Here is a 53,972-nt window from a genome sequence, read left to right on the forward strand (position 1 = left end):
GATGAAGCACCCGTAAATGCTCCCCGGGCAAAGCCCTCCGTGCCTGCCGTCAGCCGTGAGCCCGCGCAGTGACAAGCGGCGTTTTGACGATGCATCCGTCGATTCTGTGGCTGCTCGTTGCTGTCGTACTCGCGGCTGCCGAACTGGCGGTGCCTGGCGTGTTCCTCGTCTTTCTCGGCGTCGCCGCCGCGATTGTTTCTGCCGCTACCTTTGTTCTCCCGGATCTGCCTATTGCGGCCCAGCTTGGCGCCTTCGCCATGTGGAGCGTGGTGGCCGTCTTGATCGGCCGCCGGTGGTACGAGGAGTATCCGGTGGAAACGAGCGATCCGCTCCTCAACGACCGGGCACGTCGCCTAGTCGGGGAGACGGTGACGGTCGCCAATCCGATCGTCGGCGGGCACGGGCGCGTGCGAGTTGGAGATGGCGAATGGCCCGCCACCGGCCCCGATGCTGCGCTCGGCGCGCGCATGCGGATCATCTCGGTCGATAACGGTATTCTGATCGTGGAGCCGGTCTGACCTAGGCCGAGCTTGCGGAACCACTTGGCTCAGCGCTCAGCGCGGCGGGAGCAAGCCGATGCTTCGGCAGAGCCTCCGGCATTTCGTCACGGATAAAGGCGAGCATCGCCTCGCGAATGTCACAGCGCAGGTCGAACGCGGTCGGCGCATCTTTCGCGGTCGCCAGCACGCGGATCTCGATTGCCTCCGGCTTTGTATCCGTCACTTGGAGCACGAAGGCGCGCCCATCCCAGCGCGGATTGGCGCGGATGATCTCCTCGTACTTCGCGCGAAGCCTTGGCACGTCGGTGGCCGGGTCCAGCCAGAAAAAAGCGCTGCCGAGCAACTTGCTGGTGTTGCGGGTCCAGTTCTGGAACGGCATATCGAGGAAGCGCGACACCGGGACCACCAGGCGGCGCTCGTCCCACAAGGCAACGACCACATAGGTCAGCCGGATCTCCTCCACCTTGCCCCATTCGCCATCGATGATCAGCACGTCGTCGATCCGAATGGGCTCGGTAAACGCCAATTGGATGCCGGCGATCAGGTTCTTCAGCGCCGGCTGAGCCGCAGCACCCACGGCAAGACCAGCAATACCGGCAGAGGCCATCAGGGTGATGCCGACACTCCGGATGCTTGGGATGGACAAGAGCATCAGCGCGATCGTAACCATCGACACGCCAATGATCACGATCCGCCCGAGGATTGCCGTGCGCGTGCGACGGCGGCGCGCGCGAAGATTGTCCTCGACCGCAATATCGTACCGTAACTCGATGGCGCGAATGTATACCTGGACCACCGTGACGACGAGCCATCCGATCAGCCCTGGGACGATGAAGCCCGCCGCAACTTTCCAGAGATCGTCGGCCCACTCCGGCAACACCAGGAAGCGACGCGCGATCGCAAGTGCCAGCGCCACGGCGATCCAGCGCAAAGGTCGCGCCGAGAGCGCCACGGCGGCATCATCGACGGAGTCCGGCGTCCGTGCCGCCACGCGTCGGCCGATCGCCATGGCCACGGCATGCAGCACCAGGGCCAGCACGGCCGCGCCGCCCACGATCGCCAGGTTCGCGATCATGCCGGGTACTTCCCAACTGCCCCAATCCACGGTCATGCCGGCGTAATGACGACCAGCAGCGGTAAGTTCCGCCGCGGTGCACCATCCTTCCGCACATGCGCGCTGGCTGATCCACATCGTGATGCCGCCATTGAGCGCGCTGGCCGTTTGCACTAACGCCGCCGGATGACGGCAACGATCGCGCTCGTCGATGACGACCGCAACATCCTCACCTCCGTGTCGATCGCGCTTCAGGCCGAGGGTTTCCTCACGCGCGTGTACCCCGATGGGGAAACAGCGCTGAAAGCCTTGGTGGACAATCCACCCGATCTGGCGATCTTCGATATCAAGATGCCCAAGATGGATGGGTTGGAGCTGCTACGCCGCGTGCGCGAACGCAGCCAGTTGCCGGTCATCTTCCTCACCAGCAAGGACGATGAGCTGGACGAGGCGCTTGGCCTCGCCATGGGCGCGGACGATTACATCGCGAAACCCTTCAGCCAGCGTCTGCTGATCGCGCGAATCCGCGCTATCCTGCGGCGCGCCGAACTCGCGCAGGCGCCCGATGCTGGAGACGCGGACACGGCATCGGTGATCGAGCGCGGGCGCCTCGCCATGGATCCTGCGCGGCACCGGGTGACGTGGAATGGTGAGCCGGTCACCTTGACCGTCACGGAATTCCTGATCGTGGAAACGCTCGCGCAGCGGCCGGGGATCGTGAAAACACGCAATCAGCTGATGGATGCTGCGTATCAGGACGATATCTACGTCGACGATCGCACCATCGATTCTCATATCAAGCGCGTGCGTCGCAAGTTCCGCCAGGTAGATGCCACGTTCGACGCCATCGAGACCCTGTATGGCGCCGGATACCGCTTCTCAGAGGAGTGACGGCAACGACCTCGCATTGCGTTGGTCGGGTCGTGTTTCGCTCACGCGCCGCATTCTGGCGGTCAATATCTTTGCCCTGCTCCTGCTCGCGGGCGGCTTCTTCTATCTAGATAGCTATCGTGCCCGGATCCTCGACAACCGTACGCAGCAGGCGATGCAGGAAGCGCGGCTGATCGCCGAGGCGCTCGGCGTGGTGCCGCAGGATCGGCGAGAAGCGTTGATCCGGCAGTTGGCGCGCGACACCGCAAGCCGCCTGCGGGTATTCTCGCCGGACGGGGCTCTCGCGGCCGACAGCCGATTGCTGGGGGAGCGCAACTTTCTCCTGCGCGATCCTGACAAGGACGGCCCCGGACAGGGGATCGCGCGCTTCCTCGATGCCGTCATTGACACCGTGGTCGGCGCGAAACGCCCACCCTTGTACCGGGAAAAGGCGAGCGGCCTCGCATGGAACGATGTGCGAGCCGCTCAGGCCGGCTATTCCTCTGCCACGGTCTGGCGGGCCCCCGATCGCACTCCGGTTATCACCGCCGCAGCGCGCATTCCGGGCAGCAGCGCGGCGATCATGACAACGGTGAATGCCCGCGACATCACGCAAACCGTCCGCGTCGAGCGCTTTCGGCTCAGCGTGGTGCTGCTGGTGGTCACGCTCGTGTCCGTGTTCCTATCGCTCTTCCTGGCCCGCACGATCGTGCGACCCTTGCGAAGACTGGCGCGAGCGGCAGTCCGTGTGCGTCTTGGCCGGGCGCGCGAGGTTGTCGTACCCCGCCTGCCGGATCGCGGCGACGAGATTGGCATGTTGGCGCGGGCTCTCTCGGACATGAGCTTGGCCTTGCGCGCGCGGATTGACGCGACCGAGGCCTTTGCGGCCGATGTGACGCATGAGCTGAAGAACCCCCTGGCCTCTCTTCGCTCCGCGGTTGATGGGCTGGGCAGCGTTCGCGACCCGGAACTGCAGGAACGCTTGCTCGCCATCGTGCGGGATGACGTTCACCGGCTCGATCGGCTGATCAGCGACATTTCCGACGCCTCACGCCTCGATGCGCAGCTCAGTCGCGCCAAGTTCGAACCGGTGGATGTGGCGGCGATGCTCCGCGCCATGATCGCGCAGCGTCTGGAACGCGGGATCGAGCGCGACGTGAGGTTGCGGTTCGATGAAGAAGGTCCCGAGGCGCTGTTCATCCTGGGCGAAGGTGCGCGGCTCGAACGCGTGTTCGAAAATCTGATCGACAACGCAGTGTCGTTCTCCCCGGATGCCGGGCTGGTCTCGATCTCAGCGCTGGCAGGCACTGACAAGCTCGAGTTACGCTTCGAGGACGAGGGCCCCGGCGTGCCCGAGGAGGCGCGCGATGCCGTGTTCCGCCGTTTCCACTCCGTCCGGCCCAGCAGCGAGGGGTTCGGGCAGCACTCCGGCCTCGGTCTGGCGATTGCAAGGACGATCGTCGAGGCGCATGGAGGCGCGATCCACGTAGAGTCGCGAGAGGATCGCTTGAGCGGCGCTCGCTTCGTGATCCAATTGCCGCTCGCTGTGCAGAGTTGAGATGACGCAGCAGGGAACGATCCATGCCACAACCGTTGCGATTGACGGTCGCGCGGTCATGCTGCTGGGCCCGTCCGGAAGCGGCAAGTCGGATCTGGCGTTGCGGCTGATCGATCGCGGGGCTGCGTTGGTGTCGGATGATTACACGCGTATTGAGCGGTCGGACGATATGTTGATGGCGAGCGCGCCTTCCACCATCGCGGGCAAGATGGAGGTTCGCCGCCTCGGGATTATCCCGATTGATCACGTAAACGACGTGGCCGTCGCACTGGCTGTGCGACTGCAGCATAATGGCGAACGCATGCCTGAGCGGCAAACGGAGCAGTTCCTCGGCGTGCCCATCCGTATCCTTATCCTTGATCCGCGCCCCGCATCCGCCCCGCTCATCGTCGAGCATGCACTGAGGCACGACTTGCCATGAACGCTCCTTCGGAAATCCTGCTGGTCACCGGAATGTCGGGTGCGGGCAAATCAACGGTGTTGAAGACGCTGGAGGATCTTGGTTGGGAGGTGGTGGACAACCTTCCGCTGAGCCTGCTCGACCGGCTGCTTCACACGGATGCCTCTCCCGGTCGCTCCGGCCTGACGCGGCCGCTGGCGATCGGCATCGGTGCGATGACCCGCGATTTCGATGCCGCTGCCATCGCCTCCCAGATCGATCGGCTGCGCGAGGCAGGACGACAGGAGATCGACACCCTGTTCCTGGATTGCGGCAGCGAAGAACTCGCGCGCCGCTATGACGAGACACGCCGGCGTCACCCGCTTGCGCTCGACCGGCCAGCGCGAGAGGGGATCGCGCAGGAACGCGAGCTGCTTGAGCCGCTGAGACGCTGGGCCCCGCACCTCATCGACACCAGCCATTACAGCAGCGCTGAACTCGCGCAGCAGATCCGGCGCACGTTCGCCCAGCCCGGCCTCAGCGAACCTGCGGTCTCCATCATGTCGTTTGGCTTTTCCCGCGGGTTGCCGACGGACGCGGATCTCGTTTTCGACATGCGCTTCCTGCGCAACCCGCACTGGGTGCCCCATCTTCGTCCCGGCACGGGGAAGGACGCGGCGGTCGCCGCCTATATTGCGGACGATCCCGCCTACGAGGCTGCGGTGAGCCGTATCGAGGACCTGCTGATGCTGCTGCTTCCGCGCTACCGCGCCGAAGGAAAATCATATATAACCATCGCCGTCGGCTGTACCGGTGGGAGACACCGTTCAGTCCACGTCGCAGAACGCATTGCAGCACGGTTGCGCAATGCGGCATTTTCGCCCACGGTCACGCATCGTGATCTCGCGGCAGCGCCGCAAGAACGGCTCGAGGGACGGCCTGACGGGCAATGAACGAATTGACGACGCAAATGATCGGGCTGGTGCTCGTGACGCACGGCCGGCTGGCCGATGAGTTCGTAACGGCGATGGAGCACGTGGTGGGCCCGCAGCAGCAGGTCCTGACGGTTGCCATCGGCCCGGACGACGACATGGAGGCGCGCCGCGCCGACATCCGCGCTGCCATCGCAGAGGTGGATAGCGGCCGCGGTGTGATCGTCCTCACCGATCTGTTCGGCGGCACGCCCTCCAACCTCGCCATTTCGCTCATGGAGCGCGGCAGGATCGAAGTGATTGCCGGCATCAACCTGCCGATGCTCATTCGGCTCGAGTCGGCGCGCCGAAAGATGGGCGTTGCCGCTGCCGTGGCTGCGGCGCGTGAGGCGGGACGCAAATACATATCCGTCGCGTCCGAGGTGCTCGGGGTTGGAGAGGCTGCTGCGTGATCGTAACCCGCAATGTTTTGATCACCAATCGTCGCGGCCTTCACGCCCGCGCCAGCGCCAAGTTCGTGACGCTTGCCACCCAGCAGCCGCTCACCGTGCAAGTTGCCAAGGGCGGATCAACCGTCACGGGCACGTCGATCATGGGCCTGATGATGCTTGGCGCGGCCAAGGGCGATACCATCACGATCAGTGCGCAGGGCGATGGTGCGGCGGCGGTGGTGGACGCGATGTGCGAGCTCGTCGAGGGTAAGTTCGGCGAGGACTGAAGGCTGATCGCGCGATGCCACGCATTGTAACTGCTTATTCCAATCCGTTGGTGAAACGTGTCCAGGCGCTGCGCGATAAGCGGCATCGCCGGGAAGAGGGCATGTTCATCGCCGAGGGCCTGCGCATCCTGACGGAGGCACGCGAGACCGGCCGCCTGCCGCAGGTCCTGTTTTATGCCCAGGCCAGCGCCCATCATCCGCTCGTCCTGGCGCTGGTCAGGGATGTCGAGGCGGCCGGCGGCGAAGCGATCGAGACGACGGAGGCGATCCTCGCCAAACTGTCCGGCAAGGATAACCCGCAGTCCGTGGTCGGCGCCTTCGCCACCTTTGACACCGATCTGACGGCGCTGGATCGCAACGCCAGCCCGATCTGGCTGGTCGCTGAGCGACTGCGCGACCCGGGAAACCTCGGCACCATCCTGCGCACCGGTGATGCCGTCGGTGCCGGCGGCTTAATCCTGATCGGCGACTGCGTTGACCCGTTCTCGACGGAGGCGGTTCGGGCAAGCATGGGCGCGCTGTTCACGGTGCCGCTCGTCAGGGCCAGTTGGAGCGCGTTCCTCCCATGGCTTCGCGCCGGCCCCGGCCAGCTCGTCGGCCTCAGCCTGCGGACGCAAAGCCACTATCGCACCGCGTCTTATGCTGCCCCCACCTTTCTCCTCACCGGTAATGAGGCGCAGGGGCTGCCTGCCGAACTGGAGGCGGAATGCGATCTTCTGGTGAAGATGCCGATGCTGGGTAAGGCTGACAGCCTGAACGCCGCCGTCGCAACGGCGGTGATGGCCTATGAAGTCCTGGCGCACCATGCGCCGGCCGGGAGCGAATAAGATGAGCAACGAACCCAATCTCCCGTACCGCCCCTGCGTCGGCGTGATGCTGCTGAACAAGGAGGGTCAGGTGTTCGTCGGCCAGCGGCTCGATACGACGCTGGAGGCCTGGCAGATGCCGCAAGGTGGCATCGACCCCGGTGAAGCGCCTCTGCAAACCGCCATTCGCGAACTGGAAGAGGAAACCGGGATCGTCGCGGACCTGGTTGAGCTGATCGCGGAAGCACCCGGCGAATTCCGCTATGATCTTCCCCCCGAGCTCGTGGGAAAGGTTTGGGGCGGGAAATACCGCGGTCAGCTGCAGCGTTGGTACCTCTTTCGTTTCCTGGGCCAGGACAGCGACGTACGTATAGAGACGGCGCATCCGGAATTCCGCGCCTGGCGCTGGTCGGATCCGCGGGAGCTGACGACGCTCATCGTTCCCTTCAAGCGCGCGCTTTACGAGGAAGTGCTCGACGCCTTCTCGGCTCATCTCGGCTAAGCCACCGTCCATCCGTGGCTCCTTCACGTCGCCCGCGCGGTTGAGTAGCGCTGGCCCGTGATCTTCGCGCTGCTTCTTGCTTCTTCGGCCCTGGTGAACGACGGCGCAACGGGTTCTGCCGATCAGGTCGAGATTCCGCCGCCGATCCGCGCCATGCTGGACGCCGCCATCGCGTCGGACAACGAAGGCGAAGTCGCCACCATCGTCAAATATGCCCGCGCCGCTGATCCCGCGAGTGGGGACGAGGTGCTTCGCATCGCTGACGCATGGCGAGCGGTGCGCGCAAAGGATCGCGAAACGCGCATCGTCCGCGCCGGCTGGAAGGACCTTTGGACCGGGCGCGCTCAGGTCGGCGGCTTCATCACGACCGGGAATTCCAGCACCGCAGGCGTGACCGGCGTTCTCGATCTCACGCGTGAGGGCCTCGAATGGCGGCACAAGCTGCGCGGCCAGGCGGATTATCAGCGCAGCCTGGGGGTCACGACACGCGAGCATTATCTCGCGGCGTACGAGCCGAACTGGAAAATCGACTCGCGACGTTACGTGTACGGCGCGCTGCAATATGAAAGCGACCGCTTCTTCGGCTATTCGGACCGCTACTCGGCGTCAGCGGGCGCCGGATACAGCGCCGTTCAGACACCGGCGGTAACGCTGAACCTGGAGCTGGGGCCAGCGTTCCGACATACGCAGTTCACCGACGAGACGGTTCAGAGCAGCATCGCCGCGCGCGGCAGTGTCGATCTGGGCCTGAAGCTTTCCCCCGGGCTGTCCGTCACCCAGGATGCGTCCGCTTATCTGCAGCGGTACAATTCCACGGTCAGCAGCACGACCGCCCTGGCCGCAAAGCTGATCGGCCCGCTGTCGGCGCAGGTGAGCTACACCGTCCAATATGAAAGTGAACCGCCGCTCGGCCGCGTGTCCACGGACACGACCAGCCGGGCGTCGCTCGTCTACACTTTCTAAATTCAGGCGCGTAGCTCTGGTCGCTCGCGCGAGCACCCCGCGGCTGCGCCCGACTCGTTCAGCGCAGCGCGCCGGCTAGCAGCTTGTGCAGCTTGGAGTGGAGCCCGTCAGTCGCAGCGAGGAATTCGCTGCGCTCGATCGGCCGATCGCCGCCGCGGAAATCCGTCACGAAGCCGCCGGCTTCCTTGACGAGCAATATGCCGGCCGCGGCATCCCAGATGTTGAGCTTCGATTCCCAATAGCCATCGAAACGGCCCGCGGCGACCCACGCGAGGTCCAGTGCTGCCGACCCGAGCCGCCGAATGCCGGCAACCTGCGGCGCGATCGAGCCGAAGATCCGTGTCCATTCGGCAAAATCGCCATGGCCCATGAACGGGATACCCGTAGCGATCACCGCCTCGCTGAGTTCGCGGCGCGACGACACGCGCAGGCGTTGATCCTGCAGCCACGCGCCCCTGCCCTTCTCGGCCCAGAAGCTCTCGTCGGTCAGCGGTTGGTAGATCAACCCGGTCGTGATCTCCCGCTTGCCGTTCGGCATCGGCTCCTCAACCGCGATCGAAATGGCGAAGTGCGGTATCCCGTGGAGGAAGTTGGTCGTGCCATCCAGCGGATCGATGATGAACCGCGGCTTGGATGGATCGCCGGCGATCTCGCCCTGCTCCTCCATCACAAAGCCCCAGTCCGGCCGCGCCTTGGACAATTCCTCGAACAGGGTCTGTTCGGCGCGCTTGTCGGCCATCGACACGAAGTCAGCCGGCCCCTTGCGGCTCACCTGAAGATGCTGGACTTCGTTGAAGTCCCGCCGCAGCCGCGGCGCCGCTTTGCGCGCAGCACGTTCGATGATCGTGAAGAGACCGGAATGGGAAGGCATTTCAACAACTCCCCCCTCCCGGTGGGGAGGGGTTGGGGGTGGTAATCACTATCCGGGCCTTGCTTGGTCAGCGGATAGTCGATGCCATCGGGCATCTCGCTCCGCCGCCTCCCGGTCCTCCCTTGCGGAAGGAAATCGCGTCAGTCGGCGCGACGAACGTAGGTCTGTTCGTACACGTCAACAACGATGCGGGTTCCGCTTGAAATGTGCGGCGGCACCATCACGCGAACGCCATTGTCGAGGATTGCCGGCTTGTAGCTTGAGGAGGCGGTCTGCCCCTTCACCACGGCATCGGCCTCGACGATCGTTGCTTCAATCGTGTCCGGCAACTGAACGCTGATGGCTTCTTCTTCGTGAAGCTCCATCACCACGTCCATGCCGTCCTGCAGGAAGGCCGCTGCATCGCCGAGCAGGTCGCGCGGCAAGGTCACCTGATCATAGGTTTCCTTGTCCATGAACACGAGGGACTCGCCTTCTGCGAACAGGAACTGGAAGTCCTTGGTGTCGAGCCGCACACGCTCCACCGTTTCCGCCGAGCGGAAGCGCACGTTGTTCTTGCGGCCATCGCGCAGGTTCTTCAGCTCCACCTGCATATAAGCGCCGCCCTTGCCGGGCTGGGTATGCTGGATCTTCACGGCACGCCAGATGCCGCCTTCATATTCGATAATGTTACCCGGACGGATATCGACGCCGCTGATCTTCATGACTTTTATGCCCATTCTCCGTTCGGGCTGAGCGTGTCGAATGCCCGCTCTCCTTGTGAAGAGAGTGGCCCTTTGCAAATGTACGAAGCGTACAGGCAGTGCAGGGCAGGCTTCGACCAGCTCAGGGCAAACGGCAGTGTTGAACTGGAAGGGAGCCGCCCTAACGAACCTTGTGCTTTCCGGCAAGCAGTGGGTACGGGTTAACCGGCGTTCCCTGATGCCAGCGATCACTCGGCGCCATCTGGCTCATGCCAAAGTGAAGGTGCGTGTTCCCGGCCCCGGCATTCCCGGTGTCGCCGACATAGCCGAGCAGCGTGCCACGATTGACGGCCATTCCTTCGCGAATGCCCGGCGCGTAACCGGCGAGATGCGCGTAATAATGGCTCCAGCGCCGATCTAACGAGCGCACGTATAAGGTCAGCCCCCCGTCCCGGCTGTTGAACAGCTTCTCCACCCGTCCTGGCCCAGCGGCGACCACCGGCGTGTTGGCCGGCGCGATGATGTCGATCGCCTGGTGGCGCCGCGTGCCCCCGCCGCGCGCCTCTCCCCACGTATTCAGCAGCTTGTCGGCGGCAACCCCGGCGACCGGCACGGTAAGCCCCGCGCTGTTAGTCTCAAACGCCGGCGGTCGTACCGCCTGGCGCTTCTCCAGGACCTTGGGCGTGTCCGACGGGCCGAAGGACAGCATCGAGCCGAGGGCGATCATCCCCAGCACGATGAGCGCCAGGATGAAGGCACCGAGCCTGGTCATCGATTATCCTCGCAGGGGCATCGGCAAGGTCCGCCCAAGATGACCGTGATCAAGCCGCGCGAACGCGATGTCATCGCCGGCCCTCCACAGTGACCAACGCTCTTCCCAAACGGCTTGGCATCATTAGGCACAAGGCGCGGGAGCTGTCAGCGCAGCACCTCTTCAAACGCGCGAATCGCCTGTGCCTCATCGCCGTTCCAAACGGCCGCCGAGGCCGCGATAAAATCCGCACCCGCGGCGATCAGTGGAGCGGCGTTCGCGGGCGTGATGCCGCCGATGGCGACGCTAGGCAGCTCGAAAAGCGTCGACCACCATGAAAGGATGACCGGCTCTGGGTGATGCTTCACCTCCTTGGTGGTCGTCGGATAGAAGCTGCCGAACGCCACATAGTCAGCGCCGGCCTCCCCCGCCTCCATCGCAAGGTGGCGGCTGTCATGGCACGTGACACCGATCTGAACATCGGGGCCGAGCATCGCCCTCGCCTCGCGCGCGTCGCCGTCCTCTTGGCCCAGATGGACGCCGTCTGCCCCTAGTCGCTTCGCCAGCGAGGCACTGTCGTTGACGATGAAGGCGACGTCTCGCGCCGCGCAGATCTGCTGCAATGGCTCAGCAAGGCGCGCCGCCTCATGCTGGTTCACGTTCTTCACTCTGAATTGAAAAGCTGCCACCGGCCCCGCATCCAGCGCCCGCGCCAGCCGGTCAGGGAAGTTGCCACCCACCTCTAAAGGCGAGATCAGGTAAAGCTGGCAGGGCGGGCGTCGGTCGTCGCGACGGAATGCTACCGCGAATTGCGGGTCGAGTGGGCCTAGGGGATCATCGATCATGATCCCTGCCTAGCCGCCACCTGCACCGGACGGAAGCATGAGAAGGCCCTTTCCGGGCAACCAATGCTTCGACGCAAACGTTACCCCGGTGACATGCTGAACCAGGAGTAGGTGGTTCATGACCGTAAAACCAATAATCTTCGCTGTTGCCCTGGGTGCTTTCGCCGCCGCCTGTTCGACGCAGCCGTCGGGCGTGTCACGCAGCGCCCATGCACCCACCCAGCCCGCACACGTTGCAGCCCTTCCGACGCCAGCGCCGGTCGATCGCCTCGCCGCGATGGCTGCCACCGCAATCAATCCACGGCTGGCTGGTGCCGAGATGCTGGGATCGCGCACCATCGCGGGCAATGTCGCTGCTGCGCCCAATCTGCGCACATTGGTGTCCGCCTTGCGGGCAAGTGACGCGGGCCAGTCGCTGAGCGCCGCAGGGCCAGTGACGGTGTTCGCCCCCAGCGACGAGGCGTTCGCGCGGATGTCGCCGGGCGTCGTGAACGAATTGCTTCAGCCCGCGAACCGCGCGACGTTGAACAAGCTGGTGAACTATCATGTCGTGCCCGGCACGATCACGCTTGATCAGCTGCGCAGCCGTATCGATAAAAGCGGCGGCGTGGCCCAGTTGACGACCGTCGATGGCACCTTGCTCCTTGCGAGAAAGGAAGGCGAGGCGGTCGCTTTGACCGACACCCATGGCAACAAGAGCTACGTCGAAACGCCCGATGTGCAGCAGGCCGACGGCGTCTTCCACGTCATCAATGGCGTGATGGTACCGCGGCTTGCATGAGATCGTGGCAGAAGACCACGCACTAAGGCGCTAGTTCAGCGCCATTTCTCCGCTGAGACATCATCGCTGGCGCGTGGTTCGACCCAGCGATGATGGTCGCCTACCCGCTCGCGTTTCCAAAAGGGCGCATCGGTCTTCAGCCGATCGATCAGGAAGGCGCAAGCGTCCAGCGCTTCGGCGCGATGCGCGCCGCTGGCCGCGACGAACACGATCCGGTCGCCAAGCCGCATCGGGCCGACCCGGTGGACGATCGTCACGCCGGACAATGACCACCGAAGCACTGCCTCCTCGGCAAGCACGGTCAGCGCGCGCTCGGTCGCACCGGGATAATGCTCCAGCATCAGTTCGGTAACGCCGTCATCGGCGCGGACCATGCCGGTGAACGTGGCAAGTGCGCCGTCCTGCCCGGCAAGCGCCATCTCGTCAGCCAAATCGATCGGCGCGGGACTGACGAGAACCCGGATCATCCGCCGGTAACCGGTGGAAAAATCGCGATCTCGCGTGCTCCTGCGATGGGCGTGTGGAGAGGCACGAAGTCCTTGTCGCGAGCGGCGCGCAAGCGCTCAGGCTCACTCAGCGCCGCGGCATGCCGGTCCGACCGTGCCGCCAGCCAGCCGATCAAGGCCGCGACGGTATCGACCTCCGCTGGCGGCTCAACCTCTTCCTCGGCCGCACCGATACGCTCGCGCACCCACGCGAAATACAAAATCCGCATCGCCATCAATCCATGTGCTTCAGGCCGACGCGCAGATAATCCCAGCCCGTCACGATCGTCAGCACCGCCGCGCCCCACAATGAGGCAAGCCCCACGAGCTTTATCCAGCCAAACTCCGGCAGCGCGCCAGCGAGGATGAGCGCTCCCAGTGACACGAGTTGAAGCGTCGTCTTCCACTTCGCCAGGCGTGACACCGGCAGCGATACCTGTAGGCCCGCCAGAAACTCTCGCAGGCCGGACACCGCAATCTCGCGCAGCAGGATCACCAGCGCCGCGATGATATGAACGCCCGTGATCACGGCGGTATCGTTATGCCGTGTGCCCACGAGCATCAGGATAACGGCTGCCACCATGATCTTGTCAGCGATCGGATCAAGAAACACGCCCAGCCGCGATACCGCGCCCTGTGCGCGCGCGAGATAGCCGTCGAAATAATCGGTGATGCCCATCAGGCAGTACAGCCCGAACGCAATACCGAACCCTGCCTGCCAGGTAGGCCACCACAAAAAGGCGACAAGCGCAGGCACCGCGACGATTCGCGACAGGCTCAGCAGGTTGGGCAAGGTAAGCACGGTTATTGACTTAGCTTAGCAGACCCGTGACGCAACCCTGACGGGGTTGGCAGCGCCGGTGACCAGCGTCTATGCCCAGCCCTCATTCTGCCACAGCCGGGCGACCTCCTGTCATGATCAATGCCCTCGGGCTTCTCAAACGTCGGCGCTTCTTGCCGCTGTTCGTCACTCAGTTCCTGGGTGCCTTCAACGACAATCTGTTCAAGACCTCGATGGTTCTGTTCGCGACCTATGAGATTTTTGCCAACGAAAAGCAGGAAAGCTTTTTCAACGCCCTGGCCGCGGCCCTCTTCATCTTGCCGTTCTTTCTCCTGTCGGCGCTGTCGGGGCAGCTGGCCGACACGATGGACAAGGCGCGCATCATTCGCGTGGTCAAGATCGTCGAGTTCGGGATCATGGCGCTGGGGTGCGGCGGCTTGCTGCTGGCGCGCACCGGGCAAGTGACGCTGCCCGTGGTCATGATGCTCGGCGCAGTCGTGGGTCTTGGCATCCACTCCACGTTCTTCAGCCCGATCAAATACGCCATCCTGCCGCAGCATCTGGAGGATGAGGACGTGCTTGGCGGCACGGGGTTGGTGGAGGCAGGAACCTATCTGTCGATCCTGCTTGGCACCATCCTGGCGGGCTTCATCTATCGGTCGATCCCCTTGATTGCGGGAACGACCTTCCTTGTCGCGCTTCTGGGTTACATCAGTGCGCGCATGGTTCCGCCGGCGCCGCGGCTGGGTCCAGCGCTCACGCTTGATTACAATCCGCTCAGGGCCTCGTGGCGGCTGGTGGCGGGCACCATGCACATCCCGCGCTTGTTTCTGGCGATCTGCGCGATCAGCTTCTTCTGGACCATCGGCTCGGTCCTGGTGGTGATCTTCCCGCCGCTGGTGAAGAATGTCCTCACGTCCGACGCCAGCGTCGCCAGCCTGGTGCTGGCAATCTTTTCGATCGGCGTCGCGATCGGATCGGTCGTCATCAATCTGATGCTGCGCGGCCATATCTCGGCGCGCTATTCGCCGGTGTCGGTGATCGCGATGGGCGGCGCCGTTCTGGCCTTCTGGTTCGTCGCCAACAGGTGGGAAGCGGCGCCGGCCGGCACGCTTTATGACATCGCCGGCTTTGTCAGCCATCCCGGCGCGGCGGCGGTTCTGCTCACGCTCATGTTCGTCGCCATCTTCGGCGGCATGTTCGTCGTCCCGCTCTATGCGTTCCTGACCACGACGGTGCCGAAGGATCAGACGGCGCGGACGGTTGCCGCCAACAATGTCGTGAATGCCGGCGCCATGACGATCGGGTCGGCTACCGTTGCGGCGATTACGGCACTGGGCGCCACGGCAAGTCAGCTGTTGCTGCTGGTCGCAGGCATGTGCCTCGTGTCCGCCTGGATCGCCCAGCGGCTGCACCGGGCCTGCGACTGACTGACAGTTACATGATCCTGACCGCTACATGATCATCGTGTAGAAGCAGACGAAGAAGGCGGTGAAACTCAGGACGAAGAGCTTCAGATCCTGGTCGTCGCTCCGGTTCGGCTTGGCGCTGGTTTGCACGATCATCCGCCGGATCGGATGGCGAGCAGGTTCGTCGGTGATCAGGCGTCTGTCCATCATACGATGGTTAACGTCCCGTTTACCTTTGGGAACCGCTTGAACGAAGCAGCCGGGCGAGTGTCCGATGTTGGTACAGGAGGAAGAGATGCCGCTTTACGAATTTCGGGGGCACCGCCCGACGTGTCATGACACCGCCTGGGTCGCGCCAAGCGCCGACATCGTCGGGGATGTTCGGCTCGCCGAGGACACCAGCGTCTGGTTCGGTGCGGTGATCCGCGGCGACAACACGCCCATTCCGATCGGCGCGCGCAGCAACATCCAGGAGGGCGCGATGCTCCATTCCGATCCGGGCTCGCCGCTCAGCGTCGGCGAGGATTGCACCATCGGTCACCACGCCATTCTGCACGGCTGCACGATTGGCAATCGCGTCCTCATCGGCATGGGCGCCACCATTTTGAACCGCGCGGTGATCCCGGATGATTGCATCGTGGGGGCGAACGCGCTGGTCACGGAGGGCAAGACCTTCCCCCCGCGCAGCTTGATCGTCGGCAGCCCCGCCAAGGCGGTCAGGACCCTGGACGACCAGGCCGTCGCCGGGCTCAAGATTTCCGCCGCGCATTATGTCGAGAACAGCAGGGAGGCTGCGGCCGGGCTGAAGCGGATCGACTGATCGGTCGGCCAGGCCCGGTGCGGGCGGCGGCATCGGCGGGCACGCTGGACAGGTGGTTACTCACCCGACATAACCCCACTTATGTCAGTTCCAGCGATCCTCTCCCGCTTGCGCCTGCCGGTCATCGGCTCGCCGCTGTTCATCATCTCCGGTCCCGATCTCGTCATCGCGCAATGCAAGGCCGGCGTCGTCGGCTCCTTTCCTGCGCTGAACGCCCGACCGCAGGGGCTGCTCGACGAGTGGCTGCACCGGATCACCGAGGAACTGGCGGCGCACAATCGCGACAATCCCGATCGTCCGGCTGCGCCTTTCGCGGTGAATCAGATCGTTCACAAATCGAACGATCGGCTGGAGGCGGATCTCGCCACGTGCGAAAAATGGCAGGTGCCGATCACGATCACGTCGCTCGGCGCGCGCGAGGAGCTGAACCAGGCCGTGCACAATTGGGGCGGCATCACCTTCCATGACGTCATCGATGATCGTTTCGCGCGCAAGGCGATCGAAAAGGGTGCCGATGGCCTGATTCCGGTGGCGGCAGGCGCTGGCGGACATGCCGGACGGCTTTCTCCCTTCGCCCTCGTCAGCGAGATCCGTCAGTGGTTCGATGGTCCGGTGGCACTCTCAGGCTCGATCGCGACGGGTGATGCGGTGCTCGCCGCGCAGGCGATGGGCGCAGACTTCGCCTATATCGGGTCGCCCTTCATCGCGACCGAAGAGGCGAATGCCGACGAAGGCTACAAGAACGGCATCGTCGAGGGCCGCGCCTCCGACATCGTGTATTCGAATCTCTTCACCGGCGTTCACGGCAATTACCTGCGCGGCTCGATCGTCGCTGCCGGGCTGGACCCCGACAATCTGCCCGAAGGCGACTACAAGACGATGAACTTCGGCCAGAATTCCAACGGCGAGCCGGCCAAGGCGAAAGCCTGGCGCGACATCTGGGGCTCGGGCCAGGGCATCGGCGCGGTGCAGAAGGTGGAGTCCGTCGCCGACCGGATCGACCGCATGGAGCGCGAATATAACGCGGCAAGGGCGAGGATCGGCCTCGCCGCCTGACCGGTCGTCGCGGGTGAAACCGCGACGCCGATGGGCAATTTTCAACCGTTGCGTATCGCTGCGGCACCAGTCCGTGTGCCGGCGTGCCCGCAACGGTTACGGTTGGAACGGCTGCGAGCGATCAGCCGGCCGCGGGATCACCATTAGGGCAACCCCGCCGCGGATACCTCAGGCCTCCTCGCCCTCGGCAGAGTCACTCTCCGCCGCGCGCTGGAAATACGCTTCCACCGGTCCGTTCAGCTTGATCGTCAGTGGCCGGCCGTGACGGTCCATTTTCTTGCCCAGCGCCACGCGGATCCACCCTTCGGAGATGCAATATTCCTCCACGTCATTCCGCTCGACACCCTTGAACCGGATGCCGATGCCGCGCTCCAGGGTCGGCTGGTCGAAGTGGGGGCTCGAAGGATCGATCGAGAGATGGTCTGGCGGTGTGTCGGTCATGGCAAGCGCGCCTAAACGATCACTGCGCGCCGCCCAATAGAAAAACGGCGCGGGAGAGCATGTCTCCCGCGCCGGCCCCTGCGTGCTCGGTTGATAGCTTATCGGCAGACGCGGACAGGCACCTGCTCGCCGTAATACGGGTCCCACCGCCACTGCTGAAAACAACGGGGACCGCGCCACGCGCGGCGGTAGGGATTGTAGTAGTTGCGCGGGTAGTAGCCGTCATATCCCCGGTAACCGCCCCGGTAGCCATAATAAGGGCCACGATTGTTGGAGGCGATGGCGGCGCCAAGGCCAAGGCCGATCACGCCGCCGATCAGCGCGCCTGCCGCAACGTCTCCGCCGCGATCGTAGCCGCGGTGGTGCCAACGTTGCGCAGTGGCCGGTGTGGCGGCGGCAAGCGCCGAGGCGGCCAGTGCCGTCCCCAATCCCGCCTTCATCAAAAATCCGTTCATGTCGAACCTCCTCATACAAAACGCTCGGTCCGCTCTGAGGGTATAAATGCACGATGCCGTGAGCGTGTCCGATGATATGGGAAATCCGGGCTTAACCGACGCGGAATAGCGCGTTCATGAAGGATTTAGGGAAATCGCATGCGCTTTTGGTTGTTGCGGTCGGAACCGGATGTCTACGGCTGGGATCACCTGATCCGGGATCAGGAAACCGAATGGGACGGCGTCCGCAACTACACAGCGCGTAATTTCCTGAAGGAGATGGCGCCCGGCGATCGCGCGATCTTCTATCACTCGAACAAGGAAAAGGCTGCCGTGGGCACGATGGAAATCGTCCGCGCCTGGCGCCCGGATGGTGAAAAGGGGATCTGGGCGTCGGTCGCGGTGCGCCCGCTGGAAAAACTGCCGAACCCGGTCCCGCTTGCCACAATGAAGGCCGAGCCGCGCCTGGCGACGCTGGAAGTGCTCCGGCAAAGCCGCCTGTCCGTTACGCCGGTCAGGGACGAAGAATGGGCAGTGCTGATGGAACTGGGCGGCCTTTGAGGGGCCGGTGACGATGGAGATCGCACAACTGGCCGCCGGGGTGCCGAAAAAGGCCAAAACAAGCCGGAGAGCGGCCGAGAGGCGGCTGGTCTGACGCCCGTTCAGGCCGCAAGTGAAGCCCGAAAGGCGCTGCGTTCGGCCTCGGTCAACGCCAGCGGCACCGCCCGCCGCTCGGCCGACGATCGCAGCCCAGCCTCGATCACCGCCATGGTTGCAAGCGTCTGTGCCGCCGGTACCGGGTTCACCCCCTCGCCCCGAATCGCTGCAACCACCTCACGGTAGAACCGCCGCTGGTCGCCAGAAACGACGGGGAGCTCCCGAGTGGTCTCCCCGTCATGCAGCACCAGCGGATCGTTATCGCTGCCCCAGCCGGGCGCACCGGGCACCATCCCGCCAAGCAACTGCGCTTCCTGCTGGTCGCCCCGCTGCTTCACCAGGCTACCCGCCGTGCCATGCACCGTAAAACGCGCGCTGCCCCCAGCGGCCAGCATGCTTGCGTGAAGCACGATCCGCTTGTCGGCATAGTGCAGCACGGCATGCGCCCAATCGTCGGCCGAAGCGCCGGGCCGTAGAGCCGCCAGATCGGCCTGGACGAACTCGGGCAGCCCGAAAAGCAGCAGCGCCTGGTCGATCAGATGCGGCCCGAGATCGTACCAGAGCCCCCCGCCGTCCCCTGCCCGCTCTCGCCAGCGATCCCGAACCGCAGGGCGAAACCGGTCGAAATGGCTCTCGAATTGCACCACGTCGCCGATCGCGCCAGCATCGATGGCGGCACGCACGGAGAGGAAATCGCTGTCCCAGCGGCGGTTGTGAAAGACCGCCAACAGCCGTCCCGCTCGCCCCGCGGCCAGCGTCGCCTGACGGGCCTCGTCGAGAGACAGAGCGAACGGCTTCTCCACGACGACATGCTTGCCCGCAGCAAGCGCAGCCAAGGCCAAGGGCGCATGGCTGTCGTTCGGGCTCGCCACCACAACCAAGTCGATGTCGCTGCGCTCAAGCAATGCTGCCGGGGTGGCGACGACAATCACATCGCCGAGCGACTCTGCAAGATCGCCAGCAACCTGTGACGACGCCACTGCCGTGATCGCCAGCCCGTCTGTCGCCGCGATCAGCGGGGCGTGAAAGGTACGCCCCGCATAACCAAAGCCGATCAGGCCGGCCCGAATGGGTGCGGCGCTGATCGGGGACAAGATCAGGCCGCCTCGGCCGACCGCTTGTTGCGCTTGCGCTCGTTCGAATCGAGGAAGCGCTTGCGCAGTCGGATGGTCTTTGGCGTCACCTCGACCATCTCGTCATCGTCGATATAGGCAATGGCCTGTTCCAGCGTCATCTTCTTCGGCGGGGTCAGACGGATCGCGTCGTCCTTGCCGCCCGACGCGCGGAAGTTCGTCAGCTGCTTTGCCTTCATCGGGTTGACCTCAAGGTCTTCCGTCTTGGCGTTCTCGCCGATGATCATGCCTTCATAGAGCGCTTCGCCGTGACCGACGAACAGGATGCCGCGCGCCTCGAGCGGGCCGAGGGCATAGCCCTGTGCCTCGCCAGCGCCGTTGGAGATCAGCACGCCGTTCTTGCGGCCCTCGATCGGGCCCTTGTGCGGGCCGTACTTCTCGAACAGCCGGTTCATGATGCCCGTGCCGCGCGTGTCCGACAGGAACTCGCCGTGGTAGCCAATCATGCCGCGCGACGGCGCGGAGAAGGTGATGCGCGTCTTGCCGCCACCCGACGGCCGCATATCGGTCATCTCGGCCTTGCGCAGGTTCATCTTCTCTACAACCGTGCCCGAATACTCCTCGTCCACGTCGATGATGACGGTTTCGTACGGCTCGGTGCGCTTGCCGTTCTCGTCCTCGCGGAACAGCACGCGCGGGCGGCTGATGCCGAGCTCGAAACCTTCGCGGCGCATCGTCTCGATCAGCACGCCCAACTGAAGTTCGCCGCGGCCGGCAACTTCATAGCTGTCCCGATCGCTCGATTCGGTCACCTTGATCGCGACGTTCGATTCGGCTTCGCGGAACAGGCGGTCGCGGATCATGCGGCTCGTCACCTTGCTGCCCTCACGACCAGCCATTGGCGAATCGTTCACGGCAAAGCGCATCGACAGCGTCGGCGGATCAATCGGCTGCGCTTGGATCGCCTCGGTCACACTGATGTCGGCGATCGTGTTCGACACGGTTGCGACGGCCAGGCCTGCAAGGCTGATGATATCGCCGGCACGCGCCTCGTCGGTCGGTACGCGCTCCAGGCCCTGGAACGTCATGATCTTGGAGGCGCGACCCGTCTCCACGACCTTGCCGTCCATGTCGAGCGCGTGGATCGGCTGGTTGACCTTCACCGTGCCCGAGTTGACGCGGCCGGTCAGCACGCGGCCGAGGAAGTTGTCACGGTCGAGCAGCGTCACCAGGAAGGTGAACGGCGCATCGACGTCGAGCGCCGGCGGCGGCACGTGATCGACGATCTTCTGGAACATCGGCGTCAGCGTGCCCTCGCGGCGATCGGGGTCCTCGCTGGCATAGCCGTTGCGACCCGACGCGTAGAGCACCGGGAAGTCGAGCTGCTCGTCGGTCGCGTCCAGGCTGACGAACAGGTCGAACACCTCGTCCAGCACTTCCTGGATGCGCTGGTCCGGGCGGTCGACCTTGTTGACCACCACGATCGGACGCAGGCCCAGCGCCAGTGCCTTGCCGGTCACGAACTTGGTCTGTGGCATGGCACCTTCGGACGAATCGACCAGCAGGATCACGCCGTCTACCATCGAGAGGATGCGCTCCACCTCGCCGCCGAAATCGGCGTGGCCCGGCGTGTCGACGATGTTGATGCGCGTGCCTTCCCACTCAATCGACGTCGGCTTCGCCAGGATGGTGATCCCGCGCTCCTTCTCGAGGTCGTTCGAGTCCATCGCGCGCTCTTCGACGCGCTGATTGTCTCGAAATGTCCCCGACTGGCGGAAAAGCTGATCGACGAGAGTGGTTTTGCCATGATCGACGTGCGCGATGATGGCGATGTTGCGCAGATTCATACGATTTCCTGGATGGCCGCCACGGCGTGGCAGCGTTCCGGGCGCGCATAGCCGAAACAACCCGCGAGCGCCACCCTCCGCGGCCGCAGCGTCACCAGCCCGCTAGAACTATCTTCCCGCATGCCGTACCACTCTCGATCGCGGCATGCGCCCGCCTCAAGTTCTCGGCACTTATACTACCCATCATCTCCGTCATGGTGGAACGAACCACACCCGCATCCACCAGCCTGGCGACTTCCGTCAGGAGCTTTCCTTGCTCCGCCATGTCCGGAGTCTTGAACAGCGGGCGAGTGAACATTAACTCCCAATGCACCGAAATGGCCTTCCCTTTCAGTGGCATGATATCCAATGTCTTGGGATCATCGATCAGGCAAAGCTTCCCTTGTGGTGCTATCAGGCGGTTGATGTCGGGCAGGTGATCATCGGTGTGGGTCGTAGAGAAGACATGGCCGGGCTTGCCGATCCCCAGCGCCTCAATCTGCGGCGCCATTGGCTCACGGTGGTTCACCACATGGTGTGCGCCGAGCTGCTCCACCCACGCCTTTGTCTCAGGTCGCGAAGCGGAGGCGACGACGGTCAGGTCGGTTAATGCGCGGAGCAGTTGAATAGCGATCGAGCCCACACCGCCGGCGCCGTTCAGGACGAATACCGCCCGTGCAGCTCCGGGGACTGGCCGCCGCAAATCAAGCTTGTCGAACAGCGCCTCCCACGCGGTGATCGCCGTCAGCGGCAGCGCTGCGGCGGCCGCCCAGTCGAGCGACGCCGGCTTCGCGCCAACGATGCGCTCGTCAACCAGCTGCAGTTCGGCATTGCTACCAGGACGATCGATCTGACCAGCATACATGACGTGGTCGCCCACCTTGAAACCGGTCACCTCCGGCCCGGTTGCCTCGACCACCCCTGCCGCGTCGAAGCCGAGCACGCGCCAGTCCTCGCCGCCGCCGCGCATGCCTGCGCGCACCTTTGCGTCGACCGGATTGACTGACACCGCATGCACCCTGACCAGCAGATCTCGCCCAGTCGCGACCGGGTCGGGCAACTCGACGTCCACCAGCGAATCCTGACGACCCACAGGTCCGGGGTGTTTGAAAGCCACAGCGCGCATGGTGCTCTCCTCTCTGGTGGAATGGTGCCTGGAACGCGGGTGGAGCGTTCCTGGGTCCGAGCCGCGCTTTGCGCAACCCACTCATGCGTATTATACTGCTAACACACTTGAACGAACACTCGTCTGCCGCCATCCTGACGGCAACGCTGGAGGAACCACATGGCGAGCAACCCCGACACGATCACCGCGACCGAGCCGGCGCTGAAGCTCACGCCGCCCGATCCGGTCCCAACCGTTACCGCTGAAAAGGCAGTAGGACTGGTGCCTGTGGATGAGGGCACCAAATCGAAGCTTGAGGAACGTGCCGATTACGCGGTGCAGCAACTGCTCGAGCGGGACGCGAACAGCCCCGAGTTTGGCAAGGTGGTCGATGCGATCACCAACATGGGCGCAAAGGAAATTCGTGACGCCGCCGGGCAGTCAAACCGCTTCCTCGACCGTCCCGTGCGCGCGATGGACCAGGAAACCGGCGTCGGGAACGATCTGGCGCAATTGCGACGCGTGGTCGAGGATCTGGATCCTGGTAAGAAGGGCAATCTCACCGCACCGCAGAAGCTGTTTGGCATCATCCCGTTCGGCAGCAAGATGCGGAATTACTTCGACAGCTACAAGTCAAGCCAGACGCATATTGCCTCGATCCTGAAGAGCCTGGCGTCGGGCAAGGACGAGCTGTTGATGGATAACGCGTCGATCGACACCGAGCGGGCCAATCTGTGGAGCGCTATGGGCAAGTTGGAACAGATGATCCAGCTATCGAAGATGCTCGATCGAAAGCTTGAGGACAAGGCAAACGAGCTCGACGCCACTGATCCTGCCAAAGCAAAGGCGATCCGGGAAAGTGCGTTGTTCTACGCCCGGCAGCGTACTCAGGACTTACTCACTCAGATGGCCGTGACGGTGCAAGGCTATCTGGCGCTTGATCTGGTCAAGAAGAACAATGTCGAGTTGATCAAGGGCGTGGACCGTGCATCGACGACGACTGTGGCGGCGCTACGCACGGCCGTGACGGTGGCACAGGCCATGACCAACCAGAAGTTGGTGCTGGAACAGATCACGCAGTTGAACACCACAACGGCGAGCATCATCGATTCGACTGGAAAGCTGCTTCGTTCGAACACCGCTCGCATACACGAACAGGCGGCCAGCTCGGCGATCCCGTTAGAAACATTGCAGCGCGCGTTCCAGAACATCTACGAAACCATGGATGCCATTGACACCTTCAAGCTGAAGGCGCTGGACTCAATGAAGACCACGGTGAATACACTTTCCACCGAGGTTGAGAAGTCGCGCGGCTACATCGCGCGCGCAGAAGGCGCCGCACAGAACCGCGTCGGATCGTCGCCCGAAACGTTCAAGCTGGAGGCGCTGTGACCTCTTACGACACCAACGAAGCTCTGGCGCGTGCCCGCGGTACGCTCGACAGGGTGAGGCTCCAATCCTTCGAGGGCCTGCCCTCCGCCGGTCGGCCGCGCCAAGGCCGCAGCCTGGCAAAACGGCTCGCGGCAATTGGTGGAGCGAACGTCGCGATACTTCTGGCGGCTGCGATCACTGGGATCGCTGTGATGCCACTTGGCATCTTCGGTGCGCTTGCCGTGATGATGGTCATGGTGGCGGTGACGCTTGCGATCGCCTTTGCCCCCGGCCAGCGGCCAGTTACCCGTGAGAAACTGGCCAAAAGTGAGCTGAAGGCGCTGCCGATGCAGACGACGCGATGGCTGGATGCGCAGCGCCCTGCTCTGCCAGCTCCTGCGGTTCAGGTGACGGACCGCATCGGTCTGCGCCTGGATACACTCGGCAAACAGCTGGCGTCTGTGGGTGACGAAACCTCGGCCGCAGCCGATATCCGGCGTCTGGTGGGTGAGCAACTGCCAGAGTTCATTCGCGATTATCAGCGTGTGCCAGCGGAACTACGCGGAGCCGAACGGAACGGAAAGACGCCCGATCGCCAACTGGTCGAAGGGCTCGAGTTGATCGAGCGTGAGATAGGCCAGCTCAGCGAGGAGCTTGCCCGGGGCGATCTCGACTCATTGGAAACTCGTGGTCGCTTCCTCGAAATGAAGTACAAGGATGGCGATCCGGCCTGACGGCCTTCGCTCAGGGTCGGGCGCACCGGCGCGATGCCGTTAAGCCAATATGCTTAATCGACGCGACATTGTCATACCAATCAGGTAGCGTTGCCGCATGAACGATCGTGTCCTCGTCTTCGAAGGTATCCACAACTTCCGCGACTATGGCGGTTATGCCGCGGCAGATGGGCGGCTTCGGCATGGCTTGCTCTGGCGCTCGGGCCAACATTGCGACGCCACCCCTGATGACCTTGCCGGGGTGGCCGATCTCGGCATCTCCACCGTGATCGATCTGCGCGGTGACAGTGAACGTCAGCTGATGCCGTGTCTTCGCCATGAGAGCTTCGACGGACTCGTCCTTTTCGCGCCCGGTGAGACCGCCGGCTCGGAGCTGGCTCCCCATGAGGAGGCTGGACGCGGCATCACCACTGCCGATGAAGCACGGGCGGCAATGACTCGGCTCTACGAGAACATGCCGTTCCGCATGGTCCTTGTGCGGTCGCTCACCCTCTACTTCGAGGCGCTCGCAACCCGCGAAGGGGCAAGCCTATTGCACTGCTTGGCGGGGAAGGATCGGACAGGTCTTGCAGCCGCGCTGCTCCACCGATTGCTTGGCGTGCATGAAGATGATGTGATGGCGGATTATCTCCTCACCAACGTCGCGGGCAACCAGAAGCGCCGCATTGCAGCAGCCGGGGCCTCCATTCGCCAGCGCTACGGATCGCAGATCACCGATGAAGCGATAGAGACCCTGATGGGCGTTGATGCGATGTATCTGGATGCCGCCACCCGTTCGATTCATGAGCGGTACGGTTCGACAGAGCGCTATGCCGAAGAGGTGCTTGGCGTGGACGCAACCCGGCGCCAGGCGCTGCGGCAGAAGCTCGTCAACTGATTGCCGGTGAAGCTGGCGCCCACGTCAGCCGACCGTCAAGCTCCACATCATCCAGCCATTAAGCGCAACGATCACAGCTGCGATGCCCCAGGCAAGCGTCACCAGCCAAATGGGTGCGGCAAGCGGCCCCATCAGCCGGCGGCTTCCCGTGAAGGCCACAAGGGGGAGCACGGCAAAGGGCAGCTGCAGGCTGAGCACCACCTGACTAAGCACCAGCAACTGAGTCGCCCCACTATCGCCAGCCAGCATGACCCCGATCACGGCAGGAATAATCGCAAGCCCACGGGTGATCAGTCGCCGCAGCCACATCGGGAGGCGCAGATGCAGAAAGCCTTCCATCACGATCTGCCCGGCGAGTGTTCCCGTCACCGTTGAATTCTGACCGCTGGCAAGCAACGCAATGGCGAATACCACGCTGGCTCCCCCTACCCCTAGCATCGGCGCAAGCAGGCGGTGCGCTTCTTCGATTTCAGCCACTTCCGTCTGCCCGGCAACGTGGAAGGTGGCGGCTGCCAGTATCAGGATCGCCGCATTGATGAAGAAGGCCAAGCCAAGACTCACGGTGGAGTCGATCGTCGCCATCTTCAACGCGTCGCGCTTTTCTGCGATCTCCTTACCTACTGCCCGCGTCTGCACGATGGCTGAGTGAAGGTAGAGGTTGTGCGGCATCACCGTCGCGCCGAGAATGCCGATCGCGATGTAGAGCATCGCCGGATTACTGACGATCTCCGTTGAAGGAATCAGACCGGCCGCAGCTGCGCTCCAATCTGGTCCCGCCCACGCCAGTTCGAAAGCAAAGCAACTTGCGATGATGATCAGCAGCGACGCCACAAAGGCCTCCAGCCGCCGAAAACCGTAGCGTTGCAGCGCCAGGATTAGGAAAACATCTAGCGCGGTGACGCACACCCCTAAGACGAGCGGCATCCCGAAGAGGAGCTTCAGGGCGATCGCCGTGCCGAGCACCTCCGCGAGATCGCATGCGATGATCGCGATCTCGCACAGCACCCACAGGACCAGAGCAACAGGGCGCGAGTATTGTTGACGACAGGCTTGTGCCAGATCCAGCCCAGCGCCAATCCCGAGCCGGGCAGACAGCGCCTGCAGAATGATCGCCATCAGGTTCGACAGCAGGATTACGCTCAGGAGCGTGTAGCCAAAGGCTGACCCACCCGCGATATCCGTGGCCCAATTCCCAGGATCCATGTAGCCGACGGCCACCAGCCATCCCGGCCCAACAAAGGCGAATAGCCTCCGCCAAAAGCCCGCACCCTCAGGTACCCGGATCGAGGCGTGAACCTCGGGTAGCGATCGCATCAGCTCTGCCGCGGGAGGAGTCATCCTTGCCGCCATGCGGAACTCGTGGCCGTCTTTCAACCACGCAAACGCTTGTGAGCGGCCGCGTTGCGGCTCTGCCGGAGCGGAATCGCTCCGAGAAGAAGCCTTACGATGTTTCGTCCGGCGCCATGGCGGAGGCCGGAGAGCGTTAACGACCAGGATCTGCCCTGCGGATGTCCGCTCGGTGGATCAAGATCAACATCGGACCTGCCCGCATCTCAGCCGGCCGCTGCGGAGCACCGCCGCGACACTAAGTCAGTTCCCATCTTCGATCGCGTGAAACAAGATCTCGTCGAATGGTTCGCTTGGACGGCTTGGCGTCGATCGTTAATCTCCAATGCAGTCATTCGACTTTCCCAGCCCGCCCCGCAAAGTTGCCAATCGTCTATTGCGTGTTAATCGCGTTCCATCGATAACGTCGCCATGAGAATTATTCCCGCTGCCACAGCTGTTCTCGCGCTTTCCCTGGCCGGGACCGCGCATGCCGCACAACCGATCGCCGGTCGTTGGCTGACGGAAGATGGCTCCGCCATCATTCAGGTCGGCCCTTGCGGCGCGAACACGTGCGGAAGGATCGCCTCTGTCGTGAAGTCGCGGCCGGGTGCACCGGTGACCGACGTGAACAACCCTGACGCAAAGTTGCGCAGCCGGCCCATGGTTGGCCTCCCGATCCTCTCAGGTTTCAGCGAATCCGGTGATGAGTGGCGCGGCCGCATCTACGATCCGCGCAATGGCAAAAGCTACAAGTCGATCGTCACACGTGGCGAGAACGACACGCTTCGGGTGAAGGGCTGCATATCGTTTATTTGCCAGACGCAGATCTGGAAAGCCGCCCGCTAACCCAACCGCGCGTGTCAGAGTCGGCACCGTTTACAAGCACGGCGCAGGCGCTCGTCAAGCCGCTCTGGCAGCAACTCCCCTCCACGCTGCCCCGCTCGGCGCCCTGTCGAGCGGCTGCATCGCCCACAGGTCTGGCCCGGCGCCACCCATGCTGCCCCGTGTTATCAAGCGCTACTCGACCGTGACGGACTTCGCGAGATTGCGTGGCTGATCCACGTCGGTGCCTTTTGCCACCGCAACGTGATACGCCAGCAACTGGACTGGCACCGCGTAGACCAGCGGCGCGATCAGCGAGTGCACCGTAGGCATCTCGATTGTGGCGATCGCGTTCTCGCCCGCTTGCGCGATCCCCTCGGCGTCGGAAATCAGCACCACCTGAGCGCCACGGGCCTGTGCCTCCTGCATGTTGCTGACTGTCTTGTCGAATAGCGGGCCCGAGGGCGCAATCACGATCAGCGGCACCTGATCATCGATCAGCGCAATCGGACCGTGCTTCATCTCACCTGAAGCGTAACCTTCCGCATGGATGTAACTGATTTCCTTCAATTTCAGCGCACCTTCCAGGGCCAGAGGATACTCCGGCCCGCGCCCGAGATACAGTACGTCGCGCGCAACAGCGATCTTCGGGGCCATGGCCTCGATCTCGGCATCATGGCTCAGCGCTTGGCTCATCGCCTCGGGCACCTGTTGCAGCTGCCGCACCACGTCAGCCTCACCCTCGAGACGCCCCTTGGCGCGCGCCAGATTGGTCGCAAGCGCCGCCATAACGGCGAGTTGGCAAGTGAACGCCTTCGTCGACGCGACGCCGATCTCCGGCCCCGCGTGCGTTGGCAATAGGAGGTCTACTTCCCGGGCCATCGAACTGGTCGGCACGTTGATGATGCCAGCTGTCACCACGCCGGCGGAGCGCATGTGGCGGAGCGCCGCGAGCGTATCCGCCGTCTCGCCAGACTGTGAAATCACGATACCCAGCGTATTAGGTAGAAGCACCGGGTCCCGATAACGGAACTCGCTCGCCACATCGACCTCGACAGGAACACGCGCTAGCTGCTCAACCCAATATTTGCCGATCATCCCGACGTAGCTCGCCGTGCCACAGGCGACGATCACCACCCGCTCTACGCTGGAAAGATCGAAATCCATATCCGGCAGCGCGACGCGTGACTCCAGCGGTCGCAGATAGGAGCGCAATGTTTGCGCCACCACTACCGGCTGCTCATAAATCTCTTTCTGCATGAAGTGCCGGTGATTGCCCTTGTCGATCAACTGCCCTGAGGCGCCAGAGTTGACGATCGGTCGCTCGACCAGATTATTCTCCCGGTCATAAACTTCAACGCTCTCGCGCGTGATCGCGACCCAGTCACCTTCTTCGAGATACGCTATCCGCTGCGTAAGAGGAGCAAGGGCCAGCGCATCCGATCCGAGGTAATTCTCTCCCTCGCCATAGCCGACGGTAAGCGGCGCCCCGAGACGCGCGCCGAGCAGCAGGTCTGGGTGTGTGCGAACCATGACCCCCAACGCAAAAGCCCCGTGCAACTTCGGCAACACCGCCGCGAGCGCCGCGCGCGGCTCCGCGCCGCTCTCGATCTCACGCGCAATCAGATGGGCAACGACTTCGGTGTCAGTTTGGCTGTAGAATTCGCGTCCTTCAGCGATAAGGGCATCGCGCAATGGCTTGAAGTTCTCGATGATACCATTGTGGACGATCACCACCTCTCCAACGATGTGGGGATGAGCATTGTCCTCAGTTGGCGCGCCATGTGTTGCCCAGCGAGTATGCGCGATCCCCGCCAAACCAGGCAGCGGGTTTTCGGAGAGCCGCTGCGCCAGGTTTTTCAGCTTTCCCGGCGCGCGTCGGCGATCAAACTGATCGTCATGGATCGTGCAGATACCAGCTGAATCATAACCGCGGTACTCGAGCCGCTTCAGGCCATCAAGCAACCGTTCCGCCACTGGCTCGCTGCCGAGAATGCCAACAATACCACACATTTACTTTGCTTCCTTACGAGCGCGCATCAGGCCTCGAAATCTGTTTGCCCAGCCGACTTTGCTTGTCTGAAGAGGCCGGACGAGGGCAAGCGCATCGGCCGGGACATCAGCGGTGATGGTCGAGCCAGCGCCCACAATGGCGCCATCCCCTATCGAAACAGGCGCGACCAATGCCGAATTTGAGCCGACGAATGCGCCAGCGCCGATCACGGTCTTGTATTTGAAGAAGCCGTCATAATTGCACGTGATCGTCCCAGCGCCGATATTGGCGCCAGCACCGATCTCTGCGTCGCCGAGATAGCTCAGGTGATTGGCTTTGGCACCCGGCCCCAGCACCGCCTTTTTCATCTCGACGAAATTGCCCACGCGGGAACCACGCTCCATCACTGCGCCGGGTCGCAGCCGCGCGTAAGGTCCAACGGACGCTCCCTCTTCAACACGGGCGCCCTCAAGATGACTGAACGCATGGATCGTCACGCCGTCGGCAATGGAGACGTCCGGACCAAATATGACGTTGGGCTCGATCACCACGTCCCGGCCAATCACGGTATCATGACTGAACCAGACGGTCTCGGGAGCAACAAGGCTTACACCATCCGCCATGGCTTGCCGCCGGCGCGTGTGCTGCCACCCGCTTTCCAGCGCAGCCAGCTCCTCGCGGCTGTTGACGCCCGCGACCTCCTCCGCCGCCGTCTCAATCACGGCGGAGTGATGCCCATCTGCAGCTGCCAGCATCACGATGTCGGGCAAGTAATACTCACCGGCAGCATTGTCGTTGCCTACGCGACGAAGCAGGGTGAAGAGATCGTTGGTGGTAATGGCCGTTAAGCCAGAATTACAGAGACTTACCGACCGCTCTTCAGCGGAGGCATCCTTGAACTCCACCATTTTTTTGATGCGGCCGCGAGAATCCGCCATAACTCGCCCATACGCGCCTGCATCGTCGGGTCTGAAGCCGAGCACGACAGCAGCCGGCGCATCGCTCTCGTGCAATCGCGCCACCATCCGCTGCATCGTTTCCGCAGAAACCAGCGGAACGTCACCGTAGAGGATAAGAACGTCACCGGCAAAATCGTCCAGAGCCCCCGCCGCCTGCAGCACAGCGTGGCCGGTACCAAGTTGCTCTGCCTGATGGACGACGATTACGCCAAGAGGCTGCACGGCCGCTTCCACCTGTTCGCGGCCGGCGCCGACGACCACTATCGTACGGACAGGTCGAAGAGCCGCTGCTCTGTCGAGAAGATGCAGCAGCATCGGCTTGCCAGCGATCGGGTGGAGAACCTTGTGGGTGGCGGACTTCATGCGTGTGCCCTTGCCGGCGGCAAGCACGATCACGGCGAGAGGGCGGCTGGTCATGGCATGCCTCTGCCATCGCATGCTTGCCATTTCCATAGCGCCGGGCCACCCCGCTTGGATAATGCAGCCATTTCCTTTCGACATCGTCGGCTTTGACCTGGACGGAACCCTTCTCGACACCAGCGGTGACCTCGCCGCCGCCGTGAACCATGCGCTCGCGCAAGCGGATCGCCCGCCGCTCGCTGTTTCTGCGATAAAGCCTATGATCGGCGGCGGCGCACGACACATGCTCGCGCAAGGGTTGGCGGCGACCGGTGGATCGGACGAAGAATTGCTTGAACGGCTTCATCGCGTCCTTCTCGATCATTATGCGCGCAACCTGTCCGTGCACACCGCGCCTTATCCTGGCGCGGTCGCTGCCTTGAACGCGTTGGAAGCTCACGGCGTGAAAGTCGCAGTCGTGACGAACAAGCTGGAGGGGTTCGCGCGCGAGGTGTTGCGGGATGTGGGCCTGCTCGATCGGTTATCTTGCATGATCGGCGGCGACACGTTGGGGCCGGGCAACAGCAAGCCGTCGCCCGCACCGATACATGCTATGATCCAGCGATCAGGGGGCGGGCGCGCTGTTTTCGTTGGCGACTCCATTTATGACGTGGCCGCGGCCCACGCTGCCGGCGTGCCGGCGATCGCCTGCCGTTTCGGTTTCCTGATGCAGCCGGTGGAGGAACTGGGGGCAGAGGCGATCATCGATCACTTCGACGACTTGCTTCCAGCGCTGGAGCGCCTTGGATGATGCCGGCGCCTTTCTTTTGGCGGGCGCTGCTCGCCGGCGTGCTCCTGTTCGTCGTGACCATGGCGCTGCTCCCCCATCCGCCGAAGGTGCCGATCGAGGGCGACAAATACCAACATATGCTGGCTTTTGGCACCCTCACCATCCTGTCGATAGCCGCGTTCCCCGCAACGCCGCTTCTTCGGATCGGCGAACGGCTCTCGTTTCTTGGCGCGATGATCGAGGTGGTTCAGTCCATTCCCGCGCTGAACCGGTCCTGCGATATCATGGATTGGGTGGCTGATACGGCGGTGGTCATTGCCCTTCTTGCTGTGGTGGCGGTCTACCGTCGCGGTTCATCCGCCACTTGATCCACAGGTGACGGGCCAACATAGCCGGCGGCATCCGTAACCAGTGCGAGCGGACATAGAAGGCAAGCCGGGTGGCAGGTCGCGTCTCGCGTCCCCAGCCATCGCGTGCCAGCAACCGCTGCAGATACCATGCGTCCGCCGCGCCCGCCCGCGTCCACATCTCAGGGACTGGCGTGGCGAACAGCACATGCGCGAGCCGTAGCGCGCGCGCGACTACACGCTGAGCTTCGTGGTCCGCGGCGAATGCCCAGAGCGTCGGCCAGAAGGCCTCGTCGCCTTCAGCGAACTCGCGCAACAAGCGATCAATATCCCAGAGGTTACGCAGACCGCCGCTGAGATCGCCATCGCCGAAGAGGTGGATTGCGGCGTGCACCACCATATCCGCCGGGCTCAGGACAGCTAAGCCGCCGCCGAGCGGCACTGCGCGCGCGATCAGTCGCGCTGCATCTGGCTTCATACGGGCGGTCAGCGGCAAGATCGTGTGATGAACGTCAATCATCCGGTCCCGCTCCGGATGGATCAGCGGCGGCAGCTCGTGCATCCATTTCCGATAATAAGCGTCATCGTAAGGGTCTGGTTTGACCCACATCCATCCTGCGTCGATGAGCGCGGCTTCCGCCTGCGAGAGCCGCTGGCGTGGGACAAGAATATCAAGATCACCGATCGAGCGCCCCTGCCCTGCGTCGAGGCCGGCGGCGGCAAAGGCCGTTCCTTTCAAAAGGATCACCGGCTCCACAACCCCGGCCAGCGCGCGCCGCGCCATTTCCGCTTCCCACAGCGCTTGTCGGCGTCCCTCCAGTGCTGTCGCTCTTGCATCCCCGAGCACCGCCGCCACGCGCTGAGGCAGAGCAAGCCCGTCGAGCCGCATGGCCAACGTGCCAATCAACTGCTCCGCCCTCGCCGCCGCAAGCACGCCTGTCCAAGCGTTGCGGTTAAGCAGCAAGGCGGCGCCAGGGTCGGCGAGAAGCGTCGCCAGCGTACGCGCTGGCATCACCAGAGCTTCTCGATCATCGCCGCCGCGGCGTCCGCATCCGGATAGTCAATCGCGACGCGGGTTACGTCACCGACAAAGCGCGTCAGTGCAGTGAAACCCCGCTCGCCCAAGACCACATAGTTGGTCGAGGCTTGCGTTAGCCTAACAAAGGCTTCCCCCGCGCCCACGCCCCTTTGATCAGCCGGGAGGCCGAAGCGTGGGAACAGGAGCAAAACAGGCCTGGCGGGTCGCTCAGCGGCGGCCAGTGCATCGGCTGCGGGCACCAGGTGGCGGATCGCGCCCTTTGGTGTGTCACGCATCAGCGGTCCCCAATGCGCGCCCGTCAGTTCCTCGGCGACAACATCGATGGCGCTGTTCTTCAGGCTGACCGGTCTCGGGAACGGGTGCACTAGACCAGAAGCGGGGTCCAGCAGGACGAACTCGTCCGCCATCAGCCGCCATCCGCGTGTCTGAAGCAGCGCGGCCAGCGTCGACTTCCCGGCGCCCGACTCACCAGTCAGCACAATCGCGCGACCGTTGCGCTCGACGGCCGCGGCATGAAGAAGCAGGAACCGGCGCTGACCAAGGGCCATTTGTAAATTCATGCCCATCTCTGCCGCCAGCACTCCCTGGTCGAGCGGCAGTGGCGCAGCGTCGGGTATAACGAAGTCGCCCTCGATCATCACAGCCGGTCGTATCCAGCGCCGCCACGGCCTACGCGGTGTCAGGCGAACGCTAAAATCCGGAACGCCATCATCCCGCGGGTAATCACGATAAAGCGTCCGCAACTGTGCGATAGGGCCTTGCCAATCAGAGCCGATCCGGAATGTCACCGGACCGATGCGAACGCCCAAGACGTACCTCATGCGCGCTCGATCAGTCCCGCGACGCCCAGCCCGTCCATGATCGAAACGAGACTGGCGCGGTCGCCATCGATCAGTTCAAACTCCTGCTCGATGTCATCGAGCGTCATCCACCGCCCTGCCAGGGCTGTCAGCAACTCAGGGACCGGCGACGCGACCAGGTGAGTAATACCAGAGGCGCGGTGAAAGATCGCGACCAGTTCGTCGAGAAGCACCATCGACAGGTCGGAAGCAGGCGGCGCGCGGTAGCGCGTCGCGTTCATCGCTCAGCGCCGCGGCATCTGCAGCGACGCGAAGCAGGTAAAGCCGGTCGTCCCGCTGCGCAGGTTCTGCACGTATTTCAAATACGCGCGGCTCCGCTCGTAATCGACGCCGGGGAGATTCCCTCCTGTCGCAAGCGCGCGCCTGACGTCTTCGCCCTTCAGTGGACGACCTGGGGGCGCGTAGGCGCCCTGCGTGCCCGCCGGCACGACCTTCCCGGTTGCATCGATATAGCTACCCGTCCTTCCTGGATCCGGCACCGGGATCTCGCACGTCAACACGGAGCCATAGGCCTGCGCCATGGCAGGGCGGATCGAAACCACTGCTACTGCGCCAGCAGCGCCGATGCGCAGCGCACGGCGACGCTGCGGCTGGGCTGGCTGATCATGATCTCCGGGATCGCTCATGTGGCCTCTTTCTCCCACATGCCCTTCCATAATCCTAACGAGTGCACAAGGACCGCAACACAGGCGTGTCGCGATGGGACGCTCGGCTATTCTTAGGTGATGCCTCGCTTGGGATGGACAATCAGCACGAAGCCGCCCTACCCACCCGGTTCATAAGAAACGGCGCCGTGGCAAGCATATGAGCGAGATCATCTCTCCGCGCGGCTGGACCGCTTTTGGTATCGTCGCGGTCACAGCTGTGATTCTGAGCTTCATCGGGGCTTGCTCAGAAACAATCGTCGTGAGCGCAGCCGGCGGCGTGGCCGCGGTTCTCGCTTCTGCCGCGGGCCGCTCGCGCGACGATGAACGGCTTACACCCTCAGCCCCCCCCGTGGCCACGTCACCGCTAGAGCCGGTATTGGACGCCTTCGGAGAGCCCGTGCTCATCCTGTCGGGCCCACGCATCGAGATGGCAAATGGGGCCGCGCGCACGTTGCTGGGGGCTTACATTGTGGGGGAAGACGCGCGCATTGCGATCCGACATCCCGCAGCGTCCGGTCTTCTGGCAGACCAGGAAAGCGGCGGACCCGTAGCGCTCACTGGCCTTGGTTCGCCAGCGCAACGATGGGAAATTCAGATCGCGCCGATCGGTGACGGTCGCCGGCTCGTCCACCTCACTGATCGAAGCGGAAGCCACGCGGCAGAGCGTATGCGAGTGGATTTCGTAGCAAACGCCAGTCATGAGCTTCGCACGCCGCTCGCATCGATCCTGGGTTATGTGGAAACGCTCTCTGACGCTGCCGGCGAGGATCCCGTCGTCCGCGCGCGCTTCCTCAAGATCGTCTTCGACGAAGCACGCCGGATGCAGCGGCTCGTTGATGATCTGATGAGCCTGTCCCGGATCGAGGCGGAGAAATTCCGGGCCCCGTCCGATACGGTCGATCTCGGCGCGCTGGTGGATGAAACACATGCCGAGCTGGCCGAGGCGCACGATGGCCGCGGCCGTGATATCATCCTGGAGCATGATCCCGGCGCTATTCCCGTGCTCGGTGATCGCACGCAACTGTCGCAGTTGCTACACAATCTCATCGGCAACGCGATGAAATACGGACAGCCAGGAACGCCGGTGCGCGTCGCGATCACGCGGGAAAATGACGCTGTTCGCTTGGTCGTCGCCGATCAGGGGGAGGGTATCCCGCCGGAACACCTGCCCCGCTTGACCGAGCGATTCTACCGAGTCGATCCGGGTCGCAGCCGCTCCGTCGGTGGCACGGGTCTCGGGCTCGCGATTGTGAAGCACATCGTCGAGCGCCATCGCGGCCGGCTTGAGATCACCAGTCGGGTTGGAGAAGGCACCCGCGTGACCGTTGTTCTGCGCCCCCCGCCAGCCGCGGTAGCGGAACCGCTGTCATGAAGCAGTAACGCAGGCGTCACACAGGCAGCGCGTCGGGGGCAACACCTTTCGGAATCCCAATGATTCGCGCCGCTTTGCCAATTGCGCTGCTCGCGCTCTGCTCGGCCTGCCACGACCAGGCGAGCGGCGGGGCAGGTGCGCGAGCGCAGATCAAAGCCGTTGGCTCCTCCACCGTTTACCCCTTCACCACCATCGTGGCCGAACAATATCTCGCCAACAGTCCGGGTGCCCGGCCCCCGGTGATCGAGTCCACGGGCACTGGCGCCGGAATGCGGCTGTTCTGCGCCGGCATCGGCGCCGCGCATCCCGACATTGTGAACGCCTCTCGCCGGATGAAGCGCAGCGAGTTCGAGGCCTGTGTGCGCAACGGCGCTCAGGACATCTTGGAGATACAGGTGGGCATAGACGGCGTCGCGTTCGCCGAGGCGAAGAACGGGCCCAAGATGGCGCTTACGCCTGCCGATATATATCTTGCGCTTGCGGCCGCTCCTAGCGGCCGGCCCAATCGGGCGCGCACTTGGCGCGACGTGAATCCCTCCCTCCCCGCGGTTCCGATTCAGGTTTATGGGCCGCCGTCCACCAGTGGCACACGAGATGCCTTGGCCGAGCTGATCCTCGCACGGGGGTGCATCGACAGCGATCCCAGAGCCAAGCAGCTTGAGGCGGACGATGCCGACGCTTTCAAGGCGCGGTGTCAGCGCGTTCGTGAGGACGGCATCTATGTGGATGCTGGCGAGAACGACAATCTTATCGTCCAGAAGCTGACAGCCAACCCCAATGCGATTGGCGTGTTCGGCTATTCCTATCTGGAGGAAAATACTGGTTCGGTGAACGCCGTTCCCATTGGCGGTGTGGAACCGAGCGGCGCCAGCATCGCGGATGCCAGGTATCCAGGCGCGCGCCCGCTCTATATCTACGTAAAAAAAGCGCACCTTAAGGCTGTACCGGGCCTCACCCAATTCGTTCGCCAATATACAAAGCTTTGGGTCGAAGGCGGTCCGCTGGCACGCCGCGGGCTCATTCCTGCACCAGCAGCCGTCCAGGCCAAGGCAGCCGATGTGGTGCGCACCGAAAAGTCACTGGTCGGGGCTGAGCTTGAATGAGCATTGGCGGGCTGTTCTTCCTTGTCATTGTTCTCGGTCTCATCGGCTGGTTCGTGGCCCGCGCCCGCGCGCTGGCTCTGCGCGGCGACGGCACGGGCCGCTTCAGTGCGCTGCCCGGTCATCACGGCTGGTTCGTGGCCCTGTGGACCACCATCCCGCCTCTTGTTTTCCTCAGTGTCTGGTTCTTCACCTCACCGGCACTGGTGACCAACGCCGTGATCGCCACACCCATGGCGGCGGCGCTCCCCCCGATCGGTTTCGAGCGATCGGCCATTCTCTCCGAAGCGCGTAATCTCGCTCGCGGGGAAGCCTTCGGCGCTTTTCACGAGCTGTCGGAGGCGCTGGCGCCTGCCTATGCCGCCGCGCAGCGTCGCTACGATTGGATGGCGACCGGCCTCGCGGCAATTCTGGCTTTTGCTGGTTTTGCCTTCTCGTACGTCCGCGTACGCCCGCAGTTTGCCGCGCGCACCCAGGTGGAACGGATCGTCATGGGTCTGTTGCTCGGGGCTTCGCTGATTGCGATCCTCACGACGTTCGGCATCGTTGCCAGCCTCTTGTTCGAGAGCGCCAGGTTCTTCTCGATCGTGCCGATCACCGATTTCCTGTTCGGTACGCACTGGTCGCCTCAGGTGATCGATCCGCGCGATCCCGGGGCGAACCTTGGGGCCGTGCCGCTATTCTGGGGCACATTCTTTATCGGCGCCGTGATCGCCATGCTGGTGGCGATCCCCTTCGGCCTCATGAGCGCCATTTACCTCACGCAATATGCCCGGCCGTCCACCCGGCGCTGGATCAAGCCCTTGCTGGAGGTGCTCGCCGGCGTCCCGACGGTTGTGTACGGCTATTTCGCCGCCCTGACAGTGGCGCCCGCAATTCGCGATTTTGCCGTTTTCATCGGTATTCGCTGGGCGAGTAGCGAAAGCGCCCTTGCCGCTGGCCTAGTGATGGGCGTGATGATCATCCCGTTCGTGTCCTCGATGGCGGACGACTCACTGGCTGCGGTGCCCAGTTCGATGCGCGATGGCAGTCTGGCGATGGGCGCTACGCCGTCGGAGACGATCCGCAAGGTGCTGGTGCCCGCCGCGCTGCCCGGCATCGTGGGCGGTGTGCTGCTCGCCGTCAGCCGCGCGATTGGTGAGACGATGATCGTTGTGATGGCCGCTTCAGGTGTCGCAACGCTGACGCTCAATCCCTTCGCCAGCACCACCACCGTGACGAAGCAGATCGTTGATCTCCTGACCGGAGAGGCGGAGTTCGACAGTGCCAAGACGCTGGCGGCCTTCGCCCTCGGCCTGACCTTGTTCGTCGTCACCTTGCTCCTCAACATCGTCGCGCTGGTCGTCGTGAAAAGGTACCGCGAGGCTTATGACTGATCGCGCGCCCACCGATTGGCGCACCCAGGCGATGCGCCGCCGCATCGCGCGCCGCTATGCCGCCGAACGCCGTTTCCGCTGGCTCGGCCTCGGCGCCATCGTGCTGTCAGCAGCCTTTCTGGCTTTCCTCATCATCACCATGGTGCTGCAAGGTGCTGGGGGCTTCAGCGAGACCCGCCTTGCTCTGCCGATCGATTTCCGCGCGGCGGAGTTGAACGTCACGCCGGAGCAATTACGTGACGATCGCGCCGATCTAGCACTCGCCGGGGCCGGGCTGGAGAATGTCGTAGAGGGTGCGGCCGCCAGTGCGTTTCCAACCTTAGGTGGTGCCGGGCTTTTATCCGACGGCGCGTGGCTTCGCGTCCGTGAGGCGGTGAAAGCAGATCCCTCGCTTCTCCGCCGTCAGGCGGTAATCGCCGTTCCGGTAGCGAGCGATGTTGACATGGCCTTCAAAGGTAAGGGGACGCCCGAGAGCGAAGCGGTCGTCACTGCGCTGGGGAACAAGCTTTCGCGCGGGTTGAACCGTGATTTCTTCGGCGGCGCGGACTCGTCCGACCCGACGCGCGTCGGCGTCTGGGGAGCGCTGAAGGGCTCGCTGCTGACGATGCTCGTCACGCTCCTGATCGCCTTCCCTGTTGGCGTCCTATCGGCGCTCTACCTAGAGGAATATGCGCCGCGGAATCGCTGGACCGACCTGATTGAGGTGTCGATTAACAATTTGGCGGCGGTACCCTCCATCATCTTCGGGCTGCTTGGCCTGGCCGTGTTCCTGAACACGCTGGGCCTGCCCCGTTCAGCGCCAATTGTGGGTGGCCTGACACTTGCCTTGATGACCATGCCAGTCATCGTCATTGCCGGGCGGAATGCGATCAAGGCCGTTCCGCCCTCGATCCGGGACGCCGCGCTCGGCATCGGCGCCAGCCCGGTTCAGGTGGTGTTTCATCACGTCCTGCCGCTGGCGCTCCCGGGCATCTTGACCGGAACGATCATCGGCATGGCACGGGCGCTGGGTGAAACGGCACCGCTACTGATGATCGGCATGCGCGCCTTTATCGCCGCCCCGCCCGACGGCCTGACGGATCCTGCTACCGTGCTTCCGGTCCAGATTTTTCTTTGGTCGGATGAGGTCGCCCGCGGTTTCGTGGAGAAAACATCCGCCGCGATCATCGTGCTGCTCGTTTTTCTGCTCGCGATGAACGGCCTCGCCATTTACCTCCGCAACCGATTCGAGACCCGCTGGTGACCCAAAAGATTACCGCCCGAGACGTCAACGTCTTCTACGGCGACAAGCAGGCGATCCGAAATGTGTCGATCGACGTCGATCAGGAGGATGTGACCGCTTTCATCGGCCCGTCGGGCTGCGGCAAGTCCACTTTCCTGCGCACCCTCAACCGCATGAACGACACTGTCGCCTCGGCGCGAGTGGAGGGTGACATCCGCTTGGATGGCGAGAACATCTATTCCAAGGACATGGATGTCGTGCAGCTGCGCGCGCGCGTCGGCATGGTGTTCCAGAAGCCAAATCCCTTTCCGAAATCGATCTATGAGAATGTGGCTTACGGTCCCCGCATCCACGGGCTGGCGAACGGCAAGGCCGAACTGGACGGCATCGTCGAGCGATCACTGAGCCGCGCTGGCTTGTGGACGGAAGTGAAGGATCGGCTTTCCGACAGCGGCACGGCTTTGTCCGGCGGCCAACAGCAGCGGCTCTGCATCGCGCGGGCCATCGCTGTTGATCCGGAAGTGATCCTCATGGACGAGCCGTGCAGCGCCCTCGACCCGATCGCCACGGCGCGTATCGAGGAACTGATCCACGACCTGCGTGGCCGCTACGCCATCGTGATCGTCACTCATAACATGCAGCAGGCCGCGCGCGTCAGCCAGAAGACTGCCTTCTTCCACCTCGGCGAGCTCGTGGAATACGGCGACACCAACAACATCTTCACCAACCCGCGTGAGCAGCGCACGACCGACTACATCACGGGTCGGTACGGCTGAGGGGACAGGATATGGCGGAACATACCGTCAAGGCGTTCGACGAGGACATCGGCCGGCTGCGCGGCCTCATCAGCCAAATGGGCGGCTTGGCGGAGCAGGCCATCGAGGGCGCGATGCGTTCACTGCAACGCGGAGACATGGAACTTGCCGCTGAGGTTCGCACCGCCGACAAGCAGATCGACACCATTGAGGCAGAAGTTGAACGTCTCGTGGTACGGATCATCGCCTTGCGCGCGCCCATGGCCAACGATCTGCGCGAGGTGGTCGCTGCGCTGAAGATTGCGGCGGTGGTGGAGCGGATCGGCGACTATGCCAAGAATATCGCGAAGCGCGTTCCGCTGATCGAAAGCGAGCATCGCATCGAGCCTATCTCGGTGATCCAGGCGATGGGCCGCATGGCCGCCGAAATGGTGCATGACGTCCTCGACGCCTTCGCCGCACGGGACGCTCACGCCGCTGTCGAGATTTGCGAACGCGACACCGCGCTCGATGACTTTTACGACGCAATCTTCCGAACGTTGGTCACCCATATGGTCGAGAATCCTAAGACGATCAGTGAGGTCGCGCACCTCCTGTTCGTCGCCAAGAACCTCGAACGCATCGGTGATCACGCGACCAACGTGGCGGAAATGGTTTATTTTGCAGCGACCGGCACGCAGCTTGCCGATCGCGAAAAGGGGGAATGATGGCACGCGCACGGATGCTTTTGGTCGAGGATGATGCGGCGCTCGCCGAGCTCCTCGTCTGGCACTTCAAGCGTGAGGACTTTGAGGTCATCCACACGATCGATGGCGAGGAGGCACTGCTGCTCGCGCGTGAAAAGGTGCCCGATATTGTTCTCCTCGACTGGATGGTCGAAGGACTGTCCGGCATTGAGGTGTGCCGACGCCTGCGGCGCAGCCCCGAGACAGCGAATGTGCCGATCATCATGTTGACGGCACGCGGGGAAGAGGCGGACCGCATCCGCGGTCTGGAGACCGGCGCCGACGATTACGTCACCAAGCCGTTCAGCCCGCGCGAGCTGGTGGCGCGCGTATCGGCCGTTCTGCGCCGTGTGCGACCGGCGCTTGCCGGCGAAGCGCTGACGTACGCCGATCTTGAGATGGACACCGTCGGCCACAAGGTGCGCCGCGGCGGCGAAGTTATCCCGCTTGGGCCCACCGAGTTCAGGCTGCTCAAGCATTTCCTGGAGCATCCAGGGCACGTCTTTTCCCGCGAACGTCTGCTGGACAGCGTTTGGGGGCACGACAGCGATATCGAAAGCCGGACTGTGGATGTGCATATCCGCCGCCTGCGCAAGGCGATCAACGAAGGCGGCCGCCCCGATATTATTCGCACCGTGCGCTCCGCCGGCTATGCGCTGGATGCAGGCAATTAGTGGCGCGCTCTGCAAGAACGGCTAACCGTCAGTCCTCGCCCGCCGACTTTCGAAACGCCCCGCTGGCCGCTTTCGTCGAATCGCCTGCGAAACGAAGGATACTTTGGACACCAAGCGCGTTCGTCCGGAGCGTTCTTGCACGTATTCAAGCGTATCCTGACAGGAGAATGGCAGATGAAATCGATCCTTCTTGCAGCGGCGGCGATGATCGCCATGCCTGCGGTTGCGCAGGAGCAGCCAGCAGGCACGGCTGGTCAGACCACGCCTGAGATGTCGACGCAGGGAACGGCGACCGGGAACGGGATGGGCACGGCCACCGATTCGGCTGCCAGCACACCCGCGACGGGCGGCGCCGGCGGCATGAACTCCGGTGGCAGCATGGGTTCCAGTAACACGATGTCATCCAGCGGCAGCATGAGCGCTTCGGGTGATCCGGCTGGTGGCTATCAGCCGAACACCTCGCCGATGCAGGGAACGCCTGCACCCGGCGCGACGGTCCGCTTCCAGCAGGCACCCGATCCCAACACCGCCTTCCCGCCTCCTGCGCCGATGCAGAACTACCCGGTGTGCAAGAAGGGTCAGTACGACAAGTGCATTCAGCGCGGCGGCAAGTGATCGGCTGACGAAGCGGGCAGTTGCGCCTGTTTGAATGTCCAGTATGGGAAGGCGCTCCATTTCACGTGAGGGGAGCGCCTTTTCCATGTCCATCCGTTTCGACGACAAGGTAGCCATTGTCACCGGCGCTGGCGGCGGCTTGGGGCGCGAATATGCGCTTGAACTGGCCCGGCGCGGCGCAAAGGTCGTGGTCAACGATCTCGGCGGCGATCGCACTGGAACCGGCGCCTCTGACGCCGCGCACAAGGTGGTTGAAGAGATCAAATCCGCCGGTGGTCAGGCAATGGCGAATGGCGCCAGCGTCATCGAATATGAGCAGATGGTCGAGATGGTCGCCAAGGCAAAGGAAGCATGGGGCGGCGTCCACGTCCTCATCAACAATGCCGGCGTGCTGCGCGATAAGTCGTTCACCAAGATGGACCCGGCCGACTTCGCGTTCGTGGTTCAAGTCCACCTGCTCGGATCCGCCAATGCGACCAAGGCGGTTTGGGACACAATGCGCGAGCAGAATTACGGCCGCATCCTCATGACCGCGTCGTCGACCGGCCTCTATGGCAACTTCGGTCAGACGAACTATGGCGCGGCAAAGCTCGGTCTCGCCGGCTTCACCAAGTCGTTGTACTTGGAGGGGGCGAAGAACAACATCAAGGTCAACACGCTTGCGCCGGTCGCCGGTACGCGCATGACCGAGGACCTTTTCCCGGAGCAGCTGTTCCAGGCGTTCTCGCCGGACAAGGTGGTACCCGCTGCACTGTATCTCGTCAGCGAGGACGCGCCCACCAACCAGATCGTCGGTGCCGGGGCAGGCGTGTTTCAGGCAGCTTATGTGACGCTTACGCCGGGTGTCGCATTGAGCGGCGATGAGCTTTCGCCGGAGGGCATCGCCAAGCACTGGGCTGAGATCACGGATCGCACCGGCGAGATCGTCCCGGATTCCGGCGCCGGACAGTCGATGATGATCGGAAAGAAGCTGCAAGGCGGCTAAGGATGAATTCGGGGCCGGTCCCCCGGCCCCGGATAAACACCTCATCCAACCGGCGCTTGCGCATAGATGAGGTTCAGGCACTAATCAGATCAATCATCCGTTCGGTCGATCGCGATCAGCTCTGCGCCGACCGGACCTGCGCGTCGTCAATCCTCAACTAGCTTCATCAGGCGACGCTCGACCGGCGCGAGCACCGGGCCCAGTTCGTGCCCGCGCTTCACGATCTGCCCGGCCTCGCCCACCAGCGCCCACATGCCCTGTCGATTGCGCAGTTCCGGCCGTTTCTCGATACGAAACTCGGGCCGTTCGGCCGCGCGACGGAATGCTGCAAAGGTGGCTGCGTCCCGGCCAAGCTCGATCGCGTAATCGCGCCAGTGCCCGGCTGCTACCATCCGGCCATAAAGATCTAGTATCCGGTTCAGTTCTGTCCGGTCAAAGCCCACCTGGCTCGGCCGACCGGCCGTAGGAAACGGCGTGACGACCCCCATCAGGCCCGGTCACGCGCCCGTTGATCTCCGTCCTGCTCCGCCTGCAAGTCATCAAGGCGCTTCTTCAGCACCTCCAATTCGCAGCGTAGGATCTCCATCTTTTGCGTCGCCGGATCGAACATCTCGCTGCACGGCGTGCCATAAGCCATGAAGGTTCGCTCCGGCGCCCGGCCGCCTTCCACCATCGTGGGCCGTGCAGGGATGCCGACCATTACCGCGCCCTCAGGCACGTCACGCGTCACCACAGCGTTCGCTCCCACGCGGGCGCGCCTTCCCACCGTGATCGGGCCAAGCACCTGCGCACCGGATCCAATGATCGCCCCATCACTGATCGTCGGGTGGCGCTTTCCCGCTACACCATTGTCGGGACTCGTTCCGCCAAGCGTCACGCATTGGTAGATCGTCACGTCGTCGCCGATCTCCGCTGTCTCACCGATCACCACAAAACCGTGGTCGATGAAGAAGTTGCGTCCGATCTTTGCGCCCGGGTGGATGTCGATCGCAGTCATGAAACGAGCAAAATGGTTCACGATCCGCGCCGCCAGGAACATGCGCGAACGATAAAGCCGATGGGCAATTCGGTGGCAGCCAAGCGCCCAGACACCTGGATAAGTCAGGATCTCGAGCCGTGAATGCGGGGCCGGATCGCGTGCCCGAATCGAATCAAGGTAACTGGCCAATCGCGCCATCACGCGTCCCCTATTCCGTGATGGCGCGATCTAAGGCCTTCATCCACAGTTTTCCAGCGTCCGCGAAGCCAAAGCTTTGCCAAGCCAAAGCATAGCAAACTTGTAGGTTTTACGTTCCTGCGCCATGCAAGCCTGGTCACCAGGGATCAGGGGCAAGTGCGTGGACCTTTCGCTGCTCAGCGTTGAAACATTGCTGCCGTTCGTTCTTGTCGGTTTTGGCGCGCAGATGGTCGATGGCGCGCTCGGAATGGCATTCGGGGTGATCTGCAACACCTTGCTGGTCGCGGTGATCGGTTTCCCGCCGGCACGCGCTTCCGCGAACGTCCATATCGTGGAAACCTTCACCACAGCGGTATCGGGGATCAGCCACGTCCTGCATGGCAACGTAGACCGCCGACTTTTCCTGCGCTTGCTGGTACCAGGCATGATTGGCGGCGTGAGCGGCGCCTACGTCCTCACCAATGTCGATGGCGAGGCAGTGAAGCCATTCGTGCTCGGCTATCTGATTGCCGTCGGCGTGTACCTGCTTGTTCGCGGCCTCCTGTTCCCGCCTACCTCGCAGAAGCCCAAGGTGGTTGAACCGCTCGGCCTCGTCGGCGGCTTCCTCGATGCCGCTGGCGGCGGCGGCTGGGGTCCGATCGTCACCTCCAACCTGCTGGTCCAGGGGGTGGAGCCACGCCGGGTCGTTGGAACAGTGAATGCTGTCGAATTCTTCCTGACGCTCACCGTGTCGGCCACCTTCATCTTCCAGCTGGGGCTCAGAGATTTCGCCACCGCCACCGTCGGCTTGCTGATCGGCGGTGTCCTGGCCGCCCCGCTCGGCGCGGTCATGGCCAAGCGCATTCCGACCAAGGTCATGTTGATCCTCGTCGGGGTCGTTCTGATGATCACGAGCACCTACGGCTTCATCCGCGCGGTCCTGTAAGGCTGCGCTTCGCAACGTCTCGCCTCATCGGTCGATGCTCGCTATGGCTCGACCGGTGATCGAACGGGACGATTAATGGCGAATACCTACCTGCCGACGCTCAAGCAGTTACAGTATTTGATTGCGCTTCGGGATCATGGGCATTTCGGCCGCGCCGCCGATAGCTGCTTCGTTACGCAATCGACGCTGTCCGCGGGTATTCGCGAGCTGGAGACGCTGATCGGCGTCACGTTGGTGGAGCGCACCCGCCGCGTCGTGCGGTTCACGCCGCTGGGCGAGCAGATCGTCGTCAAGGCCCGCCGCGTTCTGCGTGAAGCGGAGGAGCTTGGCGATATGGCGCGCGCGGCCGGCAGGCCGCTATCGGGCGAAATGCGCATGAGCGTCATCCCGACGATCGCGCCCTTTCTGCTCCCCCGCGCCCTTCCAAAGCTGCGCACGGAATATCCGGATCTGAAGTTGTTCCTGCGGGAAGAGCCGAGCGCTGCTGCTTGCGAATCGCTGCAGAACGGCCGGGCCGATTGCGTGCTCCTCGCCCTTCCCTATTCCTGCGGGGAGGTGACGACGGAGGCGCTGTTCGACGACCGCCTCTTCCTCGCCTTTCCGGCCGGCGAGTTGCCGGAGGGGGTGAACCCGGTCTCGCCTGCTGACATTGACGAAACTCGCCTGCTCCTGCTGGAAGATGGACACTGCCTCAAGGATCATGCGCTCGCGGCGTGCAACCGGCCCGAGCTTCGGGCTGAGGCGACCATGATGGGCACGTCGCTTCACACCATCGTTCAGATGGTGGATAACGGCCTAGGCGTTACCATGCTGCCAGAGATCGCGTTGAACGCGGGCATCTTAGAGCATACCAGCATCGCCGCACGCCCGCTGGGCGGTGACAATCCCAGGCGCACGATCGCGCTTGCGTGGCGCCGGGCGAGCCCAAGGGAGCGTGATTTCCGCTTGCTCGCCGAAGTCCTCTCAACCGTTCGGTAATCGCGCGGAAGCCTCTTCCAATCCGCGACCAATTCCGCAAGGTGGCGCAAAGTGGCGGCATAGTCACATGCAAGGAGAGGATGATGGCGGTACAATCGCCTACCAAGGACACGGAAGTACACGCATGAGCGGTGCGCGACTGGCCGCGGTTTCGGAGCGCCACCGGTTCGATGAAGCGCGCCTTGCTGATTGGCTGAACCGCCATGTCGAGGGCTTCGGCAAAGACATGCGCGTTCGACAATTCGTCGGCGGCGCCTCCAACCCGACCTTCATGCTTTCGACCGACGCTGGCGATTACGTCCTGCGCAAGAAGCCGCCCGGCCAGCTATTGGCCAGCGCGCATCAGGTCGACCGTGAATACCGCGTCATGGCAGCGCTGCGCGACACCGGCGTGCCGGTGCCTGTCATGCGCGCCTTGTGTGACGATCCCGACCTGATCGGCACCGCTTTCTATGTCATGGATTATCTGGAGGGCCGCATTTTCCGCGACGCTACCCTGCCCGATCTGGCGCCGTCCGAGCGAAGCGCGGTGTACGATCAATTGAACGCGACCCTGGCAGCTCTGCACTCGGTCGATCACCGCGCGGTCGGACTCGAGGATTATGGCCGGCCGACCGGCTATTTCGAACGGCAAATTGCGCGCTGGACGAAGCAATATCGTGGTGCGGAGACCGAGCGTGTCCGTGCCATGGAGGCGCTGATCGCGGAACTCCCGGGCAGGATCCCCGCCGAGGAGGCAGTGGCGATCGCACATGGGGACTACCGGCTCGAAAATGTGATGTTCCACCCAACGGAACCACGCCTTATCGCCGTTCTCGACTGGGAGTTGTCGACCATCGGCCACCCGCTGGCTGACCTAGGCTACAACGGGTTCATGTGGCACTCGACCTCGCAATCTTGGGGCACCTTGGGCGGCGTGGATTTTGCCACCAGCGGCATTCCGTCCGAAGACGAATATGTCGCAGCCTACTGCCGACGAACCGGCCGCAGCGGGATCGAAGACTGGAGCTTCTACCTCGGCTTTGCCGTCTTCCGCCTCGCCTCAATCAGCCAAGGCGTTTACGCCCGGGCGCTCGCCGGCACCACACCCAACGCGGGCGAAGCGATCAACGGCTGCCCGGCGCTGGCCGAACAAGCCCTGGCGCTGCTGCGCCGCTACGGTTGAGGACCTGATATGTCGAACCACGCGGTCACGCCGTTTCACCTCCATGTGTCGGACAAGTCGCTGGACGACCTCCGCGATCGCCTGTCGCGCACGCGTTGGCCGGAACGGGAGACAGTATCCGGATGGGAACAAGGCGTGCCACTGGACCGCGCGCAAGCGCTCGTGGCTTACTGGCAGAACGGCTACGATTGGCGACGGTGCGAGACCGCGCTGAATGCCGTCGGTCAGTTCACGACTGAGATCGACGGGCTGAAGCTGCACTTCCTGCACCGCCGCTCGCCCCATCTCGATGCCCTCCCCATCGTCATCACACACGGCTGGCCTGGGTCCGTGGTGGAGTTCATGAAGGTCATCGGACCGCTGACCGATCCAGTGGCGCATGGTGGCAAGGCGGAAGACGCTTTCCACGTCGTGTGCCCCTCGTTGCCAGGTTACGGCTTTTCCGCGCGTCCTGCACAAGGCTGGCCGGTGCCGCGAATTGCGAAAGCGTGGATCACGCTGATGAAGCGGCTCGGCTACCACCGCTTCGTTGCGCAGGGCGGCGACTGGGGCTCAGCCGTTACTACCGCCATCGGCGCCAGCGGCGATGCGTCAGTGGCCGGCATCCACCTCAACATGCTCGTGGTCCGTCCGACGCCAGAAGACCTGGCGAACGCTACCGAGCAGGAGAAAGCGTCGCTCGAAAGTCTGCAGCGCTACATGCAGGACGGGAACGGCTATTCGCAGCAGCAGGCCACCCGCCCACAGACGCTCGGCTATGGCCTCGTCGACTCTCCGGTCGGGCAAGCGATGTGGGTTTACGAGAAGTTTCGTGAATGGTCCGACTGCGACGGCGAACCGGAGAATGCCCTTAGTCGTGATGACATGCTCGACGATATCATGCTCTACTGGCTCACCGGCACAGGCGCCTCCTCGGCCCGGCTCTACTGGGAGAGCTTCAAGAGCTTCGGCGCGGAGAAGGTACCGGTGCCCACCGGATACAGCATGTTCCCAAAGGAGATCTTCCGCGCGTCCCGCCGCTGGGCGGAGCGGCAATATCCCAACATCATCCACTGGAACGAGCTGGACCGCGGCGGCCACTTCGCCGCGTTCGAGCAGCCGGAGCTGTTCGTGGAGGAGGTCCGCGCCGCGTTCCGTGCGCTACGGGGCTCCTGATTACTCCCGCACCAGCGCGTCAATCGCTGCCTGAAGGATATGCGCGGCGGCAAGGTTGTCGATCCGTTCGGCGCGTTTGGCCCTGCTCATATCCTGTTCGATCATCACCCGCTCCACGGCGACCGTGGACCAACGCTCGTCCCACAGCAGAATGGGCGCGAGATCGGCGATGTTGCGGGCAAAGGCGCGGGTCGACTGGCTGCGCGGGCTTTCTGTGCCGTCGAGGTTCAATGGAAGTCCCAGCACGATCCCGGTAACCTGTTGCGCCACCATCAACTCGGACAGCGCCAGTTTGTCCTGCGTGAACTTGCGGCGCTTGATCAGTGTCGCTGGACTGGCAAAGCTCCAACCGGCGTCACACAGCGCCGTCCCGATCGTTTTGGTGCCAAGATCAAGGCCGATGAGCCGACCGCCGTTCGGCAGCCCACCACGAAACTCCTCCGCCGATAGCGTGATCATCGCGCAGCCAGCCTCCGCGCAACATCAGCGCGGACATTCGCCCAGAACAGGCTGTAATCATAAACATGGTAGTTGTTGCCCGGCAGTACATAGGGTCCGACATCCGGGCCCTCGCCGATCAGCAGCAGCCCTCGTTCCCCGCATCGCGCGGGCACCTGCCCAGCCTTGATCGCCGCGCTGCCCAGATCCGCCGCCGGGAACAACGTGCCCTTGTTGGCACTGGCCGGCGCCGTTGCGTCTGCGGTGCCGGTCAGCGGATTGGTGCATACCAAACGTGATCCACGCCGCGGCTTGCCGTCGAAGCCGATCGAGCGATCATAAGTGTCCAGCACCAGGGAAGGATCAGCCGGTTCGGCGAACGTTTCCCAAGAAAGCACGCATCCGCGCTGGTCAGGGCGGGCGCATTGCGGAAACCCCATCGCTCTAAGATCATGATCGCGGCTGACGGGCCATCCGACGACATAAGCAGCAATCAAACGGCGGGCGATCGGCGTTCCCGCCACCTTGTCCTTCAGCAGGTGGGTGAGGTGAAGCGCTCCCTGGCTATGCCCGGCCAAGATGATCGGCCGATCATCGCCGATCTGGCGCAGGAACGCGGCAAAAGCGACCTGGACATCGCCATAGGCCAAGTTCAGCGCGCGTTGCGCATCGGCCGCGTCGGTCAGGAACGATCCAAAGGTCGCTTGTCGATAGCGCGGCGCCCAGATCTCGCCGGCCTCGTTGAACACGCTGGCTTGACCGCGCAGGAACAAGGCCGCGCGGTCGTTGGCTTCCTTGTTGGTCAGCGGCGCATTCCAGCTGTCGCCGCTCAGGTAAGAGGTCGGATGGATAAAGAAGATCGCCGCCCCGCCGCTGGTCTTTCGCGGCTGATAGCCCGCTGGCGTCCACAAAGCCGGATTGCGACAAAGGTCGGGACGCGCCAACCACATGTCTGGGCGATCATAGGCGTCAGCGCGCGCTTTCCCCTGCTGCTCAAACGGGCGGCCCGGCACGAATGTCCAGCGGATCAGGTCATTGCCCCAGATCCGGTAAACAACCGCTCCGGCAATCACGAGCGCGATCAGGAAGGCGATGACGTAGAGGAACTTGCGTGCCATGCCGTTCGCCTGCCCCAGCCGTCGGGCGCGCGCAACCATACTGCGCAATCAGCCGGCTCCGCGCCCGCTGCGATTGGTCGCCAAGCGCTGTTGCCTTCGCACCTGCGGCAGTGATAGCGCGCAGCCCATGTCCGTAGATATTGCCACCGTGAAGAAGGTCGCGAGCCTTGCTCGCATCGCGATCGACGATGCTCACGCCGAGCGCCTCGTGCCGGAGCTCAACAACATCCTCGGATGGGTCGAGCAACTCGGCGAAGTGGACACCAGCGGCGTGGCGCCGATGACGGCCGTGATCCCCAACACGCTGCGCCTTCGCGACGACGTCGTGAACGCCGACCCGCTGACCGGCGGCGGCATGCGGGACGCCGTGCTGGCAAACGCGCCACAGGCGGAACACGGGTTCTTCACCGTGCCCAAGGTGATCGAGTGAGCTGTCTCCGCTCCGCAAGGGCTGCCTCGACATACAACGGCCGCGCCCTTCCTTCTCTTGAGACTCCGGCGCTCGCCGGCGAGACGGTGTTCTGATGACTGATCTTACCGACCTTGGCATTCGCGAGATCCGCGATGGCGTACGCGAGGGCACTTTCTCCGCACGCGAAGTGGCCGAAGCGTTCAACGCAGCCGTCAGCAGCGCGCGGCAACTCAATGCCTTTCTGGTCGAAACACCGGACCATGCGCTCGCCGCTGCCGATGCCGCCGATACCGCGCGCGCGGCTGGTGAGACGCTGAAGCCACTCGCAGGCGTGCCGATCGGCATGAAGGATCTGTTCTGCACCAAGGGAGTGGCCTCCACCGCCGCCAGCCACATCCTGGAAGGCTTCACGCCGCAGTATGAATCCACCGTGTCGCAGCGCCTGTGGGATGCCGGCGCGGGCATGCTGGGCAAGCTGAACATGGACCAGTTCGCCATGGGCTCGTCCAACGAGACCAGCGCGTTCGGCAACGTTATCTCGCCGTGGCGCCGCAATGACGGCGGCAACGCGCCGCTGGCGCCCGGCGGCTCCTCGGGGGGCTCGTCGGCGGCAGTGTCTGCGCGCCTCTGCCCGGCCGCAACCGGCACCGACACTGGCGGCTCGATCCGCCAGCCGGCGGCGTTCACGGGTATATCGGGAATCAAGCCGACCTACGGCCGTTGCTCGCGCTGGGGCGTGATCGCTTTTGCCTCGTCGCTCGATCAGGCCGGGCCGATGGCCCGCGACGTGCGAGATTGCGCCATCATGCTGGAGGCGATGAGCGGCTTCGACCCGAAGGACGCTACGTCGCTCGACGTTCCCGTTCCCCGGTGGGAGCAGGGCCTAAACGCCAGCCTCGCCGGCAAGCGCGTCGGCATCCCGCGCGAATACCGCGTGGACAACATGCCCGAAGAGATCGAAGCGCTTTGGCAGCGCGGCATCGAATGGGTGAAGGACGCCGGCGCAGAAGTGGTCGAGGTGTCACTGCCGCACACCAAATACGCCCTTCCCGCGTATTACATCATCGCGCCCGCCGAGGCGTCGTCCAACCTCGCCCGCTACGATGGCGTTCGCTACGGCAAGCGCGATCTGCCAGACGGCGCCAATCTCCAGGCAATGTACGCCGCCACCCGCGCGGCCGGCTTCGGCGAAGAGGTGAAGCGCCGGATCCTGATCGGCACCTATGTGCTCTCGGCCGGCTTCTACGACGCGTATTTCACCCAGGCATCGAAGGTGCGCACGCTGATCGCGCAGGACTTCGACAAGGCCTGGGAGAGCTGCGAGATTCTGCTCACCCCGACCGCGCCGTCCGCGGCGTTCGGTCTGGGCGAGAAGAGCGATGATCCGCTCGCCATGTATTTGAACGACGTCTTCACCGTGCCCTCGTCGCTTGCCGGCCTGCCCGCGATGAGCGTGCCCGGTGGCCTCGACAAGCACGGCCTGCCGCTCGGCCTCCAAGTGATCGGCAAGGCGCTGGACGAGCAAGGCGTCCTCAATGCCGCGCTGGCGCTCGAGGAGCGTGCCGGCTTCGTCGCGCGCCCACAGGCGTGGTGGTGAGCCGCGCGCGGCACTTCATTATTTCCCATGAGGATGGGCGGGGCCTTGGCTGCCCCGGCCCGAACGGGTGTTTAGAGCTATGACTGACTATCGCATCAAGGGCGCCACGGGCGATTGGGAGGTCGTGATCGGCCTCGAGGTACACGCGCAGGTGACGTCGAACGCGAAGCTATTCTCCGGTGCGGCCACGGCGTTTGGTGCCGAGCCCAATTCGCAGGTCAGCCTGATCGATGCCGCGATGCCGGGCATGCTGCCGGTGCCGAACCGTGAATGCATCCGCCAGGCGGTGCGCACCGGCATGGCGATCGATGCGCAGATCAACAAATGGTCGCGCTTCGATCGCAAGAATTACTTCTACGCCGATCTCCCGCAGGGCTACCAGATTTCGCAGCTTTATCATCCGATTGTCGGCGAAGGCTCGGTCGAGATCGAGGATGGTGACATCGTCAAGACGATCGGTGTCGAGCGTATCCACGTTGAGCAGGATGCCGGCAAGCTGATGCACGATCAGCACCCCACCCGCTCCTATGTCGATCTCAACCGGTGCGGCGTTGCGCTCATGGAGATCGTCAGCCGCCCGGACATGCGCTCGCCGTCCGAAGCTGGCGCGTATCTTCGCAAGCTGCGCGCGATCCTTCGTTATGTCGGCTCATGTGACGGCAACATGGAGGAAGGCTCCATGCGCGCTGACGTCAACGTCAGCGTGCGCAAGCCGGGCGAAGAATTCGGCACGCGGACCGAGACGAAGAACGTCAACTCGGTGCGCTTCGTCATGGCCGCGATCGAGCATGAAGCGCATCGCCAGGTCGACGTGCTCGAGTCCGGCGGCAAGATCGTCCAGGAAACAAGGCTGTTCAATCCGGACACCGGCACCACGCGTTCGATGCGGTCGAAGGAAGATGCGCACGATTACCGCTACTTCCCTGACCCCGATCTGCTGCCGCTCGAGCTCGACGACGCCTTCCTTGAGGAATGCCGCGCATCGCTGCCGGAGCTGCCTGACGCGAAGCGCAAGCGCTACGAGGCGCTTGGCATCACCGCCTACAACGCCGATGTGCTGACCGCAGAGGTCGAGACCGCCCGCTGGTTCGACACGTTGCTTGATGCCGGCGCAGCGCCGGTCGCAGCATCGAACTGGGTCACCGGCGAGTTGTTCGGTGCGCTCAACCGGATGGGCAAGGGCATCACCGATTCGCCGGTGACCCCCGGTCAGGCGGCAGAGCTTCTCTCGCTCGTCGCTGATGGCACGCTCTCCGGCAGCCTCGCCAAGCAAGTGTTCGAGGTCATGCTCGAGACCGGCGATGCGCCCGGCAAGATCGTCGAAGAGCGCGGGCTTAAGCAGACCAGCGACACCGGCGCCATCGAGGCCGTGATCGCCGAAGTGCTGGCGAAGAACCCCGGACAGCTCGAGCAATATCGCGGCGGCAAGGTGGCGCTGTTCGGCTTCTTCGTCGGTCAGACGATGAAGGCGATGGGCGGCAAGGCGAATCCGCAGGTCGTCAACGATCTACTGAAGAAGGCGCTCGGCTAAGCAGGCACCGCCCTGCCCTCGGCGATCGCTCCGCCTCGTCGCTATCCGAGAAGTCGCGGATGATGACGGGAGCGCTGCGCCCGCTTGCCACCCTCGCTCGCGCCGATTAACTGCCCCTCCCGATGCCTTCTTCGGACCACCGCCCCGCCTCCCTCATTCCCGGCGGTGCCGTTTTTCCGCACCGCCATCTCACCGGGATCGAAGGGCTCCAGCCACACGAGATCGCGTTCCTGCTGGACGAAGCG

Annotated in this window: 64 protein-coding genes (2 of these 64 running past the window's edge); 39 read left to right on the plus strand and 25 right to left on the minus strand. The window is 63.6% G+C overall.

Annotation, left to right across the window (positions count from 1 at the left end; translation table 11 throughout):
* Together SPMU_RS05385 and SPMU_RS05390 are read left to right on the plus strand one after the other, a co-directional pair.
* Positions 1-72, plus strand: partial view of an SPFH domain-containing protein gene (locus tag SPMU_RS05385; protein WP_088332583.1) — the end only. The gene continues 903 nt to the left of window position 1, outside the view; only the last 72 of its 975 coding nucleotides appear in the window; its start codon lies beyond the left edge, outside the window; the stop codon is at positions 70-72.
* Between the two features lie 17 nt (positions 73-89).
* Complete coding sequence (locus tag SPMU_RS05390; protein ID WP_088332585.1) at positions 90-518, plus strand: NfeD family protein; 429 nt, start codon at positions 90-92, stop codon at positions 516-518.
* A 1-nt stretch (position 519) separates the two neighbouring features.
* Here SPMU_RS05390 and SPMU_RS05395 read toward each other — a convergent pair whose 3' ends face one another.
* A complete protein-coding gene (locus SPMU_RS05395; protein ID WP_245832768.1) occupies positions 520-1,728 on the minus strand; it encodes a mechanosensitive ion channel family protein in 1,209 nt (402 codons plus the stop codon).
* 12 nt (positions 1,729-1,740) lie between these two features.
* Here SPMU_RS05395 and SPMU_RS05400 point away from each other — a divergent pair, with 12 nt between their 5' ends.
* From SPMU_RS05400 to SPMU_RS05440, 9 genes are read left to right on the plus strand one after another with little or no spacing between them, the layout of a single operon-like run.
* On the plus strand, positions 1,741-2,445 hold the full coding sequence (locus SPMU_RS05400) for a response regulator transcription factor (RefSeq protein WP_088332587.1): 705 nt from the start codon (positions 1,741-1,743) through the stop codon (positions 2,443-2,445).
* Positions 2,414-3,982 (plus strand): sensor histidine kinase, encoded by a 1,569-nt coding sequence (locus tag SPMU_RS05405; RefSeq protein ID WP_088332589.1) that lies wholly within the window; start codon positions 2,414-2,416, stop codon positions 3,980-3,982. Before SPMU_RS05400 ends, SPMU_RS05405 begins: the two co-directional genes overlap by 32 nt.
* 1 nt (position 3,983) lies before the next feature.
* Complete coding sequence (locus tag SPMU_RS05410) at positions 3,984-4,403, plus strand: HPr kinase/phosphorylase (protein WP_088332591.1); 420 nt, start codon at positions 3,984-3,986, stop codon at positions 4,401-4,403.
* Complete coding sequence (rapZ, locus tag SPMU_RS05415; RefSeq protein WP_088332593.1) at positions 4,400-5,314, plus strand: RNase adapter RapZ; 915 nt, start codon at positions 4,400-4,402, stop codon at positions 5,312-5,314. Before SPMU_RS05410 ends, rapZ begins: the two co-directional genes overlap by 4 nt.
* A gap of 17 nt (positions 5,315-5,331) precedes the next feature.
* The gene (locus SPMU_RS05420; RefSeq protein WP_088333190.1) at positions 5,332-5,745 is read left to right on the plus strand and encodes a PTS sugar transporter subunit IIA; all 414 of its coding nucleotides are present in this window, start codon (positions 5,332-5,334) and stop codon (positions 5,743-5,745) included.
* On the plus strand, positions 5,742-6,011 hold the full coding sequence (locus tag SPMU_RS05425; protein ID WP_088332595.1) for an HPr family phosphocarrier protein: 270 nt from the start codon (positions 5,742-5,744) through the stop codon (positions 6,009-6,011). Before SPMU_RS05420 ends, SPMU_RS05425 begins: the two co-directional genes overlap by 4 nt.
* A 14-nt stretch (positions 6,012-6,025) precedes the next feature.
* On the plus strand, positions 6,026-6,838 hold the full coding sequence (locus SPMU_RS05430; protein WP_088332597.1) for a TrmH family RNA methyltransferase: 813 nt from the start codon (positions 6,026-6,028) through the stop codon (positions 6,836-6,838).
* Position 6,839: 1 nt separating this feature from the next.
* Positions 6,840-7,319, plus strand: coding sequence for an RNA pyrophosphohydrolase (locus SPMU_RS05435; protein ID WP_088332599.1), 480 nt, complete (start codon positions 6,840-6,842; stop codon positions 7,317-7,319).
* A 57-nt stretch (positions 7,320-7,376) separates the two neighbouring features.
* Positions 7,377-8,282: a DUF481 domain-containing protein gene (locus SPMU_RS05440; protein ID WP_245832770.1), complete on the plus strand. Its 906-nt coding sequence runs from the start codon at positions 7,377-7,379 to the stop codon at positions 8,280-8,282.
* A gap of 58 nt (positions 8,283-8,340) precedes the next feature.
* On the opposite strand, the gene SPMU_RS05445 is transcribed toward SPMU_RS05440, so the two are convergent.
* From SPMU_RS05445 to thiE, 4 genes are all read right to left on the minus strand, one after another.
* Positions 8,341-9,153, minus strand: a complete 813-nt coding sequence (locus tag SPMU_RS05445; RefSeq protein WP_088332601.1) for an inositol monophosphatase family protein — start codon at positions 9,151-9,153, stop codon at positions 8,341-8,343.
* 140 nt (positions 9,154-9,293) lie between these two features.
* Complete coding sequence (efp, locus tag SPMU_RS05450) at positions 9,294-9,857, minus strand: elongation factor P (protein ID WP_088333192.1); 564 nt, start codon at positions 9,855-9,857, stop codon at positions 9,294-9,296.
* A 160-nt stretch (positions 9,858-10,017) separates the two neighbouring features.
* Positions 10,018-10,608 carry a M23 family metallopeptidase gene (locus SPMU_RS05455; RefSeq protein ID WP_088332603.1) on the minus strand — a complete coding sequence of 197 codons (591 nt, stop codon included), beginning with the start codon at positions 10,606-10,608 and terminating at the stop codon, positions 10,018-10,020.
* Positions 10,609-10,754: 146 nt separating this feature from the next.
* Positions 10,755-11,432, minus strand: coding sequence for a thiamine phosphate synthase (gene thiE, locus SPMU_RS05460; protein ID WP_211275711.1), 678 nt, complete (start codon positions 11,430-11,432; stop codon positions 10,755-10,757).
* Between the two features lie 118 nt (positions 11,433-11,550).
* Between thiE and SPMU_RS05465 the strand changes: the two genes are divergently transcribed.
* Positions 11,551-12,213: a fasciclin domain-containing protein gene (locus tag SPMU_RS05465; protein WP_088332608.1), complete on the plus strand. Its 663-nt coding sequence runs from the start codon at positions 11,551-11,553 to the stop codon at positions 12,211-12,213.
* A 35-nt stretch (positions 12,214-12,248) separates the two neighbouring features.
* Here the strand turns inward: SPMU_RS05465 and SPMU_RS05470 are convergent, their stop codons facing one another.
* From SPMU_RS05470 to pgsA, 3 genes are read right to left on the minus strand one after another with little or no spacing between them, the layout of a single operon-like run.
* Positions 12,249-12,680 (minus strand): molybdenum cofactor biosynthesis protein MoaE, encoded by a 432-nt coding sequence (locus SPMU_RS05470; protein ID WP_088332610.1) that lies wholly within the window; start codon positions 12,678-12,680, stop codon positions 12,249-12,251.
* Positions 12,677-12,934: a molybdopterin converting factor subunit 1 gene (gene moaD, locus SPMU_RS05475; RefSeq protein ID WP_088332612.1), complete on the minus strand. Its 258-nt coding sequence runs from the start codon at positions 12,932-12,934 to the stop codon at positions 12,677-12,679. The genes SPMU_RS05470 and moaD overlap by 4 nt, the downstream gene beginning before the upstream one ends.
* Positions 12,934-13,500 carry a CDP-diacylglycerol--glycerol-3-phosphate 3-phosphatidyltransferase gene (pgsA, locus tag SPMU_RS05480; protein WP_088332614.1) on the minus strand — a complete coding sequence of 189 codons (567 nt, stop codon included), beginning with the start codon at positions 13,498-13,500 and terminating at the stop codon, positions 12,934-12,936. Before pgsA ends, moaD begins: the two co-directional genes overlap by 1 nt.
* Before the next feature lie 113 nt (positions 13,501-13,613).
* Between pgsA and SPMU_RS05485 the strand changes: the two genes are divergently transcribed.
* Positions 13,614-14,909 carry an MFS transporter gene (locus tag SPMU_RS05485; RefSeq protein ID WP_088332616.1) on the plus strand — a complete coding sequence of 432 codons (1,296 nt, stop codon included), beginning with the start codon at positions 13,614-13,616 and terminating at the stop codon, positions 14,907-14,909.
* 24 nt (positions 14,910-14,933) lie between these two features.
* Here the strand turns inward: SPMU_RS05485 and SPMU_RS16855 are convergent, their stop codons facing one another.
* Positions 14,934-15,095 (minus strand): hypothetical protein, encoded by a 162-nt coding sequence (locus tag SPMU_RS16855; protein ID WP_169715637.1) that lies wholly within the window; start codon positions 15,093-15,095, stop codon positions 14,934-14,936.
* Between the two features lie 88 nt (positions 15,096-15,183).
* Here SPMU_RS16855 and SPMU_RS05490 point away from each other — a divergent pair, with 88 nt between their 5' ends.
* A complete protein-coding gene (locus tag SPMU_RS05490; RefSeq protein WP_088333193.1) occupies positions 15,184-15,708 on the plus strand; it encodes a gamma carbonic anhydrase family protein in 525 nt (174 codons plus the stop codon).
* Positions 15,709-15,789: 81 nt separating this feature from the next.
* Positions 15,790-16,764, plus strand: coding sequence for an NAD(P)H-dependent flavin oxidoreductase (locus tag SPMU_RS05495; RefSeq protein ID WP_088332618.1), 975 nt, complete (start codon positions 15,790-15,792; stop codon positions 16,762-16,764).
* A gap of 168 nt (positions 16,765-16,932) precedes the next feature.
* Here the strand turns inward: SPMU_RS05495 and SPMU_RS05500 are convergent, their stop codons facing one another.
* Together SPMU_RS05500 and SPMU_RS05505 are read right to left on the minus strand one after the other, a co-directional pair.
* Positions 16,933-17,205 carry a DUF3297 family protein gene (locus SPMU_RS05500; protein ID WP_088332620.1) on the minus strand — a complete coding sequence of 91 codons (273 nt, stop codon included), beginning with the start codon at positions 17,203-17,205 and terminating at the stop codon, positions 16,933-16,935.
* 98 nt (positions 17,206-17,303) lie between these two features.
* Positions 17,304-17,660, minus strand: coding sequence for a hypothetical protein (locus tag SPMU_RS05505; RefSeq protein WP_088332622.1), 357 nt, complete (start codon positions 17,658-17,660; stop codon positions 17,304-17,306).
* 138 nt (positions 17,661-17,798) lie between these two features.
* Between SPMU_RS05505 and SPMU_RS05510 the strand changes: the two genes are divergently transcribed.
* Positions 17,799-18,200 (plus strand): EVE domain-containing protein, encoded by a 402-nt coding sequence (locus SPMU_RS05510; protein WP_088332624.1) that lies wholly within the window; start codon positions 17,799-17,801, stop codon positions 18,198-18,200.
* 101 nt (positions 18,201-18,301) lie between these two features.
* Here the strand turns inward: SPMU_RS05510 and SPMU_RS05515 are convergent, their stop codons facing one another.
* From SPMU_RS05515 to SPMU_RS05525, 3 genes are all read right to left on the minus strand, one after another.
* Positions 18,302-19,390 carry an oxidoreductase gene (locus SPMU_RS05515; protein ID WP_245832773.1) on the minus strand — a complete coding sequence of 363 codons (1,089 nt, stop codon included), beginning with the start codon at positions 19,388-19,390 and terminating at the stop codon, positions 18,302-18,304.
* A 2-nt stretch (positions 19,391-19,392) separates the two neighbouring features.
* Complete coding sequence (gene typA / locus SPMU_RS05520; RefSeq protein ID WP_088332626.1) at positions 19,393-21,216, minus strand: translational GTPase TypA; 1,824 nt, start codon at positions 21,214-21,216, stop codon at positions 19,393-19,395.
* A gap of 91 nt (positions 21,217-21,307) precedes the next feature.
* Positions 21,308-22,321, minus strand: a complete 1,014-nt coding sequence (locus SPMU_RS05525; protein ID WP_088332628.1) for a zinc-binding alcohol dehydrogenase family protein — start codon at positions 22,319-22,321, stop codon at positions 21,308-21,310.
* A 159-nt stretch (positions 22,322-22,480) separates the two neighbouring features.
* Here SPMU_RS05525 and SPMU_RS05530 point away from each other — a divergent pair, with 159 nt between their 5' ends.
* From SPMU_RS05530 to SPMU_RS05540, 3 genes are all read left to right on the plus strand, one after another.
* A complete protein-coding gene (locus SPMU_RS05530) occupies positions 22,481-23,692 on the plus strand; it encodes a toxic anion resistance protein (RefSeq protein ID WP_088332630.1) in 1,212 nt (403 codons plus the stop codon).
* A complete protein-coding gene (locus tag SPMU_RS05535) occupies positions 23,689-24,405 on the plus strand; it encodes a hypothetical protein (protein ID WP_088332632.1) in 717 nt (238 codons plus the stop codon). Before SPMU_RS05530 ends, SPMU_RS05535 begins: the two co-directional genes overlap by 4 nt.
* Before the next feature lie 97 nt (positions 24,406-24,502).
* Complete coding sequence (locus SPMU_RS05540; RefSeq protein WP_088332634.1) at positions 24,503-25,282, plus strand: tyrosine-protein phosphatase; 780 nt, start codon at positions 24,503-24,505, stop codon at positions 25,280-25,282.
* Positions 25,283-25,306: 24 nt separating this feature from the next.
* Here the strand turns inward: SPMU_RS05540 and SPMU_RS05545 are convergent, their stop codons facing one another.
* Positions 25,307-26,632: an Nramp family divalent metal transporter gene (locus SPMU_RS05545; RefSeq protein WP_425442131.1), complete on the minus strand. Its 1,326-nt coding sequence runs from the start codon at positions 26,630-26,632 to the stop codon at positions 25,307-25,309.
* Positions 26,633-27,040: 408 nt separating this feature from the next.
* Between SPMU_RS05545 and SPMU_RS05550 the strand changes: the two genes are divergently transcribed.
* The gene (locus tag SPMU_RS05550) at positions 27,041-27,457 is read left to right on the plus strand and encodes a DUF2147 domain-containing protein (protein ID WP_088332636.1); all 417 of its coding nucleotides are present in this window, start codon (positions 27,041-27,043) and stop codon (positions 27,455-27,457) included.
* A gap of 171 nt (positions 27,458-27,628) precedes the next feature.
* Here the strand turns inward: SPMU_RS05550 and glmS are convergent, their stop codons facing one another.
* Together glmS and glmU are read right to left on the minus strand one after the other, a co-directional pair.
* Positions 27,629-29,446 carry a glutamine--fructose-6-phosphate transaminase (isomerizing) gene (gene glmS, locus SPMU_RS05555; protein WP_088332638.1) on the minus strand — a complete coding sequence of 606 codons (1,818 nt, stop codon included), beginning with the start codon at positions 29,444-29,446 and terminating at the stop codon, positions 27,629-27,631.
* Positions 29,447-30,802 (minus strand): bifunctional UDP-N-acetylglucosamine diphosphorylase/glucosamine-1-phosphate N-acetyltransferase GlmU, encoded by a 1,356-nt coding sequence (glmU, locus tag SPMU_RS05560; RefSeq protein WP_088333196.1) that lies wholly within the window; start codon positions 30,800-30,802, stop codon positions 29,447-29,449.
* Between the two features lie 61 nt (positions 30,803-30,863).
* On the opposite strand from glmU, the gene SPMU_RS05565 reads away from it, so the two are divergent.
* Positions 30,864-31,535, plus strand: coding sequence for an HAD-IA family hydrolase (locus SPMU_RS05565; protein ID WP_088332640.1), 672 nt, complete (start codon positions 30,864-30,866; stop codon positions 31,533-31,535).
* Positions 31,532-31,882 carry a VanZ family protein gene (locus tag SPMU_RS05570; protein ID WP_088332642.1) on the plus strand — a complete coding sequence of 117 codons (351 nt, stop codon included), beginning with the start codon at positions 31,532-31,534 and terminating at the stop codon, positions 31,880-31,882. Before SPMU_RS05565 ends, SPMU_RS05570 begins: the two co-directional genes overlap by 4 nt.
* Here the strand turns inward: SPMU_RS05570 and SPMU_RS05575 are convergent.
* The 4 genes from SPMU_RS05575 to SPMU_RS05590 are packed head-to-tail and all read right to left on the minus strand — an operon-like array spanning position 31,827 to position 34,386.
* Positions 31,827-32,873 (minus strand): nucleotidyltransferase domain-containing protein, encoded by a 1,047-nt coding sequence (locus tag SPMU_RS05575; protein WP_088332644.1) that lies wholly within the window; start codon positions 32,871-32,873, stop codon positions 31,827-31,829. The two genes, SPMU_RS05570 and SPMU_RS05575, sit on opposite strands and share 56 nt — an antisense overlap.
* Positions 32,873-33,721: an HprK-related kinase A gene (locus tag SPMU_RS05580; RefSeq protein WP_088332646.1), complete on the minus strand. Its 849-nt coding sequence runs from the start codon at positions 33,719-33,721 to the stop codon at positions 32,873-32,875. The genes SPMU_RS05575 and SPMU_RS05580 overlap by 1 nt, the downstream gene beginning before the upstream one ends.
* Positions 33,718-33,981 carry an HPr-rel-A system PqqD family peptide chaperone gene (locus SPMU_RS05585; protein WP_245832775.1) on the minus strand — a complete coding sequence of 88 codons (264 nt, stop codon included), beginning with the start codon at positions 33,979-33,981 and terminating at the stop codon, positions 33,718-33,720. Before SPMU_RS05585 ends, SPMU_RS05580 begins: the two co-directional genes overlap by 4 nt.
* Before the next feature lie 3 nt (positions 33,982-33,984).
* The gene (locus SPMU_RS05590; RefSeq protein ID WP_088332648.1) at positions 33,985-34,386 is read right to left on the minus strand and encodes a hypothetical protein; all 402 of its coding nucleotides are present in this window, start codon (positions 34,384-34,386) and stop codon (positions 33,985-33,987) included.
* Positions 34,387-35,080: 694 nt separating this feature from the next.
* Between SPMU_RS05590 and SPMU_RS17455 the strand changes: the two genes are divergently transcribed.
* The 9 genes from SPMU_RS17455 to SPMU_RS05635 all read left to right on the plus strand — a co-directional run bounded on the left by SPMU_RS17455 (position 35,081) and on the right by SPMU_RS05635 (position 43,231).
* Entirely contained in the window at positions 35,081-35,779 is a 699-nt protein-coding gene (locus SPMU_RS17455) for a sensor histidine kinase (RefSeq protein WP_342746430.1), read from the plus strand.
* A 59-nt stretch (positions 35,780-35,838) separates the two neighbouring features.
* Positions 35,839-36,882 carry a substrate-binding domain-containing protein gene (locus tag SPMU_RS05600; protein ID WP_088332652.1) on the plus strand — a complete coding sequence of 348 codons (1,044 nt, stop codon included), beginning with the start codon at positions 35,839-35,841 and terminating at the stop codon, positions 36,880-36,882.
* Positions 36,879-38,255: a phosphate ABC transporter permease subunit PstC gene (gene pstC, locus SPMU_RS05605; RefSeq protein ID WP_088332654.1), complete on the plus strand. Its 1,377-nt coding sequence runs from the start codon at positions 36,879-36,881 to the stop codon at positions 38,253-38,255. Before SPMU_RS05600 ends, pstC begins: the two co-directional genes overlap by 4 nt.
* Complete coding sequence (pstA, locus tag SPMU_RS05610) at positions 38,248-39,498, plus strand: phosphate ABC transporter permease PstA (protein WP_245832778.1); 1,251 nt, start codon at positions 38,248-38,250, stop codon at positions 39,496-39,498. The genes pstC and pstA overlap by 8 nt, the downstream gene beginning before the upstream one ends.
* Positions 39,495-40,253: a phosphate ABC transporter ATP-binding protein PstB gene (gene pstB / locus SPMU_RS05615; RefSeq protein WP_245832789.1), complete on the plus strand. Its 759-nt coding sequence runs from the start codon at positions 39,495-39,497 to the stop codon at positions 40,251-40,253. The genes pstA and pstB overlap by 4 nt, the downstream gene beginning before the upstream one ends.
* A gap of 11 nt (positions 40,254-40,264) precedes the next feature.
* The gene (phoU, locus tag SPMU_RS05620; protein WP_088332658.1) at positions 40,265-40,939 is read left to right on the plus strand and encodes a phosphate signaling complex protein PhoU; all 675 of its coding nucleotides are present in this window, start codon (positions 40,265-40,267) and stop codon (positions 40,937-40,939) included.
* A complete protein-coding gene (gene phoB / locus SPMU_RS05625) occupies positions 40,939-41,631 on the plus strand; it encodes a phosphate regulon transcriptional regulator PhoB (protein ID WP_088332660.1) in 693 nt (230 codons plus the stop codon). Before phoU ends, phoB begins: the two co-directional genes overlap by 1 nt.
* A gap of 174 nt (positions 41,632-41,805) precedes the next feature.
* On the plus strand, positions 41,806-42,246 hold the full coding sequence (locus tag SPMU_RS05630) for a hypothetical protein (protein ID WP_088332662.1): 441 nt from the start codon (positions 41,806-41,808) through the stop codon (positions 42,244-42,246).
* A gap of 85 nt (positions 42,247-42,331) precedes the next feature.
* Positions 42,332-43,231 (plus strand): SDR family NAD(P)-dependent oxidoreductase, encoded by a 900-nt coding sequence (locus SPMU_RS05635; RefSeq protein ID WP_088332664.1) that lies wholly within the window; start codon positions 42,332-42,334, stop codon positions 43,229-43,231.
* Positions 43,232-43,377: 146 nt separating this feature from the next.
* On the opposite strand, the gene SPMU_RS05640 is transcribed toward SPMU_RS05635, so the two are convergent.
* Positions 43,378-43,719: a DUF2794 domain-containing protein gene (locus SPMU_RS05640; protein ID WP_088332666.1), complete on the minus strand. Its 342-nt coding sequence runs from the start codon at positions 43,717-43,719 to the stop codon at positions 43,378-43,380.
* Positions 43,719-44,408 carry a serine O-acetyltransferase EpsC gene (gene epsC / locus SPMU_RS05645; protein ID WP_088332668.1) on the minus strand — a complete coding sequence of 230 codons (690 nt, stop codon included), beginning with the start codon at positions 44,406-44,408 and terminating at the stop codon, positions 43,719-43,721. The genes SPMU_RS05640 and epsC overlap by 1 nt, the downstream gene beginning before the upstream one ends.
* A gap of 124 nt (positions 44,409-44,532) precedes the next feature.
* Between epsC and SPMU_RS05650 the strand changes: the two genes are divergently transcribed.
* The 4 genes from SPMU_RS05650 to SPMU_RS05665 all read left to right on the plus strand — a co-directional run bounded on the left by SPMU_RS05650 (position 44,533) and on the right by SPMU_RS05665 (position 48,631).
* Positions 44,533-45,333, plus strand: coding sequence for a sulfite exporter TauE/SafE family protein (locus SPMU_RS05650; RefSeq protein WP_088332670.1), 801 nt, complete (start codon positions 44,533-44,535; stop codon positions 45,331-45,333).
* A gap of 75 nt (positions 45,334-45,408) precedes the next feature.
* Complete coding sequence (locus SPMU_RS05655) at positions 45,409-46,311, plus strand: hydrogen peroxide-inducible genes activator (RefSeq protein WP_088332672.1); 903 nt, start codon at positions 45,409-45,411, stop codon at positions 46,309-46,311.
* Positions 46,312-46,435: 124 nt separating this feature from the next.
* Complete coding sequence (locus SPMU_RS05660; protein ID WP_088332674.1) at positions 46,436-47,476, plus strand: phosphotransferase family protein; 1,041 nt, start codon at positions 46,436-46,438, stop codon at positions 47,474-47,476.
* Positions 47,477-47,485: 9 nt separating this feature from the next.
* Positions 47,486-48,631: an epoxide hydrolase family protein gene (locus SPMU_RS05665; protein ID WP_088332676.1), complete on the plus strand. Its 1,146-nt coding sequence runs from the start codon at positions 47,486-47,488 to the stop codon at positions 48,629-48,631.
* Here the strand turns inward: SPMU_RS05665 and ruvX are convergent, their stop codons facing one another.
* Positions 48,632-49,090: a Holliday junction resolvase RuvX gene (ruvX, locus tag SPMU_RS05670; protein ID WP_088332678.1), complete on the minus strand. Its 459-nt coding sequence runs from the start codon at positions 49,088-49,090 to the stop codon at positions 48,632-48,634.
* Positions 49,087-50,187 carry a DUF3089 domain-containing protein gene (locus tag SPMU_RS05675; RefSeq protein ID WP_088333199.1) on the minus strand — a complete coding sequence of 367 codons (1,101 nt, stop codon included), beginning with the start codon at positions 50,185-50,187 and terminating at the stop codon, positions 49,087-49,089. Before SPMU_RS05675 ends, ruvX begins: the two co-directional genes overlap by 4 nt.
* A 127-nt stretch (positions 50,188-50,314) precedes the next feature.
* Between SPMU_RS05675 and gatC the strand changes: the two genes are divergently transcribed.
* The 4 genes from gatC to SPMU_RS05695 form a co-directional block, all read left to right on the plus strand.
* Positions 50,315-50,617, plus strand: a complete 303-nt coding sequence (gene gatC, locus SPMU_RS05680) for an Asp-tRNA(Asn)/Glu-tRNA(Gln) amidotransferase subunit GatC (protein WP_088332679.1) — start codon at positions 50,315-50,317, stop codon at positions 50,615-50,617.
* 94 nt (positions 50,618-50,711) lie between these two features.
* Entirely contained in the window at positions 50,712-52,196 is a 1,485-nt protein-coding gene (gene gatA / locus SPMU_RS05685) for an Asp-tRNA(Asn)/Glu-tRNA(Gln) amidotransferase subunit GatA (protein WP_088332681.1), read from the plus strand.
* Between the two features lie 79 nt (positions 52,197-52,275).
* The gene (gatB, locus tag SPMU_RS05690; protein WP_088332683.1) at positions 52,276-53,727 is read left to right on the plus strand and encodes an Asp-tRNA(Asn)/Glu-tRNA(Gln) amidotransferase subunit GatB; all 1,452 of its coding nucleotides are present in this window, start codon (positions 52,276-52,278) and stop codon (positions 53,725-53,727) included.
* Between the two features lie 122 nt (positions 53,728-53,849).
* Positions 53,850-53,972, plus strand: partial view of an aspartate carbamoyltransferase catalytic subunit gene (locus SPMU_RS05695; protein WP_088332685.1) — the 5' end (the start) only. 867 nt of this gene lie beyond the right edge of the window; the window shows 123 of its 990 coding nt (coding positions 1-123); it begins with the start codon at positions 53,850-53,852; its stop codon lies beyond the right edge, outside the window.

Origin of the sequence: Sphingomonas mucosissima (genome assembly GCF_002197665.1) — a bacterium.
Classification (GTDB): Bacteria; Pseudomonadota; Alphaproteobacteria; order Sphingomonadales; family Sphingomonadaceae; genus Sphingomonas; species Sphingomonas mucosissima.

Bases quoted from the DNA above. Each gene is read 5' to 3' on its own strand.
- gatA (WP_088332681.1), top strand. From the start codon at position 50,712: ATGACTGATCTTACCGACCTTGGCATTCGCGAGATCCGCGATGGCGTA.
- SPMU_RS05640 (WP_088332666.1), bottom strand. From the start codon at position 43,719: ATGGGGGTCGTCACGCCGTTTCCTACGGCCGGTCGGCCGAGCCAGGTG.
- SPMU_RS05505 (WP_088332622.1), bottom strand. From the start codon at position 17,660: ATGAACGGATTTTTGATGAAGGCGGGATTGGGGACGGCACTGGCCGCC.
- thiE (WP_211275711.1), bottom strand. From the start codon at position 11,432: ATGATCGATGATCCCCTAGGCCCACTCGACCCGCAATTCGCGGTAGCA.
- SPMU_RS05580 (WP_088332646.1), bottom strand. From the start codon at position 33,721: ATGAGGTACGTCTTGGGCGTTCGCATCGGTCCGGTGACATTCCGGATC.
- SPMU_RS05400 (WP_088332587.1), top strand. From the start codon at position 1,741: ATGACGGCAACGATCGCGCTCGTCGATGACGACCGCAACATCCTCACC.
- rapZ (WP_088332593.1), top strand. From the start codon at position 4,400: ATGAACGCTCCTTCGGAAATCCTGCTGGTCACCGGAATGTCGGGTGCG.
- SPMU_RS05650 (WP_088332670.1), top strand. From the start codon at position 44,533: ATGCAAGCCTGGTCACCAGGGATCAGGGGCAAGTGCGTGGACCTTTCG.
- SPMU_RS05540 (WP_088332634.1), top strand. From the start codon at position 24,503: ATGAACGATCGTGTCCTCGTCTTCGAAGGTATCCACAACTTCCGCGAC.
- glmU (WP_088333196.1), bottom strand. From the start codon at position 30,802: ATGACCAGCCGCCCTCTCGCCGTGATCGTGCTTGCCGCCGGCAAGGGC.
- SPMU_RS05545 (WP_425442131.1), bottom strand. From the start codon at position 26,632: ATGGCGGCAAGGATGACTCCTCCCGCGGCAGAGCTGATGCGATCGCTA.
- glmS (WP_088332638.1), bottom strand. From the start codon at position 29,446: ATGTGTGGTATTGTTGGCATTCTCGGCAGCGAGCCAGTGGCGGAACGG.
- SPMU_RS05390 (WP_088332585.1), top strand. From the start codon at position 90: ATGCATCCGTCGATTCTGTGGCTGCTCGTTGCTGTCGTACTCGCGGCT.
- gatB (WP_088332683.1), top strand. From the start codon at position 52,276: ATGACTGACTATCGCATCAAGGGCGCCACGGGCGATTGGGAGGTCGTG.
- SPMU_RS05430 (WP_088332597.1), top strand. From the start codon at position 6,026: ATGCCACGCATTGTAACTGCTTATTCCAATCCGTTGGTGAAACGTGTC.
- pstA (WP_245832778.1), top strand. From the start codon at position 38,248: ATGACTGATCGCGCGCCCACCGATTGGCGCACCCAGGCGATGCGCCGC.
- SPMU_RS05500 (WP_088332620.1), bottom strand. From the start codon at position 17,205: ATGACCGACACACCGCCAGACCATCTCTCGATCGATCCTTCGAGCCCC.
- SPMU_RS05465 (WP_088332608.1), top strand. From the start codon at position 11,551: ATGACCGTAAAACCAATAATCTTCGCTGTTGCCCTGGGTGCTTTCGCC.
- SPMU_RS05600 (WP_088332652.1), top strand. From the start codon at position 35,839: ATGATTCGCGCCGCTTTGCCAATTGCGCTGCTCGCGCTCTGCTCGGCC.
- SPMU_RS05410 (WP_088332591.1), top strand. From the start codon at position 3,984: ATGACGCAGCAGGGAACGATCCATGCCACAACCGTTGCGATTGACGGT.
- epsC (WP_088332668.1), bottom strand. From the start codon at position 44,408: ATGGCGCGATTGGCCAGTTACCTTGATTCGATTCGGGCACGCGATCCG.
- pstC (WP_088332654.1), top strand. From the start codon at position 36,879: ATGAGCATTGGCGGGCTGTTCTTCCTTGTCATTGTTCTCGGTCTCATC.
- SPMU_RS05420 (WP_088333190.1), top strand. From the start codon at position 5,332: ATGATCGGGCTGGTGCTCGTGACGCACGGCCGGCTGGCCGATGAGTTC.
- SPMU_RS05660 (WP_088332674.1), top strand. From the start codon at position 46,436: ATGAGCGGTGCGCGACTGGCCGCGGTTTCGGAGCGCCACCGGTTCGAT.
- SPMU_RS05665 (WP_088332676.1), top strand. From the start codon at position 47,486: ATGTCGAACCACGCGGTCACGCCGTTTCACCTCCATGTGTCGGACAAG.
- SPMU_RS05585 (WP_245832775.1), bottom strand. From the start codon at position 33,981: ATGAACGCGACGCGCTACCGCGCGCCGCCTGCTTCCGACCTGTCGATG.
- SPMU_RS05510 (WP_088332624.1), top strand. From the start codon at position 17,799: ATGCGCTTTTGGTTGTTGCGGTCGGAACCGGATGTCTACGGCTGGGAT.
- SPMU_RS05655 (WP_088332672.1), top strand. From the start codon at position 45,409: ATGGCGAATACCTACCTGCCGACGCTCAAGCAGTTACAGTATTTGATT.
- SPMU_RS05495 (WP_088332618.1), top strand. From the start codon at position 15,790: ATGTCAGTTCCAGCGATCCTCTCCCGCTTGCGCCTGCCGGTCATCGGC.
- SPMU_RS05490 (WP_088333193.1), top strand. From the start codon at position 15,184: ATGCCGCTTTACGAATTTCGGGGGCACCGCCCGACGTGTCATGACACC.
- SPMU_RS05590 (WP_088332648.1), bottom strand. From the start codon at position 34,386: ATGAGCGATCCCGGAGATCATGATCAGCCAGCCCAGCCGCAGCGTCGC.
- SPMU_RS05630 (WP_088332662.1), top strand. From the start codon at position 41,806: ATGAAATCGATCCTTCTTGCAGCGGCGGCGATGATCGCCATGCCTGCG.
- SPMU_RS05405 (WP_088332589.1), top strand. From the start codon at position 2,414: ATGGCGCCGGATACCGCTTCTCAGAGGAGTGACGGCAACGACCTCGCA.
- SPMU_RS05675 (WP_088333199.1), bottom strand. From the start codon at position 50,187: ATGGCACGCAAGTTCCTCTACGTCATCGCCTTCCTGATCGCGCTCGTG.
- SPMU_RS05525 (WP_088332628.1), bottom strand. From the start codon at position 22,321: ATGCGCGCTGTGGCTTTCAAACACCCCGGACCTGTGGGTCGTCAGGAT.
- efp (WP_088333192.1), bottom strand. From the start codon at position 9,857: ATGAAGATCAGCGGCGTCGATATCCGTCCGGGTAACATTATCGAATAT.
- SPMU_RS05445 (WP_088332601.1), bottom strand. From the start codon at position 9,153: ATGCCTTCCCATTCCGGTCTCTTCACGATCATCGAACGTGCTGCGCGC.
- SPMU_RS05435 (WP_088332599.1), top strand. From the start codon at position 6,840: ATGAGCAACGAACCCAATCTCCCGTACCGCCCCTGCGTCGGCGTGATG.
- gatC (WP_088332679.1), top strand. From the start codon at position 50,315: ATGTCCGTAGATATTGCCACCGTGAAGAAGGTCGCGAGCCTTGCTCGC.
- SPMU_RS05550 (WP_088332636.1), top strand. From the start codon at position 27,041: ATGAGAATTATTCCCGCTGCCACAGCTGTTCTCGCGCTTTCCCTGGCC.
- phoU (WP_088332658.1), top strand. From the start codon at position 40,265: ATGGCGGAACATACCGTCAAGGCGTTCGACGAGGACATCGGCCGGCTG.
- SPMU_RS05575 (WP_088332644.1), bottom strand. From the start codon at position 32,873: ATGCCAGCGCGTACGCTGGCGACGCTTCTCGCCGACCCTGGCGCCGCC.
- SPMU_RS05565 (WP_088332640.1), top strand. From the start codon at position 30,864: ATGCAGCCATTTCCTTTCGACATCGTCGGCTTTGACCTGGACGGAACC.
- moaD (WP_088332612.1), bottom strand. From the start codon at position 12,934: ATGGCGATGCGGATTTTGTATTTCGCGTGGGTGCGCGAGCGTATCGGT.
- SPMU_RS05485 (WP_088332616.1), top strand. From the start codon at position 13,614: ATGATCAATGCCCTCGGGCTTCTCAAACGTCGGCGCTTCTTGCCGCTG.
- typA (WP_088332626.1), bottom strand. From the start codon at position 21,216: ATGAATCTGCGCAACATCGCCATCATCGCGCACGTCGATCATGGCAAA.
- ruvX (WP_088332678.1), bottom strand. From the start codon at position 49,090: ATGATCACGCTATCGGCGGAGGAGTTTCGTGGTGGGCTGCCGAACGGC.
- SPMU_RS05530 (WP_088332630.1), top strand. From the start codon at position 22,481: ATGGCGAGCAACCCCGACACGATCACCGCGACCGAGCCGGCGCTGAAG.
- SPMU_RS05470 (WP_088332610.1), bottom strand. From the start codon at position 12,680: ATGATCCGGGTTCTCGTCAGTCCCGCGCCGATCGATTTGGCTGACGAG.
- SPMU_RS16855 (WP_169715637.1), bottom strand. From the start codon at position 15,095: ATGGACAGACGCCTGATCACCGACGAACCTGCTCGCCATCCGATCCGG.
- SPMU_RS05570 (WP_088332642.1), top strand. From the start codon at position 31,532: ATGATGCCGGCGCCTTTCTTTTGGCGGGCGCTGCTCGCCGGCGTGCTC.
- SPMU_RS05455 (WP_088332603.1), bottom strand. From the start codon at position 10,608: ATGACCAGGCTCGGTGCCTTCATCCTGGCGCTCATCGTGCTGGGGATG.
- SPMU_RS05635 (WP_088332664.1), top strand. From the start codon at position 42,332: ATGTCCATCCGTTTCGACGACAAGGTAGCCATTGTCACCGGCGCTGGC.
- phoB (WP_088332660.1), top strand. From the start codon at position 40,939: ATGGCACGCGCACGGATGCTTTTGGTCGAGGATGATGCGGCGCTCGCC.